The sequence below is a fragment of the Vibrio navarrensis genome, from assembly GCF_000764325.1.
GTDB classification, from domain to species: domain Bacteria; phylum Pseudomonadota; class Gammaproteobacteria; order Enterobacterales; family Vibrionaceae; genus Vibrio; species Vibrio navarrensis.
Genome location: NZ_JMCG01000001.1, coordinates 461,372 through 519,042, shown reverse-complemented (window position 1 = coordinate 519,042; position 57,671 = coordinate 461,372). Strand labels below are relative to the sequence as shown.

At 50.9% G+C, this 57,671-nt stretch carries 42 protein-coding genes (1 of these 42 cut by a window edge); 21 read left to right on the top strand and 21 right to left on the bottom strand.

Going from position 1 to position 57,671, the window contains the following annotated elements:
* The first annotated feature begins 109 nt into the window (after window positions 1-109).
* Complete coding sequence (locus EA26_RS02305; RefSeq protein ID WP_039422999.1) at window positions 110-367, top strand: DUF3624 domain-containing protein; 258 nt, start codon at window positions 110-112, stop codon at window positions 365-367.
* 160 nt (window positions 368-527) lie between these two features.
* On the opposite strand, the gene argH is transcribed toward EA26_RS02305, so the two are convergent.
* From argH to argC, 4 genes are all read right to left on the bottom strand, one after another.
* The gene (gene argH, locus EA26_RS02300) at window positions 528-2,402 is read right to left on the bottom strand and encodes an argininosuccinate lyase (protein ID WP_039422997.1); all 1,875 of its coding nucleotides are present in this window, start codon (window positions 2,400-2,402) and stop codon (window positions 528-530) included.
* Between the two features lie 294 nt (window positions 2,403-2,696).
* Window positions 2,697-3,911 carry an argininosuccinate synthase gene (locus tag EA26_RS02295; protein WP_039428715.1) on the bottom strand — a complete coding sequence of 405 codons (1,215 nt, stop codon included), beginning with the start codon at window positions 3,909-3,911 and terminating at the stop codon, window positions 2,697-2,699.
* Window positions 3,912-4,001: 90 nt separating this feature from the next.
* Window positions 4,002-4,790 (bottom strand): acetylglutamate kinase, encoded by a 789-nt coding sequence (gene argB, locus EA26_RS02290; RefSeq protein ID WP_039422995.1) that lies wholly within the window; start codon window positions 4,788-4,790, stop codon window positions 4,002-4,004.
* A gap of 22 nt (window positions 4,791-4,812) precedes the next feature.
* On the bottom strand, window positions 4,813-5,817 hold the full coding sequence (argC, locus tag EA26_RS02285; RefSeq protein ID WP_039422992.1) for an N-acetyl-gamma-glutamyl-phosphate reductase: 1,005 nt from the start codon (window positions 5,815-5,817) through the stop codon (window positions 4,813-4,815).
* A 148-nt stretch (window positions 5,818-5,965) separates the two neighbouring features.
* Between argC and argE the strand changes: the two genes are divergently transcribed.
* The 3 genes from argE (at window position 5,966) to EA26_RS02270 (ending at window position 11,095) form a co-directional block, all read left to right on the top strand.
* Window positions 5,966-7,102: an acetylornithine deacetylase gene (argE, locus tag EA26_RS02280; RefSeq protein ID WP_039422990.1), complete on the top strand. Its 1,137-nt coding sequence runs from the start codon at window positions 5,966-5,968 to the stop codon at window positions 7,100-7,102.
* A gap of 229 nt (window positions 7,103-7,331) precedes the next feature.
* Window positions 7,332-9,965 (top strand): phosphoenolpyruvate carboxylase, encoded by a 2,634-nt coding sequence (ppc, locus tag EA26_RS02275; RefSeq protein WP_039422987.1) that lies wholly within the window; start codon window positions 7,332-7,334, stop codon window positions 9,963-9,965.
* A 590-nt stretch (window positions 9,966-10,555) separates the two neighbouring features.
* Window positions 10,556-11,095, top strand: a complete 540-nt coding sequence (locus tag EA26_RS02270; protein WP_039422985.1) for a PadR family transcriptional regulator — start codon at window positions 10,556-10,558, stop codon at window positions 11,093-11,095.
* A 172-nt stretch (window positions 11,096-11,267) separates the two neighbouring features.
* Here EA26_RS02270 and metF read toward each other — a convergent pair whose 3' ends face one another.
* The 3 genes from metF to EA26_RS02255 all read right to left on the bottom strand — a co-directional run bounded on the left by metF (window position 11,268) and on the right by EA26_RS02255 (window position 15,972).
* Complete coding sequence (metF, locus tag EA26_RS02265; protein ID WP_039422984.1) at window positions 11,268-12,161, bottom strand: methylenetetrahydrofolate reductase; 894 nt, start codon at window positions 12,159-12,161, stop codon at window positions 11,268-11,270.
* A 232-nt stretch (window positions 12,162-12,393) separates the two neighbouring features.
* The gene (locus EA26_RS02260; protein WP_039422983.1) at window positions 12,394-14,805 is read right to left on the bottom strand and encodes a bifunctional aspartate kinase/homoserine dehydrogenase II; all 2,412 of its coding nucleotides are present in this window, start codon (window positions 14,803-14,805) and stop codon (window positions 12,394-12,396) included.
* Window positions 14,806-15,972, bottom strand: a complete 1,167-nt coding sequence (locus EA26_RS02255) for an O-succinylhomoserine (thiol)-lyase (protein WP_039422982.1) — start codon at window positions 15,970-15,972, stop codon at window positions 14,806-14,808.
* 209 nt (window positions 15,973-16,181) lie between these two features.
* On the opposite strand from EA26_RS02255, the gene metJ reads away from it, so the two are divergent.
* Complete coding sequence (gene metJ / locus EA26_RS02250) at window positions 16,182-16,499, top strand: met regulon transcriptional regulator MetJ (protein ID WP_039422980.1); 318 nt, start codon at window positions 16,182-16,184, stop codon at window positions 16,497-16,499.
* A 127-nt stretch (window positions 16,500-16,626) separates the two neighbouring features.
* On the opposite strand, the gene EA26_RS02245 is transcribed toward metJ, so the two are convergent.
* From EA26_RS02245 to rpmE, 3 genes are all read right to left on the bottom strand, one after another.
* The gene (locus EA26_RS02245) at window positions 16,627-17,904 is read right to left on the bottom strand and encodes a malic enzyme-like NAD(P)-binding protein (protein ID WP_039422977.1); all 1,278 of its coding nucleotides are present in this window, start codon (window positions 17,902-17,904) and stop codon (window positions 16,627-16,629) included.
* Window positions 17,905-18,179: 275 nt separating this feature from the next.
* Entirely contained in the window at window positions 18,180-21,515 is a 3,336-nt protein-coding gene (locus tag EA26_RS02240; RefSeq protein WP_039422974.1) for a Calx-beta domain-containing protein, read from the bottom strand.
* A gap of 263 nt (window positions 21,516-21,778) precedes the next feature.
* On the bottom strand, window positions 21,779-22,000 hold the full coding sequence (gene rpmE, locus EA26_RS02235) for a 50S ribosomal protein L31 (RefSeq protein WP_039422972.1): 222 nt from the start codon (window positions 21,998-22,000) through the stop codon (window positions 21,779-21,781).
* A gap of 261 nt (window positions 22,001-22,261) precedes the next feature.
* Between rpmE and priA the strand changes: the two genes are divergently transcribed.
* The 9 genes from priA (at window position 22,262) to glpX (ending at window position 32,581) form a co-directional block, all read left to right on the top strand.
* Window positions 22,262-24,463 carry a primosomal protein N' gene (priA, locus tag EA26_RS02230; RefSeq protein ID WP_039422969.1) on the top strand — a complete coding sequence of 734 codons (2,202 nt, stop codon included), beginning with the start codon at window positions 22,262-22,264 and terminating at the stop codon, window positions 24,461-24,463.
* A 201-nt stretch (window positions 24,464-24,664) separates the two neighbouring features.
* Window positions 24,665-25,672 carry a DNA-binding transcriptional regulator CytR gene (gene cytR, locus EA26_RS02225; RefSeq protein WP_039422966.1) on the top strand — a complete coding sequence of 336 codons (1,008 nt, stop codon included), beginning with the start codon at window positions 24,665-24,667 and terminating at the stop codon, window positions 25,670-25,672.
* 389 nt (window positions 25,673-26,061) lie between these two features.
* On the top strand, window positions 26,062-26,607 hold the full coding sequence (locus EA26_RS02220; protein ID WP_039422963.1) for an SPOR domain-containing protein: 546 nt from the start codon (window positions 26,062-26,064) through the stop codon (window positions 26,605-26,607).
* 155 nt (window positions 26,608-26,762) lie between these two features.
* On the top strand, window positions 26,763-27,317 hold the full coding sequence (gene hslV, locus EA26_RS02215; protein WP_039422960.1) for an ATP-dependent protease subunit HslV: 555 nt from the start codon (window positions 26,763-26,765) through the stop codon (window positions 27,315-27,317).
* A 25-nt stretch (window positions 27,318-27,342) separates the two neighbouring features.
* Window positions 27,343-28,674: an ATP-dependent protease ATPase subunit HslU gene (hslU, locus tag EA26_RS02210; RefSeq protein ID WP_039422957.1), complete on the top strand. Its 1,332-nt coding sequence runs from the start codon at window positions 27,343-27,345 to the stop codon at window positions 28,672-28,674.
* Between the two features lie 496 nt (window positions 28,675-29,170).
* Entirely contained in the window at window positions 29,171-30,088 is a 918-nt protein-coding gene (locus tag EA26_RS02205; protein ID WP_039422953.1) for a 1,4-dihydroxy-2-naphthoate polyprenyltransferase, read from the top strand.
* 75 nt (window positions 30,089-30,163) lie between these two features.
* A complete protein-coding gene (gene rraA / locus EA26_RS02200; RefSeq protein WP_039422950.1) occupies window positions 30,164-30,667 on the top strand; it encodes a ribonuclease E activity regulator RraA in 504 nt (167 codons plus the stop codon).
* Between the two features lie 226 nt (window positions 30,668-30,893).
* On the top strand, window positions 30,894-31,136 hold the full coding sequence (zapB, locus tag EA26_RS02195; protein WP_039422946.1) for a cell division protein ZapB: 243 nt from the start codon (window positions 30,894-30,896) through the stop codon (window positions 31,134-31,136).
* 437 nt (window positions 31,137-31,573) lie between these two features.
* Window positions 31,574-32,581 carry a class II fructose-bisphosphatase gene (gene glpX / locus EA26_RS02190; protein WP_039422943.1) on the top strand — a complete coding sequence of 336 codons (1,008 nt, stop codon included), beginning with the start codon at window positions 31,574-31,576 and terminating at the stop codon, window positions 32,579-32,581.
* A gap of 71 nt (window positions 32,582-32,652) precedes the next feature.
* On the opposite strand, the gene EA26_RS02185 is transcribed toward glpX, so the two are convergent.
* Window positions 32,653-34,221 (bottom strand): IS1182 family transposase, encoded by a 1,569-nt coding sequence (locus EA26_RS02185; protein WP_039422939.1) that lies wholly within the window; start codon window positions 34,219-34,221, stop codon window positions 32,653-32,655.
* Window positions 34,222-34,627: 406 nt separating this feature from the next.
* Here EA26_RS02185 and EA26_RS02180 point away from each other — a divergent pair, with 406 nt between their 5' ends.
* A complete protein-coding gene (locus tag EA26_RS02180) occupies window positions 34,628-35,248 on the top strand; it encodes a helix-turn-helix transcriptional regulator (protein WP_039422936.1) in 621 nt (206 codons plus the stop codon).
* A 344-nt stretch (window positions 35,249-35,592) separates the two neighbouring features.
* Complete coding sequence (locus EA26_RS02175) at window positions 35,593-35,931, top strand: DUF3135 domain-containing protein (RefSeq protein WP_039422933.1); 339 nt, start codon at window positions 35,593-35,595, stop codon at window positions 35,929-35,931.
* 91 nt (window positions 35,932-36,022) lie between these two features.
* Here EA26_RS02175 and EA26_RS02170 read toward each other — a convergent pair whose 3' ends face one another.
* Window positions 36,023-36,370, bottom strand: coding sequence for a 5-carboxymethyl-2-hydroxymuconate Delta-isomerase (locus tag EA26_RS02170; protein ID WP_039422931.1), 348 nt, complete (start codon window positions 36,368-36,370; stop codon window positions 36,023-36,025).
* 301 nt (window positions 36,371-36,671) lie between these two features.
* Between EA26_RS02170 and tpiA the strand changes: the two genes are divergently transcribed.
* Window positions 36,672-37,442, top strand: coding sequence for a triose-phosphate isomerase (tpiA, locus tag EA26_RS02160; protein WP_039422925.1), 771 nt, complete (start codon window positions 36,672-36,674; stop codon window positions 37,440-37,442).
* Between the two features lie 103 nt (window positions 37,443-37,545).
* Here the strand turns inward: tpiA and EA26_RS02155 are convergent, their stop codons facing one another.
* The gene (locus EA26_RS02155; protein WP_039422922.1) at window positions 37,546-38,712 is read right to left on the bottom strand and encodes a nucleotide sugar dehydrogenase; all 1,167 of its coding nucleotides are present in this window, start codon (window positions 38,710-38,712) and stop codon (window positions 37,546-37,548) included.
* A gap of 240 nt (window positions 38,713-38,952) precedes the next feature.
* Here EA26_RS02155 and galE point away from each other — a divergent pair, with 240 nt between their 5' ends.
* From galE to EA26_RS02130, 4 genes are all read left to right on the top strand, one after another.
* Window positions 38,953-39,963 (top strand): UDP-glucose 4-epimerase GalE, encoded by a 1,011-nt coding sequence (galE, locus tag EA26_RS02150; RefSeq protein WP_039422919.1) that lies wholly within the window; start codon window positions 38,953-38,955, stop codon window positions 39,961-39,963.
* A 440-nt stretch (window positions 39,964-40,403) separates the two neighbouring features.
* Entirely contained in the window at window positions 40,404-40,826 is a 423-nt protein-coding gene (locus EA26_RS02140) for a nucleotidyltransferase substrate binding protein (RefSeq protein ID WP_039422912.1), read from the top strand.
* Window positions 40,814-41,137, top strand: coding sequence for a nucleotidyltransferase family protein (locus tag EA26_RS02135; protein ID WP_039422910.1), 324 nt, complete (start codon window positions 40,814-40,816; stop codon window positions 41,135-41,137). Before EA26_RS02140 ends, EA26_RS02135 begins: the two co-directional genes overlap by 13 nt.
* 513 nt (window positions 41,138-41,650) lie before the next feature.
* A complete protein-coding gene (locus tag EA26_RS02130) occupies window positions 41,651-45,487 on the top strand; it encodes a DEAD/DEAH box helicase (RefSeq protein ID WP_052079607.1) in 3,837 nt (1,278 codons plus the stop codon).
* 693 nt (window positions 45,488-46,180) lie between these two features.
* On the opposite strand, the gene EA26_RS02120 is transcribed toward EA26_RS02130, so the two are convergent.
* From EA26_RS02120 to EA26_RS02075, 8 genes are all read right to left on the bottom strand, one after another.
* Window positions 46,181-48,289, bottom strand: a complete 2,109-nt coding sequence (locus tag EA26_RS02120; protein ID WP_039422905.1) for a plasmid pRiA4b ORF-3 family protein — start codon at window positions 48,287-48,289, stop codon at window positions 46,181-46,183.
* Between the two features lie 496 nt (window positions 48,290-48,785).
* Complete coding sequence (locus tag EA26_RS02115) at window positions 48,786-49,109, bottom strand: nucleotidyltransferase family protein (RefSeq protein ID WP_039422903.1); 324 nt, start codon at window positions 49,107-49,109, stop codon at window positions 48,786-48,788.
* Window positions 49,110-49,119: 10 nt separating this feature from the next.
* Entirely contained in the window at window positions 49,120-49,539 is a 420-nt protein-coding gene (locus EA26_RS02110) for an HI0074 family nucleotidyltransferase substrate-binding subunit (RefSeq protein WP_039422901.1), read from the bottom strand.
* A 592-nt stretch (window positions 49,540-50,131) separates the two neighbouring features.
* Window positions 50,132-51,463: an MBL fold metallo-hydrolase RNA specificity domain-containing protein gene (locus EA26_RS02105; protein WP_039422897.1), complete on the bottom strand. Its 1,332-nt coding sequence runs from the start codon at window positions 51,461-51,463 to the stop codon at window positions 50,132-50,134.
* 468 nt (window positions 51,464-51,931) lie between these two features.
* Window positions 51,932-52,753, bottom strand: coding sequence for a UTP--glucose-1-phosphate uridylyltransferase GalU (gene galU, locus EA26_RS02095; protein ID WP_039422891.1), 822 nt, complete (start codon window positions 52,751-52,753; stop codon window positions 51,932-51,934).
* A gap of 391 nt (window positions 52,754-53,144) precedes the next feature.
* The gene (locus tag EA26_RS02090) at window positions 53,145-54,311 is read right to left on the bottom strand and encodes a nucleotide sugar dehydrogenase (RefSeq protein ID WP_039422889.1); all 1,167 of its coding nucleotides are present in this window, start codon (window positions 54,309-54,311) and stop codon (window positions 53,145-53,147) included.
* A gap of 723 nt (window positions 54,312-55,034) precedes the next feature.
* Window positions 55,035-56,987: a polysaccharide biosynthesis protein gene (locus tag EA26_RS02080; protein WP_039422883.1), complete on the bottom strand. Its 1,953-nt coding sequence runs from the start codon at window positions 56,985-56,987 to the stop codon at window positions 55,035-55,037.
* Between the two features lie 133 nt (window positions 56,988-57,120).
* Window positions 57,121-57,671, bottom strand: partial view of a DegT/DnrJ/EryC1/StrS family aminotransferase gene (locus EA26_RS02075; RefSeq protein ID WP_039422880.1) — the final stretch only. Its footprint extends 625 nt past the window's final position; the window shows 551 of its 1,176 coding nt (coding positions 626-1,176); its start codon lies beyond the right edge, outside the window; the stop codon is at window positions 57,121-57,123.

Below are 57,671 nucleotides of genomic sequence, written 5' to 3'. Positions count from 1 at the left end.
ATTTTTACCCTAATGAACAGCCAAGCTCAAAATCAAGCCATATTTGGCTAAGATTTGGTTCTCTAACCTTTTTGTTTATACTGGCTTCTATAGCGCTAGGGAGAAAGCAATGAGCTGTAATAGATGTGATGGACATTGGTTTTGGCAGAAAATTGGGCGATGCAAACGCTGTATGGATCAGTTGACCGTCTTGTCGGTGCTGTGCTGGATCGTTTGGTGGTTGGCGTTTCGAGAGCAACCGACCTCTATTGAGTCGATCGCGCTGATTGTGGCGGGCTTTGCATTTAACGCTCTGCTCTTCCTGCATTTATGGATGAAGTATGTGATCTTGCCTTGGCGAGCGAGACAAAACGACTCGCGCAAATAAAAAAAGCCCCAAAACCAATTCCGGTTTCGGGGCCTTCTTAGATTCGTTCTAAGAAAAAGCAGTGGTACTAGATAGACCGCGCTGCTTTATGTTGGTTCCGCGAAAATTCGCTTTTTTTGACTTTTTTATAAGAAAATTAAAATAGTCAATAAAAACAGAGCTATGCAACATGCGCTCGTGCAATCACTTGCTCAAAAAGATTCACTTCCAGCGCCACTTCATCACACGCATGCTGACGCGGGCACTGGTCGCAATCTTTTAGCACCTTCTCTGGCAGCAATGATTTTGAGGTGGGAATAAAGCTCTGCTTCATAAAAAATTCCGGCGTACGGGTGAGCACAAACACTTTTTTGATCGCCATTTGCCGCGCTTTCGCCAGCAAATAGTTCACAATCGCTGTTCCTTGCCCTTGCCCTTGCCAACCCGCTTCAATGCCTAGCGAACGAATTTCTGCTAAGCCCGAATCGTACACATACAGAGAGGCACAGCCAGTTACTTCGCCTTGATGCTCTGCCACGGCAAACGAACCAATGTCGCGCACCAGTTCATTGCGTGAACGCGGCAAGTTTTCCCCCATATTGGCCCAGTAAGCGACCATGCTTTCCAGCGCTTCAATGTCGGTCAAACGTGCCGGACGCACTTTGACCGCTGACGCATCACGCTGCGCTAAGCGCTTGTCGGCTTGCTCCACCGCATAAGCCACTTGCTTGGGTGATACGCCGCCAAGGGCACTGCGTTTTTCCAAACACGATTCGATGGTGAGGATCTGATAGACATCTTGCTCAATCACTGGCGAGAAGGCTTTCAGCTCATCAAGTGAGAGCTCTTCCAGCGCGCAGCCTTTGGCAATCGCGCCAACCACAGTCACGCCGACAATATGGTGCGCTTCACGGAACGGAATGCCTTTGGCGACCAGATAATCCGCCAGTTCGGTTGAGTTGGCATAGCCCTGCTTAGCCGCTTCCAGCGTGCGTTCGCCGTTTACTTTGATGCCATCAAAACAGAGCGCCGCCATCTCCATACAATCGTTCCACGTGTCGAGCGCGTCAAACAGTCCTTCTTTGTCTTCTTGCATGTCTTTGTTATACGCCAGAGGCAAGGCTTTGACTGTCATCATCATGCCCGCCAATGCACCATAAACCCGGCCTGTTTTGCCACGAATCAGCTCCAGCGCATCCGGGTTTTTCTTCTGCGGCATCAAGGAAGAGCCAGAAGTAACGGTATCGGCTAACTCAATAAAACCGGACTCACCAGAGTTATAGAAGATCATGTCTTCCGCGAGGCGAGAGAGGTGCAGCATCGAGATCGACGCCACCGACATCAGCTCCATCACGTGGTCGCGATCAGACACCGAATCGAGCGAGTTGCGCGTCGCACGGCGAAAACCGAGATTATGCGCCAACTGTTCGCGATCAATCGGATAAGCGGTCCCTGCCAGCGCGCCCGAGCCAAGCGGGCAAGTGTCCAAGCGCTGCAGGGCATCACTCAGGCGTGAATAGTCGCGCTCAAACATCTCAACGTATGCCAAGCACCAGTGAGCGAACGTTACAGGCTGAGCACGTTGCAGGTGGGTGTAACCCGGCAGTACCGTGGCTTGATGCTGTTTCGCCACGCCAACCATCTGGGTTTGCAGCCGATCGAGCGCCAGCAACAATTGTTGACCTTGCTGACGGCACCACAGTTTCAGGTCGGTTGCCACTTGGTCATTGCGCGAACGGCCAGTGTGCAGCTTTTTACCCAGATCGCCCACTTTGCCGATCAACTGCTGCTCGACCCAAGAGTGAATGTCTTCTGCATCCGAGCGCAAAATCTGGTGCGGATCTTCCATCACTTCGAGCTTAAGCTCGTTGAGCGCCAGTTCCAGCTTTTGCTGCTCTTCTTGGCTAAGCACATTGACCGACAGCAGCGCCTTCGACCAAGCAATCGAGCCCACAATGTCTTGCTCGGCCAATCGGTAATCAAAGCGCAATGAATCGTTAAACTCTTTGAACCTGGTATCTGCCGCCTGGGTAAATCTTCCGCCCCATAATGCCATTGTGTCTCTCCTGATGACTATTGCTTACTGTGGTGTTGTTAACAAGTGTTAGCCAAAATGCAGGCAATTTGCTCACTTTTTCTTATGTGCCAACGTTACGGCAATTCCAACAAAAAATAAAGTATTAATTCATTATTTCTACATATTTATTCATGGAAAATGAAGTGTTTTACTTGCTGTTTGGTCGTGAGTGTCGCTGAGAACGAAAAAGCCTGTCGATCACTCGACAGGCCTTGGATATTGTTACCTTAACTGAAGAATCTTTTTCTTCAGAGGGCTTATTTTTCAGAGAGTTTATTTTTTCAGATTGTTCAACGCACGGATACGGCTTGAAAGCGAGTAAAGACGAATAAAACCGCCTGCGTGGCTGTGATCATACACCTCGTCGGCACCAAAGGTGGCAAACTCTTCTGAGTAGAGGCTGTTCTCTGAACGTTTTTGCGTCACCGTCGCTTGACCTTTATACAGCTTCACAACCACTTCACCGTTGACATCTTGCGCTAGCTCATCCGCCGCCGCCATGATGGATTTACGCAGCGGCGTGAACCAACGGCCATCGTATACTAAGTGTGAGGCTTTCACGCCCAGCTCTTCACGGAATTCAAACGAAGTTTTATCCAGTACTAGCTGCTCTACCGCACGCAGAGCTTCCATCATGATGGTGCCCCCCGGGGTTTCATAGCAACCACGTGATTTCATGCCAACCAGACGGTTTTCCACGATATCGATACGGCCCACACCATGTTTCGCGCCTTTCTCGTTGAGGTAAACCAGCGCGTTGTATGGCGTCATCGGTTCGCCATCGACACCAACCACTTCGCCTTTTTCCACTTGCACGGTAACGTACTCTGGCTCATTCGGCGCTTGCTCAGGATCGACAGTCCACACCCAGCAATCTTCGTTGGGCGCATTCCAAGTACTTTCTAGCACGCCACCTTCGGTTGAGATGTGCCATGCGTTGGCATCACGCGAATAAATTTTGGTGAGTGACGCGGCACACGGAATGTTGCGCTCAGCCAAATAATCCAGACACTGCTCGCGGCTGACTAGATCCCATTCACGCCACGGCGCAATCACTTTGAGATCTGGCGCAAGCGCAGCAAACGCCCCTTCAAAACGCACTTGGTCGTTGCCCTTACCAGTACAGCCGTGGCACAAGGCATCTGCGCCCACTTTACGTGCGATTTCCACTTGCGCTTTGGCAATTACCGGGCGTGCCATTGAGGTACCCAGTAGGTATTTGCCTTCGTAGTACGCACCGGTTTTCAGCGTTGGGTAGATGTAGTCGGCCACCAACTCTTCTTTTAGATCGACCACGTAGCACTCAGAAGCGCCCGACGCTTTGGCTTTCTCTTCAATGCCCACCAGCTCTTCTTCGCCTTGGCCAACATCGGCAACAAACGCCACCACTTCGCAGTCGTAGTTCTCTTTTAGCCAAGGGATGATGACTGAGGTATCCAATCCGCCTGAGTACGCGACGACCACTTTATTTACCGTTAACTTGCTCATTTTAAATTCTCCGTTGGTGTGGCGCTGCACTCGGCGGTCAGTGCCATACTCATTCATTCTGTGTCTGATAAGGCTTACAAAAATTTCCGCTTAAGCGGGGACAAACTGTGTACCGATGCTTTCACCAGCAAACAGCCTTTCCAATTTATCTGGGTAGCGCCAGGTCGCGACTTCAATCGCCCGGCCCAAATCGTTGGCCGCTTCCAAGGCCGCTTTCACTTTGACAATCATGCCGTCGGTGATCACTTTGCCGGCGATCAGCGCATCGGCTTCGGCTTCGGTCAAACTCTTGATTAAGTGGCCTTTGCCATCCAGCACGCCGCTGACGTCAGAGAGCAGAACCAACTCCGCGTCCAGCGCCCCGGCAACTGCCACCGCCGCTTGGTCGGCATTGACATTCATCAGTTGACCACTCGGCGTCAGGCCGATTGAGCTGATGATCGGCAGCGCGCCCGTGGCTAAAATCGCGCCTAGCAAGGTAGCATCGCCCGGTGCGGCTTTACCTACCGCGCCAAGCTCAGCGTCAAGCTCTTCCACTTGGCACAGACCGCCGTCGGCTAAGCTCAAGCCAACCGCGTTCAGACCATCGGCAAGGGCTTGACCTTGCAACAGTTTGTTCGCCGTCCCAGCCAGTGCGCCAGCAATGATCGGGATCTGATCGTAAGGCGTCACGCGTAGGCCGTTTTTCTTCACCGTCGGCAACTGAAGTTTTTCCATCAGTTCATCCACCAGATAACCGCCACCATGGACGATGACGATCTGTCGCTGCGCTTTTTGCTGATAGGCTGCAATCGCTCCAAAGAGCTGACTTAATGTCTTTGTGCAGGAAAGCGCTGCACCGCCTAATTTGATCACAAGTGGATTAAGAGACTGAGTCATGGTTCTTTCCTTACTCCGGCTACTACAGCAAGGCTGTCAGTGGTGAAAAACCGTAATGAATATTCAGACATTGCATCGCCTGACTGGATGCGCCTTTCAGCAGATTGTCGATCGCTGAAATGACAATGATATGTTCGCCTTGCACCTTCCATCCCAGGTCGCAAAACGGCGTCATTTCCACCTCTTGTAAGCGAGGCAGCACGTCGCCTTTTAAACGCACCGCAGGTTTGCCAGCATAAGCGGCTTCAAACGCGGCGTTGACTTGTTCTAAAGTGACACCCGCTTTGAGTTTCATGGTCACCGTGGCAAGAATGCCACGTTTGAAATTGCCAAGATGCGGGGTAAAGATAACCTCACAACCAAGGTGGTTGGCGATTTCCGGCTGATGTCTGTGGTTGAATACGCCGTAAGCTTGCAAGCTCACTTCGCAAAAACTGTTGGTCATGGAGGCTTTACGCCCCGCACCAGAAACGCCACTGGTGGCGTTGATCACTGGCCACTGCGCCGTATCGAGCAACTCTTTCGCCAGCAGTGGTTTGATCGCAAGTTGCGATGCGGTTGGGTAACAGCCAGCGACTGCAATCAGTTGACTTTGCGCAATCTCGCTCTCGTTCCACTCCGCTAAGCCATACGCCGCTTTATCGAGCCAACTGACGTGCTGGTGTTCAAACCCATAGTAGGTGGGGTAAAAGTCGTCGCCTTTAACGCGAAACGCGCCAGAAAGATCAAAAACCTGACAGCCTTGTTCGAGAAAGATCGGCGCTAAGTTGTGACTGACTTCGTGCGCGGTAGCAAGAAACACCACATCACACTGTTCAGCCACGGCTTGAGGATCGCTTAACGGTAGAACATCCATCTCTACCACGCCCGCCAATCTTCCGTGCAATTGAGAGATACATTTACCGGCGTCCGCGCTATTGGCGGAGACATACAAACCTGCTAGCGTGAGCTCAGGATGTTTTTGCACCATCAGAGCCAATTCCGCACCGGTGTAGCCGCTGGCGCCTATAATTGTTGTCTTTAACATCTCAATACATCCGTAAACCAAAAGGGAAACAAAAGTGACTATTCATATTTAATTTTTGCTTTATATTGATTTTTTATTCATTAAATATGAGTTAATATGTGTTTTACCTTTTTGTTACCCAACTGTCAACAGGGGAAGTGAAGAATCTATGCAATTACCAAGTTTTCTTGAGGTTTACCGCGGCTTGATCGCGACACCATCCATCAGTTCCAGCGACCCGAGTTGGGATCAAGGCAACCGAGAGGTGATCGCCAAACTGGCCGATTGGTTTAGCGCGTTGGGTTTTGCAGTCGAGGTTGTCGAAGTGGAACCTGGCAAATTCAATATGTTGGCAAAAAAAGGCCAAGGAGAAGGTGGCCTGCTACTGGCCGGACACAGTGATACTGTCCCCTTTGATCAAGGGCGCTGGAGTTTCGACCCACATCAACTCACCGAGAAAGACAACAAGTTTTACGGCCTAGGCACCGCCGATATGAAAGGCTTTTTCGCCTTTATTTATGAAGCGGCCAAGCGCATGGACTGGTCCGGGCAGAGTAAGCCGCTGTACGTGCTCGCGACCTGCGATGAAGAAACCACCATGCTGGGTGCACGACACTTTAGCGCCAACACCCCTTACAAACCGGATTACTGCATCATCGGTGAGCCAACCAGCTTAGTGCCCGTACGCGGACATAAAGGACATGTGGCCAACGTGGTGCGCGTGACGGGAAAATCGGGCCACTCGTCAGATCCTTCGCTCGGCGTCAATGCCATCGAAATCATGCATGAAGTGCTGTTTGCGCTGATGCAACTGCGCGATCGCCTCATTAAGGAGTACCACAACCCGGGATTCGCCATTCCCAATCCGACACTCAACCTCGGCCACATCCACGGCGGCGACAGTGCCAACCGCATTTGTGGCTGCTGTGAACTGCATTACGATGTGCGCCCACTACCCGGCATCAGCCTTGATGGTCTCAACAATCTGCTGCGCGGCGCGCTCAAAGAGGTGGAAGCCAAATGGCCGGGGCGGATTGACATCGTGCCACTGCATGACCCCATCCCGGGCTATGAATGCCAGCACGACCATCCGTTTATCCACGGAGTCGAAAAACTGTGCGGCAGCGAGTCACAAACCGTCAACTACTGCACCGAAGCGCCATTTTTGCAGCAACTGTGTCCAACCTTAGTGCTTGGCCCGGGTTCGATTGATCAAGCCCATCAGCCCGATGAGTTTCTCTCTTTTGACTTTATTGAGCCGACCACCGACATTTTGCGCAAAGCGATGCGCCAGTACTGTTTTTGAGCAGAGGGAGATGATAACGGCCGTGGCGGTTGCACTATTCCGTCACGGCTGAGCTGTAATTAACTTTCAGTATCGTTTATTCATTAAGGCATAATTTGCGTTAAATCAGCACTGCGAAGGAATATTTGCAAACTAAGTCTGCTTTATTTGACTAGTTACAACAAATTTCGCTAGATTGTGACCTTAACAAGGAACATTGGATGTAATTTTTTTACGAGGCAGGACGACAATGAACGAGAAATACGCCGCTCTCAGGAGTAATGTCAGCATGTTGGGGCACTTGTTGGGCAACACCATACAAGAAGCACACGGTGACGAAATCTTAGAGAAGGTGGAGACGATTCGTAAACTCTCCAAATCTGCCCGCGCTGGCAATCAGGCAGATCGCAACAACCTGATTGAAGAAATTAAAAATCTGCCAGACGAGCAACTAACGCCGGTGGCCCGTGCGTTCAACCAATTTCTGAACCTGACTAATATCGCCGAGCAATACCACACCATTTCACGCCATTGCGATTCGTACGTCTGCGAACCGGATGCGATCAACACCTTGTTTGCCAAACTGAGCCAAAACGGCGTCAGCAAACTCGATACCGCGCAGGCGCTGCGTGAACTGAACATTGAACTGGTTCTGACCGCGCACCCGACGGAAATCACCCGTCGCACCATGATCAACAAACTGGTCAAGATCAACCAGTGTTTGTCGAAGCTGGAACTGGGCGATCTCTCTTCCAAAGAGCGTCACAAAACCGAACAACGCCTAGAGCAGTTGATTGCTCAAGGTTGGCACTCAGATGTGATCCGCAAGCAGCGCCCAACCCCGCTGGATGAAGCCAAGTGGGGCTTTGCCGTGGTGGAAAACTCACTGTGGGAAGCGGTACCCGATTTTCTGCGTGAGCTGGATGAGCGCCTGACAGAGTATCTGGGTGAAGGGCTGCCGATTGATGCCCGCCCGGTACATTTCTCCTCTTGGATGGGCGGTGATCGCGATGGTAACCCGTTTGTCACCCACAGCGTGACTCGTGAAGTACTGCTGCTGTCACGCTGGAAAGCCGCCGACCTCTATCTTCAAGACATCAATGAGTTGATCAGCGAACTGTCGATGACCAAGTGTAACGACACCGTGCGTCAACTCGCTGGTGAAGAAGAACACGAACCGTATCGCGCGGTGCTTAAGCAGCTACGCGCTCTGCTTGCTGAAACTAAAGAGATCTTGGATGCCAAGATCAACGGCCAAAAACTGGCAGTCAAAGCGCCGCTGCAACACATCGACCAACTTTGGCAACCCTTGCTGGCCTGTTACCAGTCACTACGCGAGTGCGGCATGAGCATGATTGCCGACGGCTCGCTGCTTGATGCGCTGCGCCGCGTCAAAGCGTTTGGCGTGCATCTGGTGCGCCTCGACGTACGCCAAGAGAGCACCCGTCATGCCGATGTGCTGTCGGAGCTGACTCGCTATCTCGGCATTGGCGATTACAATCACTGGAGCGAGCAAGATAAGCTGGCTTTCTTAACCAACGAACTGGCGTCCAAACGCCCGCTCCTGCCACGTGATTGGCAACCAAGCGAACCGGTTAAGGAAGTGCTGGACACCTGCAAAATCATTGCTGCACAACCACGTGAAGCGTTTGGCGCCTACGTGATCTCCATGGCACGTACCGCATCGGACGTGTTAGCCGTTCACCTGCTGCTGCAAGAATCTGGCTGTCCGTATCGCATGGACGTCTGCCCGCTGTTTGAAACCCTCGACGATCTCAACAACGCCGAAGCGGTGATCAAACAGCTGATGAGCATCGATCTCTACCGTGGCTTTATCCAAAATCATCAGATGGTAATGATCGGTTACTCCGACTCTGCCAAAGACGCAGGCGTTATGGCGGCGGGCTGGGCGCAATACCACGCAATGGAATCGCTGGTGAAAGTCGCCGAGCAGGAAGGCATTGAGCTGACCCTATTCCACGGCCGCGGCGGCACAATTGGTCGTGGCGGTGCACCGGCTCACGCCGCACTGCTTTCTCAGCCACCGAAGAGCCTAAAAGGCGGCCTGCGCGTGACCGAGCAAGGCGAGATGATCCGCTTTAAACTTGGCCTGCCTGAAGTGGCGGTCAACAGTTTTAACATGTACGCCAGCGCGATTCTTGAAGCGAACCTGCTGCCACCACCGGAGCCAAAGCAAGAGTGGCGCGATTTGATGACCGTGCTCTCTGAAGTGAGCTGCGAAGCCTATCGCAGCGTGGTACGCGGTGAACCGGATTTCGTCCCTTATTTCCGCCAAGCGACCCCGGAGCTGGAACTTGGCAAGCTGCCACTCGGTTCTCGCCCAGCGAAACGCAACCCCAATGGCGGTGTGGAAAGTTTACGGGCGATTCCATGGATCTTCTCTTGGAGCCAAAACCGCCTGCTACTGCCAGCGTGGCTCGGTGCGGGTGAAGCGATTCAATACTCGATCGACAAAGGGCATCAAGCGCTGCTGGAAGAGATGTGTCGCGAATGGCCGTTCTTCTCCACTCGTCTTGGCATGCTGGAGATGGTGTACTCGAAGTGCAACATCGAGATCTCGCGTTACTACGATGAACGCTTGGCAGATGAATCCCTGCTGCCACTTGGCGATAAACTGCGGGCACAGTTGCAACGTGACATCAAAACCGTGCTGAACGTGGAAAACAACGAGAACTTGATGCAAAGCGATCCGTGGGGACAGGAGTCGATCCGTTTGCGCAATATCTACATTGAGCCACTCAACATGCTGCAAGCTGAACTTTTGTACCGCACGCGCCAGACGCAAGAAGCGGCAGAAGAGTTGGAAGAAGCCTTGATGGTGACCATCGCTGGCATCGCGGCGGGAATGCGCAATACCGGTTAAGTCACACCATTGGCGAATCTGATTAATCTCAAGGCTGCATGAAAGTGCAGCCTTTTTACTGCCGACGGCCATCCTCTCTGGTTTTTATCCTCTCAGTACCCATCGCACCTCGGCGTTTCTCACCTTATCAGCCCTTCCTACTACCTTATCGATAAACGCACCATTACTCAGGAAACTTGTAATTACAACGCAATAAAACGTGATAAAAATCACACTTACGCATGGAAATAAGAAGCAAATAGGCAGTATTTTTAACTACAAAAGGAACATTTATCAAACATTCATGCATAACACAGTCTTTAAGTGCCGACTATTTAGTATTTTATTAGTTTTTTAAGCAAAACCACGCATGTATTCTACTTCATGCTTATATTTAGATATAATACGCGTCCGCTGTGAATTAATTATCAAATCATCATTTTCACAGCTCGATGGAAAGTTCCATCCACCCTAGGTGATAAACGGCTTTTAAGGTGACAGGACCAACACAGTGTTGGTGCTGACTGTACATAAAACAAATTGCATCAAATAAGAGTGCAAACGCAGTACAGCCAGCTTGTTAACAGTTTATTGACCATTTGGATGAAGACATGTCATTACCACACGTTATTCTGACCGTTTTAAGCACACGTGATGCTACCGGTTACGACATCACGAAAGAATTCTCAGCCAGTATCGGCTACTTCTGGAAAGCGAGCCACCAACAGGTTTACCGCGAGCTCAACAAAATGGCTGAGCAAGAACTGGTGACTTGTGTACTGGAACCACAGGAAGGCAAACCGGATCGTAAAGTTTACTCTATTACCGACGCAGGACGTTCAGCGCTGGGTGATTGGTTTGATCAACCGACCGCACACCCAACGGTGCGTGACGAATTCTCTGCCAAGCTGATGGCTTGTGCAGTGCAGCCGTCTGCGCCATACCGCCATCAATTGGCGCAATTAGTCGAAGAGTCTCGCAAGCTGGTCGCTCACTACAAAGAGATTGAAGCGGCTTACTACGCCACACCATCGACCCTCGACAAACAAGGTCGTCTAGAGCGTTTGACACTGCGCCGCAACCTGATGCTACGTGAAACGTGGATCAACTGGGCAGACGAAGTGTTGGCGGAATTGGAAGTACTCGGTTAACTCTTCTCGCGCCTCACGCTCGTTAATTGACGAGAGAAACAAATCAGGCTGGTTTGATACCAGCCTTTTTATTTGTCTCAATGTGCTCAAAGTGAAAAGCAAAAGAGGGCGCCCAATAAAAAGCGGCACTCTTTGCGCCGCTTTTACCTTGAAAACCTGACCTTGCAAACCGTTAAGCTTGCTTGGGACGTACGCCTAATGTATGACACAATGCGTAAGTCATCTCGGCGCGATTTAGCGTGTAGAAGTGGAAATCTTTCACCCCTTCTCTACTTAAAATACGCACCATATCAATTGCTTGGCTTGCACCTACTAGCTGACGAGTCACAGGATCGTCATCCAACCCTTCAAACTGTTTCGCCATCCAACCGGGCACTTTAACGTTGTTCTGCGCTGCAAAACGCGACGCCTGCTTAAAGTTCGATACGGGCAAAATACCTGGGACGATTTCCACGTCAATCCCGGCCGCTACGCAGCGGTCACGAAAACGCAAGTAGCTCTCCACATCGAAAAAGAACTGCGTGATGGCACGGTTCGCACCTGCATCCACTTTTCGTTTGAGGTTGAGCAGATCCGCTTGAGCACTTTTCGCTTCAGGGTGGACTTCAGGAAACGCCGCCACCGAAATATCAAAATCGTGCAGCGATTTCAGTAGAGTCACCAGATCAGAGGCATACATCTCTGGCGCGCCACCGCCCGGAGGAATATCACCGCGCAGCGCAACAATATTTTTGATGCCATTCGCCCAGTAGTCATTAGCAATGTTAATAAGCTCGTCACGGCTAGCATCAATACAAGTAAGGTGCGGCGCAGCCACCAGGCCAGTTTGTTCTTTGATCTCTTTAATGATCGAGTGAGTACGGTCACGTTCACCAGAGTTGGCCCCGTAAGTCACCGAGACAAACTTGGGTTGCAGGGTTTTTAGGCGCTGTACTGAGCTCCACAGCGTCTCTTCCATTTGCGGCGTGCTGGGCGGAAAAAACTCAAACGACACATTGATGTTGTCTGAAAGCTCAGCGATATTCTGGTTTAAAGCGTCAATATGACTTGCGTGTGTATAGCCCATGTTCCTCTCCCTGTGACCACCCGCCACAAACTTGCAAACTGTTGCGAACTGACGTTTAGACGTCTATATGGCTACAGAATGAATTGAATACGATTTAATGTCAACAGTGCGATTATGAATATTTCTCAAGTTCATAATGAGCATAGTTCAAGTAGAAATAACAAGGGGCCGATTGGCCCCTTGGATAAGATGTGTACCGATAGCCACGGCGCTTTAACGCCTGTTCATCGCTCTAAAACAGGCCTGCCAGACGATTGAGATCCGACTGAATCGCCCCCGCCGTCACTTCTCGCCCCGCGCCCGGCCCACGAATCACCAACGGGTTGTCTCGATACCACTTACTTTCGATGGCAAAAATGTTGTCGCACGGCAGCAAGTTGGCTAACGCATGCTCACGCGACAGCGCTTCAACACTCACCCGTGCTTTGCCGTTTTTCTCCAAACGCGCCACGTATCTCAACACCTGATCTTGGCGCTGCGCTTTGGCCAGACGCTCCTGTAAACGCTCGCTGAGCAGTTGCGCTTTATCAAAAAATTCATCCAGCGTGAGGTCGCTCAACTCTGCCGGCACCAAAGATTCTACCTTGACGTTCTCCGGCTCAATCTCCAGCCCTGATTCACGTGCCAGAATCACCAGCTTACGCATCACATCCGAGCCATCGAGATCGCTGCGCGGATCTGGCTCGGTCAACCCTTGCTGCCAAGCGAGATCGACCAGTTCAGCAAACGGCACGCTGCCATCAAACTGCTGAAACAACCAAGAAAGCGTGCCAGAGAAGATCCCCGAGAGCGCAACAATGTCGTCACCGCTCTCACGCAAATCGCGCACAGTATGGTTGATCGGCAACCCTGCGCCCACCGTGGCGTTGTACAGCCAATGGCGGCCAATTTTGGCAAACGCATCTTGCACCTGATAGTAATACTCACTGCTGGCTGAACCCGCGATCTTGTTGGCCGAAATCAGATGCAGCCCTTGGTTAGCAATCTCAAGATATTTCGCCGCCAACTCCGCGCTGGCGGTCACATCCAACACCACTGCTTCGTCATAACCTTGCAGAGCGCCTAAACGCAGCAACCAGCTATCGCCATCGTGCGCGATCGAGTCGTCATCAAAATGGCTCTGCACGCTTGCGGCATCCAAGCCTTGCTCATTGAACAGGTACGTTTGGCTATCGACCACCGCCACCAGCTCAAAGTTCATGCCATGGCGTTTTTCCAGTTCACTTTTTTGCTGGGCAAACAGCGTTAGCCAACTCGAACCGATATTGCCTTTGCCGCACAGGGCAATGGCCACCCGTTTTTGCGCTTGGAAAAGCTGGCTATGAATACCTTTGACCAATGCGGGCAGATTAACCCGTCGTAGTACGGCCACCAGACTGAGGCCAGAATCCGCCTCCGAGACGAACTCTACTGGCAAGTGTTTCAACTGCTGGTAGAAGCCAAAGCAGTGGCTGGCATTTTTCGATACCCCCGCGCCCACCGCCGCCACCAGCGAAAAGCCCTCTTTGAGTTTGATTTCTGCTTCCACTGCCAACTCTTGCAGGTAGGCCAAAGCGCCACTGGCGATTTCAGCGGTATAGGCCAAACGCAGGCGATGTTGATCTTTTTGCCATTCAAAGGCCAGCGGTTCCAATTGTGCACGCTTCAAGGCGCGCAGCACCTCTTGCTGCACGCGGTCATCGTCATGGCCTCGAGTAAAAGTGAGCTGTACCAGTAGCACCTCATCGAGCGAGGTGATAATTTTCGCCCCGCGCCCAGATGCAAGCACGCGTTCAATGCGCGTCGAGCCCGATTCCGCATCGTAGCTGCAACGCAAATCGAGTTCAGTGGCACTTTGCGCCACCGGTTGAAGGGTGCGGCTATGCAGCACCGGCGCGGCAAGACGAGCCAGCTCGCTCGCTTCATCCAAACGCAGCAGCGGCAACAAGCACGCGTCCGACACGATCCGCGGGTCGGCGCTGTACACGCCCGCCACATCACTCCAAATTGTCACACGTGACACTTCCGCCAACGCGCCAATGATGGTCGCCGAGTAGTCGGAACCATTGCGGCCAAGCAGCACGGTATCGCCTGCGCCATTTTGCGCCATAAAACCGGTGATGATCACTCGGCGCTTGGCGTGCTGTGCCAGTACCTCTTTCAGCAGCGGATAAGAACGCGCGCGATCCACCTCCGGCTGAGTGCCGCTTTCGGCGCGCAAAAAAGCACGCGCATCTTGTGCCACCGCTGGTAGATTGGACTGGTTAAGCAGTGCAGCCAGCAAACGCGCTGACCACACTTCACCGTGGCCCAGTACGGCCGCTCTCTGCGTTTGAGTGAGCGGCGCCGCCAACTCCGCCAAGGTACTGAACTCATCATTTAGTTGGGCGAGTAGTTGGCCTTGCGCCTCCCCACTGAGCAGCGATTCAACCAAACCAAGCTGGTAGTGACGTAACGATTGCAGCGCGTCATGCGCTAAACGACCATCACACTCCAACCCATCAAGAAACTCAATCAAGCGGTTAGTGGTTTTGCCCGCCGCAGAGACAACCACCAAGTCATTCTCACTGGAATACTCTTTGAGGATATTGGCGACGCGGCGATAACATTCTGGGTCGGCGAGGCTGCTGCCACCAAACTTGTGCAACTGACGTACAACAGACATTTATTGCGCTCCCTTCACTTGTTCAAAGGCTTGTTTGAGATCGGCGATCAAATCGTGCGCATCTTCCAGTCCGACCGACAGACGCAGCAATTGCTGGGAGACACCCGCCTCAGCCAGCGCCGCTTCGCCCATCGCTCGATGCGTCATCGACGCTGGATGGCAGATCAAACTCTCCACCCCACCGAGCGACTCGGCCAAAGAGAACAGCTCCAGCGCTTGCACAAACTGCTTCAACTGTTCAAACGAGCCGGCAAATTCAAAACTGAGCATCGAGCCAAACCCCGATTGCTGCTTTTTAGCGATCTCATGCCCCGGATGTTGCGGCAGGCTCGGATGGTAAATCGTTCCCACCAGCGGTTCGCTTTGCAAAAAGGCTAAAATTTGCTGTGAGCTCTCTTCGTGCACGCGCATGCGCGCCCCCAGCGTGCGAATGCCGCGCAGCGTCATGTAGCTGTCAAACGGCGTACCGGTTGCGCCCAAGCAGTTGCCCCACCAGGACAGCTCCTCGGCATGTTGCGCAGTTTTGGTCACCACCACACCGCCAATCACATCAGAATGGCCATTAATGTATTTGGTGGTGGAGTGAATCACGAAATCCGCGCCCAGCTCTAACGGCTTTTGATAAACCGGAGTGAGGAAGGTGTTGTCGACCGCCACCAGCGCGCCAACGCGATGTGCTTTTTCACACACGGCCGCAATATCGACAACGCGCACCAACGGGTTGGAGGGGGTTTCAATCAACAGCAGTTTGGGCTTGAGCGCCAAGGCCGCCTCCAGCGCCGCTGGGTCGGATTGATCAACAAAGCGCACCTTGAAATCGCCTTTGTTGGCGCGGGTATTGAACAAGCGATACGTACCGCCGTAGCAATCGTGCGGAGCGACAATCAGATCGTTTGGCGATAAGAAAGCAGAGACCCACAAGTTAAGCGCCGACGTACCACAGTTGGTCACCACCGCCCCTTGGCCCGATTCCAACTCATACAGCGCCTGCTCCAGCAAGCCACGGTTGGGGTTGCCCGAGCGGGTATAGTCGTACTTAGGCACTTCGCCAAAGGCTGGAAAGCCGTAGTTGGTCGAAAGGTAAATGGGGGGAACGACAGCACGGAACTGACTGTCTGACTCAATACCAGTTCGAACAGCGATGGTAGCGGGCTTGCGAGTGCTCATAGTGTTTCCTTTCTCCAAAGATGCATTCTGAATGGGAATAGGCTACTGTTGTTTCAGCGTCATCCATTCCTTTTATCCGCCACTTTAACCAGCAAAATTTAAGACGTCAACACTTCTAGACGTCTATATGTCTTTGCTTATGGCGGTAAATCCAGCTACAATCTGCGCCTATTATTTTATTAACCAACTATAACGACTAAAGGTGCGCAATGGCCGACTGGAATGGCGACTACATAAGTCCATACGCAGAGCATGGGAAAAAGAGCGAACAGGTAAAAAAGATCACTGTATCTATCCCATTGAAAGTGCTGAAAGTGCTGACCGATGAACGAACTCGCCGTCAAATTAATAACCTGCGCCATGCAACCAATAGTGAGCTGCTGTGCGAAGCCTTCCTGCACGCCTACACAGGCCAGCCGTTGCCGACCGATGAAGATCTGCGTAAAGACCGCCCAGATGACATTCCAACTGAAGCGAAAGCGCTGATGACAGCGATGGGCATCGAGTTCGAAGCCTACGACGACTGAGGATTTGCTGGTCAGCTCGGGGGGAAGTGGCTGACTGCCAAGGCAAAAATAGCAATAAAAAGAATAGCAATAAAAACGGGACGCCTTGGCGTCCCGTTTTGTTAACAGGTCTACATCATCGTTGGGCTTATTGCGCCATGTAGTTCTCTGGCATCGCGATGCGCGCCACACCAGAATCAACCGCCGCTTGTGCGACTGCTTTTGCTACGCGCGGTAGCAGACGTGGGTCCATCGGTTTTGGAATGATGTAGTGAGGACCGAACTCTAAGCTGTCGACGCCCGCCGCTTTCAACACTTCCGCAGGAACCGGTTCTTTCGCCAATTGGCGAATCGCATCCACCGCCGCCAGTTTCATCTCATCGTTGATTTCGCTGGCGCGAACATCCAATGCGCCGCGGAAAATAAACGGGAAGCACAACACGTTGTTCACTTGGTTTGGATAGTCACTGCGGCCCGTTCCCATGATCAAATCGTCACGCACTTCATGTGCCAGCTCAGGCTTGATCTCAGGATCTGGGTTTGAACAGGCAAACACCACCGGTTTATCGGCCATCAGTTTCAGCGCTTCTGCAGGCATCAGGTTTGGACCTGACACGCCCAAGAAGAGATCCGCGCCAGAAATCACATCTTCCAGCGTGCGTTTGTCGGTGTTATTGGCAAACAGCTGCTTGTATTCGTTGAGGTCATCACGACGCGTATGGATCACGCCTTTGCGATCGAGCATGTAGATCTTCTCACGCATCGCGCCGCATTTGATCAACAGCTCCATACACGCCGCCGCCGCCGCGCCCGCGCCCAAACACACAATCACACATTCGTTGAGTTTTTTGCCTTGCAGCTCGATCGCATTGAGCATGCCCGCTGCCGTTACAATCGCCGTGCCGTGCTGGTCATCGTGGAAAACTGGCACATCACAACGCTCAATCAGGCGTTTCTCGATCTCAAAACAGTCTGGCGCTTTGATATCTTCAAGGTTGATGCCGCCAAAAGTGTCGGCGATGTTGGCAACGGTATCGACAAACTCATCGATGGTGCGGTGTTTTACTTCGATATCGATCGAGTCTAAGCCTGCAAAGCGTTTGAACAGTAACGCTTTCCCTTCCATGACTGGCTTGGACGCCAGCGGACCTAAGTTGCCCAGACCAAGAATTGCAGTGCCGTTAGAGATCACTGCCACCATGTTTCCCTTGGCCGTGTACTTGTAGACGTTCTCCGGGTTTTGCGCGATTTCACGTACTGGCTCAGCCACACCTGGGCTGTAAGCGAGCGCAAGATCTTTGGCGGTTTCGGCTGGCTTGGTCAGCGCAATAGCGATTTTTCCCGCCGTTGGGTAGGCATGGTAATCCAGCGCTTGCTGGCGGCGATCTTCTTCAGGGGTCAATGCCTGGCGATTGTCATCGGACATAGGTCGTTATTCTCTTTATATATTTTGTGGGATAGGGGGAGTGTTGCAAAATGACCTAAAACTCTGCGTTTTTAGATAATTTGGAGATAAATTCTAAATGATATAAGTCAATCTTCCTAGCCAAGAATGCGAAGCATATCTACAAAATAACCAAGAAAGGCGAAGGTAAGACCAGCGAAGGTGCCCCAACCAAGCGCTCCTAATTTAACCACCATGACCAAGAGGCCATGGTGGCTTTTCTCAACCTCGCTCAATGGGCGTGAGTGTTGGTTTTATTAATCATTCTCGCCCCCGCTTCCCCCTGTGGCGCCAGTTGGATCGACTTGTGGGTAGCTAAAAGTAAAGTTCATTTGGGAGTTTGTCACAACAAACTGCACCCCTTGCTTCTTGAGCTTCTCACGGCTCTCCTCACTGAGCTGCACGTTGAGCATAGCCTCCAACTTAACCGTACCTTGATTGAAACGCTGATCCAACTCAGCGCGCGTAACCGCCGCGAAATCGAGCGTTCCTTTGGCCACCTTTTGCCCTGCTGGCAAAGTGATTTGTTGTGGAATGGTCAGATAAGGCATGGTGATTAAATCACTTGCCATGAGCTCCACATCAAACACGAGCTCAAAGTCGAGTGGATCGCTGATGCTGAACTCGATACCTTCTGCCCATTGCTGTGCAATAAAATCACCTTGGCTATCGGGGTCCATTTTGACATTCCTTTGCATCGGAATAGTGATGCTCATTAGATCATCATTGCCAATCACTAGCGTTTGGCTGAATGTATAACTTTTCCCGGGCTGGCAGGCTTGTGCGTCGTAACAACCCGGAAGATCGTAGCGAACCCGACTTCCTTGTGGCAGTTGCGTCGTAAAATCTAATGTGACCCATTCTGAAGGCTCAACGCTGTCATCGGCAATCAGATCGAACTGAATCTCAGGGCGACTGCTGTTCGAAAAAACGAGACTAGCTGGCAGATCGAGGTTGAAATCTTCGGATAAAGTGGCGGTTGAGTTCGCCGATAGAGCGATCGCCGCAACAATATCATCGGCAGACTGAGCTTGGGTGTTATAGTAACCAAATCGCCAAAGCACATTGCCACTGCTGTCTTCAAACACTTGATCGGGCGATTGCTCGACATTCAATGAAATGTAGATGTCATCGTCGTCTCGAACTTCTATCTGGCGTGTAATAACAGGCAATTGAACGTCATTCGCTATCGTCAAGCCGATGCTTTGATGTGCTTCATGAGCGCGGTTGTCTGGGACAATCAATACCAGCAATTTTGATGCTTCGCCTGGCATAAATTGGATGTTCAGTGGCTCTGTATTGTCAATGCTCCCCAGCCTCAAACGAGCCATATTCTCACTGCTGACTGTCACATTAACCGCACGATCCGTTGCCGTATCGAGTCGCAGACTACCTTGTAAAAAACGCCCCTCATTGACCGTATTCTGTGTCAAATAGAGCTCAACACGGCTAGGTTCAGCGACGGCGCTGTCATTATCAGCAATAGTGACGGAGGTCAGTACTTTTTCTTGGGCCGAGGTGACAAAACGAGTTTTGACCATTTCCAGCGTGAAGGTTTCTTGGTTTTCTACATCTAGATCATCAATGATAGGCACATCAAAGCGGAAAACTCTCTGTCCCGATGGAATGAGGACAGAAGAGATGCCTCCCAATGCATTGGGCTGCTGACTATAGCCGCTTTGTATTTGAGGATAGTCAATGAACGCACTCGCGGTATCTTCTGCGGTCGAATAGACGCGATAATACAAATAAACTTGGTTGCCAGACGCCATTTTCCTATCCAAGGTCACTTCAACGACCGCCTTCTGATCGGCTTCACTGGCAGAAAGTACCTGTAGATTTTCAACGACATAACTATCATCATCTCGAATGTAGTAAGTCTTCTCTTGCTTCTGTGTGCCGCTTTCAAAACTGGCACCCTCGGCAATTTCCATACTCAGTTGCAAAGCTTCGTAATACGTTTCGGGTTCTTCGTCACCAAGCACATCCACTTGAATGGTTGCCGTTGGATGCTCAGCACTTAGCGCCAGCACCTCTTGTTTGGCAACAAAATCCTCTCCGTCGGTTGCCCCATATCGGCTGGCAACTTGGTAGCTGAGCTGAACATCGTCCTCGCCAGGATTGATCAGCTCCGCTGTCAGCTCAATACGGCTAGGGGCATCACCTTCGACCAAGTACTGATAGGCGCTGCTTGGCGATATACGCACGAAGGGCATAGGTTGGCCTTGATTGAACACGAGCGTCGAGCCTGATGCTTGGCATAAATTAACCCCCTTGAGTGTAAGCGGCAAAAGAGTTTGCCCCCGCTCGCTACCTGCATGCGCGGTGGTGGTCAAGGTATGGTTGAGGGTCACCTCTTTCTCTTGCGGGTTAAAGGTGATATCGGTTAATTCGTTGGGGACATCGGAATAGGCAATGCGGCCATCCTGCGCACCTAAATAGTGATCCTCGGCAAAAAAGCGCGCGCTTGAAAAAGAAAAATCGCCTTCTTGGCTCAGCGGTTGCTGACGCTCATTGCGCACCAGAAGATAGCCGCTACAAGTGTCACTAACCTCGGCAAAAGCGAGATTGAACTGAGTTAAATGTCTAGTGGTAAACGTCGCGCTAAGTTCACCGAACGCACCTTGTTCCAGTTCAATAAACTGTTCAAACACCCAGCGACTATCTTGTTCGGAAAGAGACCATACCGGAATTTTGTCGCCCACCTTGAGCGGCTGACCCGTTGTTGGGTTGAGCTGCTCGTTACTCAATGACAGTTGCACCGCCAAGGGTTGTCCAGCGACAATCTTGCTCAACGCCTCATTCTCTGAGGTGATCTTAATATCTATGACCGCTAAAGAACGAAAACGAACCTCACTGCCAACAGGTAACTGTGTCCCTGCTTGCGAATTATACTGCGCCAAATTCGCGGCCGATTCTTTAGCGCTCAGAGGCAATTTCGCACTGTCTGACGGGTAGGCAATTTGCTCAATCTGTACCGTTTCCGCATTCACCACTTCTCCCTGCTGATTAACCCATTGAGTTTGTGGCGATATTTTAATCACCGTTTGCAACGGCGATTCAGGCTGCGCGTTCACTTCAATCAGGCCGGAGCTTGTAAGTGGCTGTGCCGCAAGCTTTAAAGTGGAACTCTGATAAAAAACACCCGCTTGGCTCAGTTGCGGCGAAGTGAGCGAAAGCAACTCGATGCTTTGTTGATTAACACCAAAATCACTGACCACGACAGAAGCACGTTGGCTTAAATACCCCGGTGCGGCCACTTGAATAACGAGAGATAACGGATAGTCCAATAACCCATCGACATCACGATCATGAAACTTACTTTGATCAAGCTGAATGTGCTGTCCGTCAAGCTGTGTCACGAGCTGGTTGAGATCAGATAACACAGCAATCGTCGCGTTTGTTAACTCACCGCCTTGATCATCCAACACTTTAATCGCCAGCGAGGAGCGTTCAGGGTAATCAGGTGCCGTAGGCGGAACAACAACAGGTGCCGAAGGTTCATTCACAGGATTAGACGATGAGCTTCCACCGCCACAGCCAGCTAATAAAATAGTTGACGCTACCATTAACGCCAGCGTTGTCTTTTGCATGCCACTCTCCTAATCCTGAACAAGCCCAACCGCCGCTTTGTTAAAAATAAGTTAACAGGTATAACAGTAATAAATTATTGTTACAAGTTTTATATCAGAAAGGGGATTTATTGGCCTCAATGAAAAAATAGTGAGGGTGAATCAAGCGGAAGGAAGGAATGGATCGATAGAAAGGAACACAAGGGGCAACGAGGTTTGCACTCGCCTAACAAGCAAAAAGGCCGCCGAAGCGACCTTTTCTCAAACAGTGATCACAGATGTGATTATTTCTTACCGCTTGATAGCGCACCGAAACGCTTGTTGAAGCGATCAACACGGCCGCCTGTATCAACGATACGTTGCTTACCAGTGTAGAATGGGTGGCACTTGTCACATACGTCTAGGTGGATAGCTTCTTTACCTAGAGTAGAGCTAAAAACGAAAGAGTTGCCGCAAGAACAAGTTGCGTTTACTGCTTTGTATTCTGGGTGGATACCAGCTTTCATGGGATAACCTCAAATAGTAGGCCGTGTCGCTATACGAGCCTTTGCCGCACACCACACGTAGTTAAAAATGAACTCTTAGATACCGCGATCGCTAATGCGAAGCCATATCTTAAGGCGCGATATAGTAATGAATCGACTCAAACGGATCAACCTATTTGCGCCATTTTGCGCTAGTTTTTTAATCAGCCATCGCGTCTCGAATTTGCCCGCCGCTTCCTTTAGACTGTCAGTCATTATTTTTCTGTTTACTCACGCCACCTTATGCGCCCATCGATAGCCCGAGTTGCCCTACCCGTCCCCCTCGATAAACAGTTTGATTATCTGGTGCCCAGCCATCTGTTTCCGATTATCGGCGGTCGGGTGAGCGTCCCGTTTGGTCGGCAGACGCTGGTCGGCATTGTCACGGCGCTGGTGCAGGAATCGGACTTCCCGCGTGAGCAACTCAAATCGATCAAAGCGGTGCTGGATAGTCAGCCGCTGTGGCCCGAGCCGATTTACAGCCTGCTGCAATGGTGCAGCCAATATTATCAGCATCCACTGGGAGAAACGTTGCACAACGCCCTACCTGCGGCGCTGCGCAAGGGCAAAGCGGCCGATTTTGCCACGTTGCAGGAGTGGCAGTTAACCGAGCAAGGCAAAAGCCAGTTGATGCAGGATTTTGGTCGTGCGGTGAAACAGGCACGTGTGATGAAAATGCTCGCCGATGGCCCGGTTAGCCATCAGCGCTTTCTCGACGAAGAAATTACCTCGTCAGTGCTCAAAGCCCTCGAAGAGAAAGGTTGGATCGAGAGCCAAGACAAAACGCCGCAAGTCCAAGCTTGGGGCGAGGCGATTGAAAATGAGAGCGACAAGCCGAAACTCAATCAAGAGCAAGCGATCGCCATTGCCTCGGTGCACTGCCAGACAAGCTTTGCCAGCTTCTTGCTTGAGGGGGTGACGGGGTCGGGTAAAACCGAAGTGTACTTAAACCTGATCAAACCGGTTTTAGCCCAAGGTCGCCAAGCGCTGGTGCTGGTGCCGGAAATCGGCTTAACCCCGCAAACTATTAACCGTTTTCGCCGCCGCTTCAATGTTCCCGTGGCGGTGATTCACTCGGGACTCAACGACACTGAACGTCTCAACGCTTGGCTGAGCGCGCGCGACAAAGTGGCTGGCATTGTGATTGGTACTCGCTCGGCCTTGTTCACGCCTTTTGCCGACTTGGGCATGATCATCGTCGATGAAGAGCACGATACCTCTTATAAACAGCAAGATAGCCTGCGTTACCACGCGCGCGATGTGGCGGTGATGCGCGCCGCCAAAGAAGATATTCCAATCATCCTCGGCTCGGCGACGCCAGCTCTGGAGTCGCTACACAATGCACTCAGCGGCAAATACCACCATCTGACTTTAACCCAGCGGGCCGGCGTTGCCGTACCAACACGCAATCAAGTACTGGATGTTAAAGGGCTCTATCTGGAAAGCGGCTTGTCTGCGCCCTTGATTGTCGAAATGCGCCGCCATCTCAAAGCGGGCAATCAGGTGATGCTGTTTCTTAATCGGCGCGGTTTCTCCCCCGCACTGATGTGCCACCAATGCGGCTGGATTGCCGAATGTAAACGCTGCGATGCCTACTACACCTACCACCAATACAGCAACGAGATCCGCTGCCATCATTGCGGCTCACAGCAGCCGGTGATCCATCAGTGCCAAGGCTGCGGCTCTAGCCAGTTGGTCACCGTTGGCGTCGGCACCGAGCAGCTAGAGAACCAGTTGGAAAACCTCTTTCCCGAGTACAAAGCGATTCGTATTGACCGAGACAGCACGCGGCGCAAAGGCAGCTTGGAAGATGCACTGCAAGCGATCCGACGCGGCGAGTATCAAATCTTGATCGGCACACAGATGCTGGCCAAAGGGCACCATTTTCCTGATGTGACGCTGGTTGCTTTGCTTGATGTGGATGGCTCGCTCTACAGCAGTGATTTTCGCGCTTCCGAGCGATTGGCCCAACTGTTTATTCAGGTGGCCGGACGCGCTGGGCGCGCCAGCAAACCCGGTGAAGTGCTGCTGCAAACCCATCATCCAGAGCACCCGCTGCTACAAGCCTTGCTGACTAAAGACTATCGCTCGTTTGCCTTAAGCGCGTTGGAAGAGCGGCGCATCGCCCAACTGCCGCCCTACAGCTTTTTGACCCTGTTTCGCGCCGAGGCCAATCACAGCGAGCTTTGCGAGGCGTTCTTGCGCCAAGTTCGTCTCACCCTCGAGTCCCATCCATTGTTTGACGACACCTGTTTAGTGCTTGGGCCGACCCCATCACCGCTGGCCAAACGTGCGGGCAAATATCGCTGGCAACTGCTTTTGCAAACGCAAAGCCGCGTCTTGATGCAAAAATTGTTAATCAGCGCAAAGCCAGCGATTGAAATGTTACCGAATGCAAAGAAAGTACGATGGATCGTAGACATTGAGCCACAGGATTTGAGCTAGCAAACGATAAAATCTTCAAACCATCTTCGATACTTGCAAGGTATTACCTTTTTACGTGATGACAATCACATGAAGAATGTAAATTCTGTTAATTCCGCCGTAACTTTCGCTGAAGAAATGAATAGACTATCCGGGTTATCTCATATTTTGCATCAGAACAATAATTGAACGTCAATCATGGCGAAAAAGAGGGTTTAATTTATGGCGACAATGAAGGATGTTGCCCAGCTCGCTGGTGTCTCGACCGCCACGGTCTCAAGAGCACTAATGAATCCCGAAAAAGTGTCGGCCACCACCAGAAAACGGGTGGAAGACGCGGTTTTAGAGGCTGGATATTCACCAAACTCGCTTGCAAGAAATTTACGTCGGAATGAATCAAAAACCATAGTAACGATTGTCCCAGACATCTGCGACCCCTACTTTACCGAGATTATTCGCGGTATCGAAGACGCAGCGATGGAGCAAGGCTACTTAGTTTTACTGGGTGACAGTGGTCAGCAAAAGCGGCGCGAAAGCTCGTTTGTCAACCTTGTCTTCACCAAACAGGCCGATGGTATGTTGCTGCTTGGCACCGATCTGCCGTTTGATGTCAGCAAGCCGGAGCAGAAAAACCTGCCACCGATGGTGATGGCGTGTGAGTTCGCCCCCGAGCTCGAACTGCCCACCGTGCACATCGACAACCTAACCTCGGCGTTTGAAGCCGTGAACTACTTAACCCTGCTTGGGCATAAACGCATCGCGCAAATCTCCGGCCCATCGTCTGCGGTGCTGTGTCAGTTCCGTCAGCAAGGTTACCAACAAGCACTACGACGTGCTGGCATCACCATGAACCCGGATTACTGCGCGGAAGCCGAGTTCTCGTTCGCCGGTGGCACAGAGGCCATTCGCCAGTTGTTGGAGTTACCTGAACCACCGACAGCCGTATTCTGCCACTGTGATACCATGGCAATTGGCGCCATTCAAGCAGCGAAAAAGCTTGGCCTACGCGTGCCACAAGATCTCTCTGTGGTCGGTTTTGACGACATCCAATTTGCCCAGTACTGCGATCCGCCTCTGACCACCATCTCTCAGCCGCGCTATGAAATTGGCCGTCAAGCCATGTTGATGATGCTCGAAGTGCTCAAAGGGCACGAGATCCACAGTGGCTCTCGCCTGCTCGAAACGCAACTGGTGATCCGTGGCAGCGCCGCGCCACCGAAAATGCGTTAAACGCACAAAGCGAGTTAAAGCGGCGCATTTGTGTTGCGTCGCTTCCTTTTATTGTCTCGTGCCCTGTTCTGTTTTGTCATTCTGGATTACCATGTCCGGCTGAATAAATCATAGTTAGGGTCTATTGACCTTTTGAGATGATTTTTGCAGCAGTTTGTGGGTTCTTTGTGCAAGGCAGAGGCTTTGAATTGTAGTGGCCTACATGATAAGCCGATAACGCAGCAAAAAGGAGCCACAAACGCTGCCCGAAGGGTTCAGCTAAAAGCGTTTTACTCTTTGTTGAGAGGTGTTTTGCTTAGAATGACTAGGCTACAAACCTCTCGTCGCGATTAAAACGCTTTTATCTCGAACAAAATTTAACCGCAAAAGGTCAACAGACCCTAGTAATTATCGTGGCTAAAGATTATGTAAGGCGTGGTCGTAGCCCCAAAAAACCGGCTACAAAAAAGACCGCCACAGCGAAAAGAAAACCTTGGCGCGCAGGCTTACTGGCAATTTTGCTGGTTGGCGCGTTTGGCTATGGCCTGTATATCCTCAATAACGACCCAGAGCCACCCGTGCCGGTCGTGCAACAAAGCAAACCAACTCCTAAGCCCGCAGCGAAAAAAGAGCTGCCTCCTCCGCCAGAAGAAAAATGGCAATACGTGGAGTCTCTGCCTAAACGCGAAATCGAAGTGGTGGCCAAAGAGCAGGAAATCTCAGCCATTCCTTACATCATGCAGTGTGGTGCTTACAAAACGCTAGATCAAGCGGAAGCGCGCAAGCTAGACATCGCCTTTCAAGGCATCACCAGTAAGATCCGCAAAAAAGAGGGCAGCGACTGGTATCGCGTGGTGCTGGGCCCGTACACCACTAAAAGGGACGCCGAGCGCGATCGGCACAAGCTGCAACGCGCCAAAATTGAGCCTTGTGCGATTTGGAAAGAAGCGCAGTAAAATAGCAAACTCGGCTAGGCACAAGTACATCACTTGTGCCTTTTTATTTGCCTCGGCTGGCCCCCTTTCTCCGCCCTCGATTCGCTCTTGAATTCTCTTTTACCACCCCCATATATCAAACAACTCCATCGTGAAAAGTATCAAGAGGTCTGCTCGTGACTACCATAGTATCTGTACGTCGTAACAACACAGTCGTCATCGCCGGAGACGGACAAGTGTCTTTGGGCAACACCGTCATGAAAGGCAATGCGCGCAAAGTTCGCCGTCTTTACAACAACAAAGTGCTGGCTGGCTTTGCAGGTGGCACAGCTGACGCCTTTACCCTATTTGAACGCTTCGAAAGCAAATTGCAGATGCACCAAGGTCATCTGACCAAAGCCGCGGTTGAACTGGCCAAAGATTGGCGCAGCGATCGCGCTCTGCGCAAACTCGAAGCGCTACTCGCCGTGGCCGACGAAACGGCGTCGCTGATCATCACCGGCAACGGTGACGTGGTGCAGCCAGAAAATGACCTGATCGCAATTGGCTCAGGCGGCGCTTACGCTCAAGCGGCTGCCACTGCGCTGTTGGAAAACACCGACCTAGACGCACGCGAGATCGCCGTCAAAGCGCTCAACATCGCCGGTGACATTTGTGTGTTTACCAACCACAATCACACCATTGAAGAGCTCACGGCCACGCCAGAGTTGCCCAGCGCAACCCAAGCGTAACTTACACAGAATTTGAGGAAGCAAGATGTCTGAAATGACTCCCCGCGAAATTGTGCACGAACTGAACCGTCACATCATTGGTCAGGAAAAAGCAAAACGCTCGGTGGCGATTGCCCTACGTAACCGCTGGCGCCGTATGCAGCTTGAAGAAGGGCTGCGCGCCGAAGTCACCCCGAAAAATATCCTGATGATCGGCCCAACTGGGGTAGGTAAAACCGAAATTGCTCGCCGTTTGGCTAAACTGGCCAACGCACCGTTTATCAAAGTCGAAGCGACCAAGTTCACCGAAGTCGGTTATGTGGGTAAAGAGGTGGAAACCATTATCCGCGATCTGACCGACGTGGCGGTGAAAATGACCCACCAGCAAGCGATGGAAAAAGTGCAGTTCCGCGCTGAAGAACTAGCGGAAGAGCGCGTGCTCGACGCCCTGCTGCCGCCAGCACGCGATGCATGGGGACAAAGTGAACAGAGCGACGACAACTCCAATACGCGCCAAATTTTCCGCAAGAAACTGCGTGAAGGTAAGCTCGACGACAAAGAGATTGAAGTCAATGTTGCTGCGCCGCAAATGGGCGTGGAAATCATGGCGCCTCCGGGTATGGAGGAGATGACCAACCAGCTACAAGGCATGTTCCAAAGCCTTGCGGGTAACACCAGCAAAAAACGCAAACTGAAGATCAAAGATGCGATGAAAGCGCTGACCGAAGAGGAAGCGGCGAAGCTGGTCAACCAAGAAGAGCTGAAAGATCAGGCGATTTACAACGTTGAGAACAACGGCATCGTGTTTATCGATGAGATCGACAAAATCTGTAAGCGCGGCGAAAGCTCGGGCCCAGATGTCTCTCGTGAAGGGGTGCAGCGTGACCTATTGCCGCTGATTGAAGGCAGCACCGTATCGACCAAACACGGCATGGTGCGCACTGACCACATCCTGTTTATCACCTCCGGCGCGTTCCAAGTGGCGAAACCGTCTGATTTGATCCCCGAGCTGCAAGGGCGCCTGCCGATCCGCGTCGAGCTCGAAGCACTGACCAGTCACGATTTCAAACGCATCCTGACTGAACCTAAAGCATCTTTGACCGAGCAATACATCGCCCTGATGAAAACCGAGCAGGTTGATATCGAGTTCACCGAAGATGGCATCAGCCAAATAGCCGAAGCGGCGTGGACCGTCAACGAAACCACGGAAAACATCGGCGCACGCCGTCTGCACACAGTGATGGAACGTTTGATGGATGAAATCTCCTTCGACGCCACAGAAAAATCGGGCGCCAAGTTTGTCATCGACGCGCAATACGTCAAGCAGCGCCTCGGCGAGTTTGTCGCCGACGAAGATCTAAGCCGCTTTATTCTTTAAGGGAAGACAAGGACCTAGGGACTAGGAACTAGGTTCTAGGGAAGAGCAGGGACTAGGAAAGGCAAGAGCGGAAGAGCTGAAGAGAAGGTCCTGGGGTCCTAGGCCCTTGGTCCTGGGGAAGAGCAAGAGCGGAAAAAGATGGGGCGAGTTTTCTAGGGTCTAGATTGCTAGGAAGAGAAAAAGCGGAAGAGAAGGTCCTGGGTCCTGGGTCCTGGGTCCTGGGTCCTGGGTCCTGGGTCCTGGGAAATCCTAGTCCCTAGCACCTGCTTTTCCTAGCAACCTACTTTTCTCCGCCCTTCGCCTTTCTCGCCCAGGAACCAGGGCCGCTCTTGCCCTTCCCAGGACCGCTTTTCGAGGGCCATAGGGCCGCTCTTACAGACCTTTCCTAGCACCTAGCAACCTTCTTTTCCCCGCCCCTAACAACCTTCTCTTCTCCCTTTCTTCCTTACGTGTTTCTTCGTATACTGACCGTCGGTTTTACTCGCACGAAACACACATGAATCAATCTCTGAGAATCTGGCTTGATGCCGCGCGCCCGAAAACATTGCCTCTGGCTTTGGTCTCCATTTTAACTGGCAGTGTGCTGGCTTACTCTTCGGGGAAATTCTCATTGGTGGTCGCTCTGCTGGCGTTTGTTACCGCCACTTTGCTGCAAATTTTGTCTAACTTAGCCAACGACTATGGCGATGCCGTCAAAGGCACCGACAACGACAAGCGCCTTGGCCCACTACGAGCAATGCAATCTGGCGCGGTCAGCGCCAAAGAGATGCAACGTGCCATCGTATTTAATATTTTGCTGACCATCGCCTCGGGTTTGGCGCTGGTGTTTTATGCCTTAAACAGTCTGCAAAGCATTCTCGCGTTTATCGCTTTAGGTATTTTGGCCATCCTCGCCGCCATCGCTTACACCATGGGCAATAAACCGTATGGCTATGTGGGTCTGGGCGATCTCTCGGTATTCATATTCTTCGGTTTGCTCGGCGTCTCCGGAACCTATTTCCTCCATACCGGCGTGTTGGATTCAGCACTGTTTTTGCCTGCCTTGGGCTGCGGCTTGTTAGCGGTCGCGGTACTGAATATCAACAACATGCGCGACATCGAAAACGACGCTGCGTGCGGGAAACGCACTGTTGCAGTGCGCCTTGGTCAGCGCAAAGCCAAGCAATACCACTTTGTATTACTCGGCGGCGCGGTGCTGGCGTTTGCCATTTACTTGCTGTTGCAAGGCAAACCAATGTGGATCAGCTTTCCTTTTCTTTTCAGCCTGTTACTGGTCATTAATCACGGTAAAGCGGTGTGGTTAACCCATCAACCTGCGCAAATTGCGCCGATGATGCCCGTGGTGGTGAAGTGCTCATTGGTCACCAATATTTTGTTTGCAACAGTTGTGATAGCTCAAACTCTTGTTAGTTAATCACTAATTGTCATTGCATTGACTTAATGCACAGATATACTCAAGAGAAAATTCATTTACCGAAGAAGGTATGCTATGGAATACAACACCTCTGCCCTATGTGATATCTATCTGGATCAAGTGGACGTGGTCGAGCCGATGTTCAGCAACTTCGGTGGGCGTGCCTCATTTGCCGGACAAATCACCACCGTAAAATGCTTCGAAGATAACTCGCTGATTCGTGAGACGCTGGAACAAGATGGTGTTGGACGTGTGCTTTTGGTCGATGGCGGTGGCTCATTGCGCCGCGCCCTAGTCGATGCAGAAATTGCCACCATAGCAGAAGAAAACGAGTGGGAAGGCATTGTTGTCTACGGCAGCGTGCGGGAAATTGACGAGTTGGAAGATATGAACCTCGGCATTCAAGCGCTCGCCTCAATTCCGGTCGGCGCATCTGCGCAAGGCATTGGCGAAGTCGATATTCCTGTCAATTTCGGTGGTGTGACCTTCTTACCGGAAGATTACCTCTACGCCGACAGCACCGGCATCATCCTTTCGCAAGAGCCACTTAGCGCCGATTTTGAAGAGCCTGAGCTCTAATTACGGCACTCCAGGCGAGAGAAAAGCGCGAGAAAGCACGTTTCACGCGCTTAAAAATTGAGAAAAAGTCAGCGCATTGCCTCAATGCGCTGTTTTTTTAGGCAAATGATGCAAATTTTCCAACATAGCAGGTGTTTCTATGCCTTGTGCTGAGTAGAATGAGGCTAATAGAGAGAGCCGCAGCATGGGCTGCGCTCATTGAACCGAATAAAATAGGTAGGCCAAAATGTCTTTTGAAGTATTAGAAAAACTGGAAGCAAAAATTCAGACCGCTGTCGATACCATCGCACTTTTGCAAATGGAAGTTGAAGAGCTGAAAGAAGATAAGGCGAAACTGGCTAGCGAAGCCGACCAACTGCGCGCTCAACACGCAGAGCTTGAGCAAAAATCTCAACAAGCTCAACAAGAACACGCTCAGTGGCAAGAACGCATCCGCGTCCTACTGGGTAAAATGGAAGATGTAGAATAAAGCGGATTGAAAAGGACTAGGTTCTAGGAAAGGCAAGAGCGGAAAAAGAAGGGACGAGTTTTCTAGGGACTAGATTGCTAGGAAAAGAAAAAGCGGAGAGAAGGTCCTGGGTCCTGGGTCCTGGGAAATCCTAGTCCCTAGCAACCTGCTTTTCCTAGCAACCTTCTTTTCCACGCTCTTCGCCTTTCTCGCCCAGGAACCAGGGCCGCTCTTGCCCTTCCTAGGACCGCTTTTCGAGGACCACAGGACCGCCCTTCCTGCTCTTCCTAGTCCCTTCTTTTCCTAGTCCCTTCTTTTCCTAGTCCCTAGCAACCTGCTTTTCCTAGCAACCTCGTAGCTTTCCCTCTTTTTTGATCCCCGCAAACGTTTTCCCTGTTTTTTATGCTAGAATCGCCGCCAATTTTTCTCTTCCTTCGATTATGACTTTTGGAGACAACATGAAACGCGATTTAGCAATGGCATTTTCCCGCGTGACAGAAGGCGCCGCTCTGGCGGGGTATAAATGGCTTGGCCGTGGTGACAAAAATGCCGCCGATGGCGCCGCAGTTGAAGTGATGCGCACTTTGCTAAACAAAACGGAAATCAGTGGCGAAATCGTGATTGGCGAAGGTGAGATCGACGACGCGCCGATGCTCTACATTGGCGAAAACGTTGGCTTAGGCGGCGATGAAGTCGATATTGCGGTCGACCCTATCGAAGGCACACGCATGACCGCCATGGGGCAGTCGAATGCTTTGGCGGTTTTAGCGGCAGGTGAGAAAGGCAGCTTTCTTAAAGCGCCCGACATGTATATGGAAAAGCTGGTGGTCGGCCCTGGCGCCAAAGGCGTGATCGACCTCAACAAGCCAGTAAAAGAGAACTTAGAAAACATCGCTAAGGCGCTGGATAAAACCCTCGACACCTTAGTGGTCATCACTCTCGCCAAACCACGCCACGATGCCGTTATCGCTGAAATGCAGCAAATGGGCGTGCGCGTGTTTGCCGTGCCTGATGGTGATGTCGCCGCGTCTATCTTAACCTGTATGCCAGATAGCGAAGTGGATGTAATGTACTGCATTGGCGGTGCGCCAGAGGGCGTCGTGTCTGCCGCGGTCATTCGCGCGCTGGATGGCGATATGCAGGGCCGACTCTTGCCTCGCGACCAAGTAAAAGGGGACAACGAAGAAAACCGCCGCTTTGCCGCGTTCGAACTAGAGCGCTGCGCCGAAATGGGTGTGGAAGCGAATAAAGTGCTGAAGCTGGATGATATGGCGCGCAGCGACAACGTCATCTTCTCCGCCACGGGCATCACCAAAGGCGATCTACTTGAAGGTATCAGTCGCAAAGGCAATATTGCCACCACGGAAACTTTATTGATACGTGGCCGCTGCCGCACCATACGCCGGATCAAGTCGACCCACTACTTAGAACGCAAAGACGACGAGATCAAGCAGATTATTCTTTAAAGGAAGAGCAGGGGCGAGGAAGAGCAGGGACTAGGAAAGAGCAGGGACTAGAGCACCATATAGTTTAAATTTTAAGCAGCCAAACTCATCGCTATATGCAGGTTGGTAATGGCTGCCGTTCTGTTTAAATCATATTCATTTAGCCGCAAGCCTCGGTACCTTGCTCTAGGACCTTTGCGGTTGCAGATTGATGCTAGAGAGTGCTCTACTTTGACCCGCTCTCTAGCATCAGCCCGACCTTGAGACGTACTTACGTACTTCTGAAGTTTTTGCAGCATCGCTTCCTGCTCGTGTATTTTAATTTTTCGACCTTTCTCTGATGTCGTACAATCTGCTTTTTTCGGACAAGCGTTGCATTCCGTTGATTTAAAACGGGCTTGCATTACTTTTCCAGACTTTATCATGGCAACTTTCCCTGCTGGGCACATGACACTGCCTTCAACCAAGTCAATTTGGAATGCGTTTTTACTCAGTGCGCTCTTGGATGGCGGTGTCCATGGTTTTGCAACAACCTCTTTTCCTGCTTCGTACAGCTCCGTTGTCCAGTGAGCAGCTAAATAACCCCTATCTATTTGAATTTGTTTAACTTCACCGTAAGCATTGACTTTGGGTTTTAAGTACTCCGACGCCTTGTGCTCCGGTTCATTGGCAGGACGGACACAGGTCGCTAATATCAACTTGTTGTCTAAGTCGACAGCAATATGTTGCTTAAACCCGCTAATCGCCCTTGAGCTTGATTTTCGTCCATGGCGCATTGTTGAGTCTGAGATAGAGATTTGCCTATCCGGCACCGAACCCTCTTTTACTTTAGGCCCATTTCCGTCCGGGTCGGGGTCTATATTCTGCTCCAAAACTTTTGCAAGTAAAGCGAGGCTCTCTTCCAGCCCTTTATGCTTAATAAAGGCGGAGGGTTGTTTTTCTAACCACTGCTTCAGAGCGTCAACATCATTTTGCAAGGTTTCAACGGCTTGATGCTTCTCGTTTTTATCTGACCAATCAATGTCTAACGCCGCTTTGACACTGCTTTTTCCTACCAGTTTTAGACCACATTCTTCGATGAGTTCTTCTTCTGAGATCATCTTTATTTGTGCAGCACAATTGACGACTAATTCAAGAGCATGTCCCACTAAATTGAACGTATCTTCAACTCGACCAGCGCCCTGTAGTGGCGCTGAGTCTAGGGCCACTCTGAGCTGAACATGACTAAAACCTCCAACTTCACGAGCGACATTTACAGTATGTTCAAGTAAAACTACATCCATATCGTGCGCAATTAAACGATGACGAAAATCACATAAGGTGCCTTGTGAAAATGGCGATTCCTCGCTCCCTAGACAGTCCAGTACCATTTGCCAACGTTGGTCAAACATCGCTTCTAATGTCGCTCCGGCATCCGATTTTTGCTCGTATGCTTGGAGAATCGTTGCCATAGCTAAAAGAGCGGCCGGAACAGCAGGCTTTCCTCTTGGGTGGTCAGCATACATCGACATAAGCTTATGATTAATCTCTTCATTAATGATGAGATGACGATTGGTGCGTAAGAACACAAACAGTTTTCCGGTCTGTTTTAACTTTTTGCAAATAAACTGCTCTTTTTTGGAAAGAGCAGTTGGTGGTTCCCAGTTTCTAGAATTAGACATAATCAATCAGTTGATAAGTTAATAATACTGTGTATTTGACCATGTTTTGGGGCTAAAGTCACTGTGTGTTTTTTAAACTGATCGGTGCTCTAGGCCCTAGGAAGAGCAAGAGCAAGAGCAAGAGCAAGAATCTAGAGCCTAGAAACCTCGTAACCTGCCTTTCCTAGAACCTAGAAACCTTCTTTCTTGCCCAGGAACCAGGCCGCTCTTGCCCTTTCCAGGGCCACAGGACCACAGGACCGCTCTTAACCGCTTTTTCCTAGAACCTAGCACCTAGAACCTGCTTTCCCTAGAACTGCTCTTGCTCTTACCCGCTGCTCTTTATCAACCCTTTTATTTACTAAACCTATGACGCATAATATTTGTACTTAAGCACCATTCAGGATACGGGCGTCTGTAGGCCAAGATGAAAACCATAGACAGGATACTCCAGTCGATTAAGCGAGATGGCTCGGTGACCGCCAAGCAACTGGCAGAAGAGTTTGGCATGACCACCATGGGGGCCAGGCAACATTTGCAAGGGTTGGAAGAGGCGGGCATCGTCAGCTTTCACGATGTCAAAGTCAAAGTAGGCCGCCCGACTCGGCACTGGTCTCTCACGCTCAAAGGACACGAGCAGTTTGCCGATCGCCACAGCGAACTCACCATTCAGATGATCGACGTGGTCGAGAGCTTGTTTGGCTCCGATGGTTTAGCCAAAGTCGCCGCTGAGCGAGAGCATCGCACTTTTATCCAGTATCAAAAAGCCTTGGCCGCTTGCGGCGATCTCCACAGCAAGCTGCAAAAGCTCACGGAAATACGCGAAGAAGAAGGCTATATGGCCGAGCTTGAGCAAACCGACGAAGGCTTTCTTTTGAGCGAAAATCATTGCCCCATCTGCCGAGCCGCCACCCGCTGCCCCGCCCTATGCCAATCTGAACTCAACGTTTTTCAAAAGCTGCTCGGTGAACACTGCCATATTGAGCGCACGGAACACATTATCGAAGGCCAGCGCCGCTGCGCATATCGGATAGTAAGCAGGGGCTAGGCTCGAGGAAGAGCAGGGACTGGGCAAGGCAAGAACGAGTTTGCTAGGGGCTAGATTGCTAGGCGGAAAAAATGGTCCTAGGTTCTGGGTCCTTGGTCCTGGGAAAGACAAAGGCGGCAGAGAAAGACCGCTCTTACCCAGAAACCTAGAACCTAGCAACCTTCTCTTTCCTGCTCTTACCCGCTCTTCCCTAGCACCTAGAAACCTAGTACCTAGCAACCTGCCCTTCCCCGTCTCACTTATAAGACATCACCACATCCCTGCACCACTTTCTCATTTCTGATTTATGCTTACTTTATGGCTACTGTTTAAAGTATCACCAATTGCTACAGGGGAGAGTTGCCATGGGATATCCACAACTGGACCAGAGCTTACCGTCATTCGATGAGATGATGACTCTTGCCGCCGAAAACCCGGCCGCTTTCAATCAGTTTAAACAGGCAATGTGCAAAGAGATGATTCTCTCCGCCTCTGAAGCGATGCGCGAGCGCTTGGAGGCGCAGCAGAGTCATATTGATCGCGTGATCAGCCGCTGCAAAAACCCCGTTCACACCAACGTGGTATTAATGAATGAACTGACGAAACAGATGGTGAAATTCCGCGCTGCACTGGCAAGTGACGGTAAAGAGCCACCGCGCAGTGAAGCGCAAATTATTCCCTTTACTGCGAAAAACTTCTATTGAACTGAGGCCCTGAAACGCAAGCAGGGCCTCTACTTTTTATAAGGCTCGAAACGGATATCGCTTGCAGGCTGTTGTCAGTCGCGGTGGCCATTTAGTTCACCACTTTCTGGAAGCACGCTTTGTCCATATCACGGATATTGACCGTTAAGCTGCGCACATGGCTGGCTTGCTCTTGCAACACCGCCATGAGTTGACGGGAGAGCTCGCGTTTTTGCTCTTCACTGCGCCCAGAAAGCAGATCAAAACTGACGTGAATAAAATCCACGCTATCACCCTCTTCCCCCACCAGCCAATGATGGCAGCGCAGCGTGCGTGATTTCACTGAAGGTTTGTCAAACAAGCCGCAATCCAGCGCGACTTGGTGCAGATCTTCCAGCAATCCGGGCACATTGATGCGCTCTTCCACCGAATTGGAATATTCTAAAACTAAATGAGGCATGACCTTTCCTTTTATCATTGAGACATGGTTGGCATTTGCCCTCATAAATAGCAACCAGAAAGGAAAATGCCGAGTGATTGACTATCATTATGCCAGACAGATCACCAATCGATTGCTTTTAACCATTTTATCAGTGGATAAAGCAGCGCCGACCAGGCGAGAGAAAGCCATAACTAATGACACGAGTCATGATCTGGCCACATAATTCTGTTATATTCCTACGTAGATTTTTTACATAAATGCGCTTCACCTCGGCTTAGAGGTGAAACCTTGAACCAATAAAAGATATGGAGATATTCCTATGCGTCGTCCTGTAGTGATGGGTAACTGGAAACTTAACGGCAGCAAAGCAATGGTAACTGAGCTGCTAACTGGTCTTAACGCTGAGCTAGAAGGCGTTGAAGGTGTTGACGTTGCGGTTGCTCCACCAGCACTTTACTTGGATATGGCTGAGCGTCTGATCGCGCAAGGCGGCAACAAGATCATTCTTGGCGCGCAGAACACTGACATCCACAACAGCGGCGCATTCACTGGCGACATGTCTCCAGCGATGCTGAAAGATTTCGGTGCAACTCACATCATCATCGGCCACTCTGAGCGTCGTGAATACCACAACGAATCAGACGAATTCGTCGCGCAGAAATTTGCCTTCCTGAAAGAGAACGGCCTGAAGCCAGTGTTCTGTATCGGTGAAACCGAAGCGCAAAACGAAGCGGGCGAAACTGAAGCGGTTTGTGCACGTCAAATCAACGCCGTGATCGACGAATACGGTGTTGAAGCTCTAAACGGCGCGATCATCGCTTACGAGCCAATCTGGGCTATCGGCACAGGTAAAGCAGCAACCGCTGATGACGCACAGCGCATCCACGCCTCTATCCGCGCCCTGATCGCAGAGAAAGACGCTGCAGTCGCTGAGCAAGTGATCATCCAGTACGGCGGCTCTGTAAAACCAGAAAACGCAGAAGCGTACTTTGCACAGCCAGACATCGATGGCGCGCTAGTCGGCGGTGCGTCTCTGGATGCGAAAAGCTTCGCAGCGATCGCAAAAGCAGCAGCGAAAATGAAAGCGTAATTTCAAACGCGCTCAGTTCAATCCTAGATTGAACACGCAGATGAAAAACCGACGTCACGCACGTCGGTTTTTTTGTTGTCTATCATCGAAAAGAGCACTGAGGCTAATCTTGGCCAAACAGATCACGCGTATAGACTTTATGCGCTACATCGCAGAGCTCTTCCACCATTCGATTGGTGACGATCACCTCCGCCTTCGCTTTGAACTGCGCTAAATCACGCATTACGGGCGAGTTAAAAAAGCGCTCTTCTTCCAGCACGGGCTCATATACCACCACCTCGATGCCGTGCGCTTTGAGCCGCTTCATGATCCCCTGCACCGATGAAAAACGGAAATTGTCGGAGTTGGCTTTCATGATTAAGCGGTAGATGCCCACCACTTGCGGATGACGCTTTAAAATCGACTCTGCGATAAAGTCTTTACGGGTGCGATTGGCCGAAACAATCGCTTTGATCAGGCAGTTGGGGACATCACGATAGTTGGCCAACAACTGCTTAGTGTCCTTGGGGAGACAATAGCCGCCGTAGCCAAAGGAAGGGTTGTTATAGTGACTACCAATTCGCGGGTCGAGCCCTACACCTTGGATGATTTGTCGGCTATTCAAACCATGCACTTCGGCGTAAGAATCCAGCTCATTGAAATAAGCCACCCGCATGGCCAGATAGGTGTTGGAAAAGAGCTTAACCGCCTCAGCTTCGGTGGCGTTTATCAGCAGCACTGGCACATCGTTTTTTTCCGCCGCTTGCACAAACAGATCCGCAACCCACCGAGCTCTTTCACTTTGCTCGCCAATAATGATGCGCGATGGGTAAAGGTTATCGTACAAAGCGCGCCCTTCTCGTAAAAACTCCGGAGCAAACAGCACGTTTTTGCCCGATTTACCACGGCGTACACGCTCGGTAAACCCGACTGGCACGGTTGAGCGCACCACCACCAGCGCTTGTGGTCGATAGCGATGCACCTCATCGATCACTGACTCTACTGAAGAGGTATCAAAGCCATTAGTGCGCGGATCATAATCGGTCGGTGTAGCGACAATCACCAACTCGGCGTTTTGATAAGCGCTTGGCGCATCCACCGTCGCGGTAAGGTTAAGTAAGCCAGAAGCCATAAAACGTTGAATGTCTTGATCAACAATCGGGCATTGCCGCGCGTTAATTTGCGCTACCCGCTGCGAATTTAAATCCAACACAGTGACATGATGGTACTGCGCTAGCAGCGCGGCATTGGCCAGCCCGACATAGCCAGCCCCAACGACGGTGATCTGCATACTATGCTCCGCTTTGTCTGAATGAGGTTTTATCCAAGCTCGCTTTTACCCAAGCTTGGCTTATCTCAACAAGCGAATGTGACACCGGCAAGACAAAAACGTGATCGGTTAAAGACGATGTCGCCAGCGGCAGGAGATCGCTTTTTGTAGCGAGTTTGCGTAAACTAACGCAGTCAATTTGGCTAAAAATTTTGCAAATCACACGGCAGATATTTGCAAACAATACATAAGAGGAACAACATGAATATTCTTGTCACCGGAGGCAGTGGCTATATCGGCAGTCACACCTGTATCCAGATGATCGAAGCGGGCATGACGCCGATTATTCTCGACAATTTGTACAACAGTAAACTTTTGGTACTGGATCGTATTCAGCAAGTCACGGGCGTGCGGCCGACCTTTTATCAAGGCGATATCCGCGATAGCGCTATTCTACAAACCATCTTTACCGAACATCACATTGATGGCGTGATCCACTTTGCTGGTCTGAAAGCGGTTGGCGAATCGGTGGAAAAACCGCTGATGTATTATGATAACAACGTCTCTGGCACCTTGAATCTGGTGCGCGAAATGGACAAAGCTGGGGTCAAAAGTCTGATCTTTAGTTCATCGGCCACAGTGTACGGTGACCCGGCCTCGGTGCCTATTCGCGAAGATTTCCCGACCTCGGCCACCAACCCTTACGGGCGCAGTAAGCTGATGGTGGAAGAGTGCTTACGCGACTTTCACCACGCCAACCCAGAGTGGAGCATCACCTTGCTACGCTACTTTAACCCTGTAGGCGCGCATCAATCTGGCCTGCTTGGCGAAGATCCGCAAGGCATTCCCAACAACCTGTTGCCTTTTGTTGCCCAAGTAGCGGTGGGCCGACGTGAAAAGCTGGGCGTGTTTGGCAACGATTACCCAACACCCGATGGCACTGGCGTGCGCGATTACATTCACGTGGTTGACTTAGCCGATGGCCACCTTGCGGCGCTGAATAAGGTGGGCCAACAAGCGGGCTTGCACATTTTTAACTTAGGCACAGGCCAAGGCAACAGCGTATTGGAAATGGTCGCCGCCTTTGAAAAAGCCGCCGAGCGCCCAATTGCCTATGAGATCAAATCGCGCCGCGCTGGCGATATCGCAGAATGCTGGGCAGATCCAGCTTATGCCGCCGAAGTGCTCGGCTGGAAAGCAACGCGCTCGCTGGAGACCATGGTCGCCGACACATGGCGCTGGCAGTCCAACAACCCGAATGGGTATGAGTGAGGAAGGGCGGAAAAGAAGGAACGAGGTTGCTAGGGGCTAGATTACGAGGAAGAGCAAAGGCGGAAAAATGGTTCTGGGTCCTGGGTCCTTGGTCCTGGGAAAAGAAAAAGCAGGAAACGAGTTTTCTAGAAGCTAGGTTACGAGGAAAAGCAAAGGCGGAAAAATGGTTCTGGGTCCTGGGTCCTTGGTCCTGGGAAAAGAAAAAGCAGGAAACGAGTTTTCTAGAAGCTAGGTTACGAGGGAAAGCAAAAGCGGAAGAGAAGGACCGCTCTTTCCTGCTTTTCCCTAGAACCTAGAAACCTAGAACCTAGCAACCTGCTCTTTCTCGCCTAGGAACCAGGACCGCCCTTCCTGCTCTTCCCTAGCACCTAGCAACCTGCTCTTCCCCGCCCTTCCCCCGCTTTTCCTGCTCTTTTTGCTGAGCCATCAAGGAGTAATTCATGATCCAATTTGATAAATTTGAACGCTCACTGCATCTGCTGCAAGAGCAAAATGATCGATTGAATAAGCTGCAGATTGAGGCGACTGAACTTTGGATTATTGAAGCTGTCAAGGAGTCAATAATTCAACGCTTTGAAACCTGTTGGGATAGCCTTTGGAAAATCACCAAACGTTATCTTTCGGAAAACATCGGTTTGCCTGAGGTGCCAAACGGGCCTAATCCGGTTTTACGCCTTACTCATGAAAACATGTTGCTACCCAGTAGCATCGAACGGTGGATGCATTACGCAAAGGCCCGAGTTGCCACCTCGCATGATTATAGCGGGGAAAAAGCCGATGAAGCCTTGGCCTTAATGAATGATTTTGTTACCGATGCCATTTTGTTGTACCAAACGTTAAGCGGTCAAGCATGGAAAAAGTAACGCAACCTAAACTCGCTATTACGGAAGATCAAGCGAAGGAAGTCGCCCAACTGTTAGCGCTGTACTTACCGGAAACCTTGGTGTGGGCATTTGGGTCAAGAGTAAAAGGCACGGCCAATACGCGCTCAGATTTAGATTTGGTGGCCTTTGCCGACAAACCACAAGATTTAGCGGTCTATCAATTGCAACAAGCCTTTGAAGAAAGCAGCCTGCCCTTTCGCGTCGATTTACTGGTGTGGGATAATCTCACGCCCGTCATGCAGAACAACATCCGAGAGCGCTATGTGGTTGTGCAAGGGAAAAGGGACTAGGAAAAGCAGAGCGAGTTTGCTAGGGACGAGATTGCTAGGAAGAGTAAAGGCGGAAAAACAAGAGCTGAAGAGAAGGTTCTGGGTTCTGGGCCCTTGGTCCTGGGAAAGACAGGGACTAGGAAAAGCAAGAGCGAGTTTGCTAGGGACGAGATTGCTAGGAAGAGCAAAGGCGGAAAAGCAAGAGCTGAAGAGAAGGTTCTGGGTTCTGGGCCCTTGGTCCTAGGAAAAGCAAAAGCGGAAGAGAAGGACCGCTCTTAACCGCTTTTCCTAGAACCTAGAAACCTAGCACCTAGCAACCTGCTCTTCCCTAGAACCTAGCAACCCAGGAACCAGGGCCGCCCTTCCTGCTCTTTCCTGCTCTTTCCTGCTCTTTCCTGCTCTTTCCCGCCCTTCCTGCTCTTCCCTATCACCTAGCAACCTTCCCTTCCCCTTCTTTTAAGATGACAAAAACGCCCACAACTGCAATCATACTGATTTTCTAGCCAGATACTTAAGAGAAAACAGGAAACCTCGGTGCAGTACGTATCTCCAACGCCAAATCAATTAAAAGAGGGGCAAGGCGACTTTCTTGCCGCCATCATTGTCAGTGTCAGTCGCAAGGCGAGTGATGCGTACTTATCCTACATTAACTATGTCGGTGAAAAACACGCTGAGCAATTTGCGGCTCTGCAAGAAGAGTGCCTACAATCCGGTTGGATCCGCACCAGCAAGCATCAAGACAAATCGTTTATTTACCTCACCGCCGACGGATGGTGCGTTGCGCTATTTGCATGTCAGATGAGCTCACAAAACCGATTAGGTCAAGGCTTGCGTACCGCCATACGTGCGCCGGGCGCTCATTATGCACGCCTGTACGCCTCTTGGTTCATGCCGCACTATCTTTGGTCGGTAGATGAAGAACTGCTCGAACAAAGTATCAATGATAGTTTTCACCTGCTGACGCAAAGCGACCAACTCTGGTACTTGGTCAAGACCCTTCCATTTGCGCAAGGTGCGGGAGATTACTTTGTCGCGACCTACCCGCGCATGTTACTCACCGCCACCTCACCAACCACCTATGACACCTTGCATGCCAAAGTGTCTGGTCTCGTAAAAAGAACCTTACCCATTCAAATGAGCCAAGATGTGGGCCTGTTTTCATCGAATCCGAGCAAAGCCAAACACTTTCTTGAGCCGCTTGACGAACACTATCTGGTCCAGCGTGAAAGCCTTTTTGCGCTCAATCCTCGTACGCGTCTCAGCCTCTCGCTGTTAATCGATCTGTTTATCCTTCAATGCCTGCGCCCTGAGTCAGTCGCCGAGCGAATTGAACAGCTTGAAGGGCTGGATGCAGCGTGCAAGAATCCACTGGGCTTTTTCCATTGGCAAAAACTCTTTGACTATTTGCAGATGGGCGACGATACGCTGGTCACACTGTTTTACGATGCGCCGATGTGGCTTGAGTCAGTGCATACCCCACAAGGTATTGCTTGGGGGCAATTAGTGCTGGACTTACTGCAAATGTGCCGAGTCAAAACACACCCTGAGCTGCGAGACTTTTTCACCACCTTGGCCCATCACCCACTGGCTGAGCCACTGGATAGCAGCAAGGCACCAGCCCAGTTTAACCTCGCGCATATGGCGCAACGTCTTTTTGCTTATTTGACCGACGAAGAAACAGATCAAGGCCGCTTTATTGATAAACCCGATGCATGGCAAATGTGGATAAGTGAAGTGACCACCACCTTGCGCGATCCGAAGGAGCAGCAAGATGAGCGTTTGGCCTGGGTGATCAGCGAGCACGAGACCTTAATGATCAAGCGGCAAAAACGGGGCAAAAAAGGCTGGAGCATTGGGAGAAAAGTCGCCCCACACACGCTGCTTTACGATAATAACCTCTCGTTGGCCAGCATTGATCTGGCGATTGCCGAAAACCTGCAAAGCCGCCATGATTTTTGGAGCGACACCTTTAAGCTCAACCCCACGTTACTCATGCTGCTGTCACAAAGTAACAGCGTGTTTAACTCTGTTGGGGAGCCGATAAGTTTGGTCGCAGAACCGGCGTTGGTGGTGCTAGAGGAAGAAAAAGGACAGCTCGCATTGCAATGCCATCCCAAGGTAAGCAAGCAGTCGCAAGCTTGCCTAAAGCCACGCACGGAAGGGATCTACTCTTTCTATTCGATCCCCGAACACGTCGAACGCTTTTTTACGCTCGCCGGACAAATGCCCGCGGTAGCGATTGAACAGGCCGATGCGTTGATCGAACGCTTGGGCGATAATGTCAACTGGTACTTTATCAGTGAAGCGCGCGGCAACATTACTCTGGGAGAGTGGGACACCACGCCACACTTGTGGCTCAAGCTTGGTGAAGGAAAACTGGAACTGGCGATTGAACACCAATCACAGGACCAACGCACCCGTATTGGCTCGGGGCAAGGCACACTCTGGCTCTATCAGCAAGGGAATACTTGGTATCGCCGCGATCTTGCTCAGGAGCGGCAGCAAGCCAAAGCGATTGCCAAAGCACTCGGTTTAAAGGTGTGTAAAAGCCACCGCTACAGCGTACCTAGCCAACAACTGCCGCAACTGCTCGACGCTCTAGAGCAGCTTGAAGAGGTCACCATCCACTGGCATCAAGCGAGCAAACGAGTCAAACAACTGCGCTCACAAGATGTGGGCCTAGCCATACGCCAACAGGAAGATTGGTTTCAAGTGTCAGGGGATGTGCATTTTGACGGCGCACAAGTATTGGATCTCAAACGTCTGCTTGAAGCGCGACGTACAGGATTTATTACCTTAGAACAGCAGAACCTCACCCTGTTAGTCAGCGATGCGCTGCGTAAACAGTTGCATTTCTTAGACAGCGTGTTAGATGACAATCTCTCGGTAAACCGCCAACTCGCCTACCCGCTACAAAAGCTGATCGAAACCATGTCGGTGCAAAGCGATCACGGTTGGCAAGCATTACAACAAGCATGGTCACAACCCATCACGTTGGATGAAGCGCTGCTTGAGCCACTGCGTGATTATCAACGCAGCGGCGTCCTCTGGGCGGCGCATTTGCTACACAATGGGTTTGGTGTCTGTTTGGCCGACGATATGGGCCTTGGCAAAACACTGCAAGCCTTAACCCTGCTGAGCCATTTTCAAGCGCAAGGCCCAAGCTTAGTGGTCTGCCCCAAATCGGTCTTACTCAACTGGCGTCAAGAGAGCCAACGCTTCACGCCGCAGTTAACCGTGATTGATTTAGAGAGCTGCGCCGATCGCCAGCAAACCTTGTCCAACGCTCGCGCCGGTGAAGTGATTGTGCTCAGCTACGGGTTAGTGACTCGCCTAGCCGATGCCTTGCAAGCCACCGAATGGCAAACCGTCGTCTTGGATGAAGCGCAGCAGATCAAAAACCCCAATGCCGAACGCGCTAAAGTGTTGTTTGAGATAAACGCGCAGCGGCGCATAACCCTCTCGGGCACCCCAGTGGAAAACCATTTGGTGGAGCTTTGGAGCCAATTCGCCTTTTTAAACCCGGGCTTGCTCGGCTCTTTAAAACAGTTCAAAAGCAAATACGCGCAAGCCAGCAAAAATGAAGACGATATGCTGCGGCTGCGCGCTTTAGTCAGCCCTTTTATTTTGCGTCGCCTCAAACAAGAGGTACTCACTGAACTGCCAGAAAAAACAGAGCTCGTCCATCATGTTGAGCTGACCAGCAAAGAGCGCAATGCCTATGAAGCGGTGCGTAAAGAAGCGTTAGAAACCCTGAGTGACGGCAGCACTCATTCCACCATTTCGCTGTTCGCCGGCTTAACGCGTTTGCGCCAAGTGTGTTGCGACCCAGGCTTAGTGTTTGAGCACCTCACCGACACCAGCAGCAAACAGAAAGAGGCGTTGCAACTGGTCGAAGACGCCCTTGAGGGCGGACACAAGATCCTGGTGTTTAGCCAATTTGTTCAGTTGCTCAAACGCTTCAGCCAGCAGTTAAAGCAACACGGGGTCGATTTTTCTTACCTGGATGGGCAATCCACCAGCAAGCAACGACAAAGTGCGATCAACACGTTTAAATCTGGCGAACACCATTTATTTTTGATCAGCCTAAAAGCGGGCGGTTCAGGGCTCAACCTCACCGAAGCGGATACCGTGATCCACCTTGACCCATGGTGGAACCCAGCGGTAGAAGATCAAGCGAGTGATCGGGCTTATCGTATGGGACAAACCAAACCCGTTACCGTCTATCGCTTGGTCACTGTCAATACGGTAGAAGAAAAAATCATCCAACTGCACAGTGAAAAACGCGACTTGGCTGACAAGGTTTTGTCCGGCCAATCCACCGCCGAGCAACTCAACCCAGAATTGCTCATGCAGTTAATGACGGAGTAGGGCGGAAGAGCGGAAAAGAAGGTTCTGGGTTCTAGGCCCTTGGTTCTGGGAAAGGCAAAAGCGTAAAGGCAGGAGCGAGATTGATAGGGACTAGATTGCTAGGAAGAGCAAGAGCGGAAGAGAAGGTCCTGGGGGTCTGGGCCCTGGGTCCTGGGGAAAGAAAAAGCAAGTAAAGCAGGAAACGAGTTTGCTAGAAGCTAGGTTACGAGGGAAAGCAAAAGCGGAAAAATGGTTCTGGGTCCTGGGTCCTTGGTCCTGGGAAAAGAAAAAGCAGGAAACGAGGTTGCTAGGGGCTAGATTACGAGGAAGAGCAAGGGCGGAAAAATGGTTCTGGGTCCTGGGTTCTTGGTCCTGGGAAAAGAAAAAGCAGGAAACGAGTTTTCTAGAAGCTAGGTTACGAGGGAAAGCAAAAGCGGAAGAGAAGGACCGCTCTTTCCTGCTCTTCCTAGAACCTAGTACCTAGAACCTTCTTTTCCCTGCTCTTCAGGACCATAGGGCCACAGGACCGCTCTTCCCCGCCCTTCCTGCTCTTTCCTAGTCCCTAGAACCTTCTTTTCCCTGCTCTTCAGGACCATAGGGCCATAGGTCCGCGCTTAACCGCTTTATCGCTTTTCCTGCTCTTCCCTAGAACCTAGCGACCTAGAAACCAGGGCCGCTTTTCCCCGCTCTTGCCCTGCCTAGCCCCTTCTCTTCCTACTCAAACCTCAACAACTCATTCACCTCATTTTTATCAAAGGCTTTGGCATCCCAGCCCTCTTCCATGCCGAACCACTCCAGTTGCTCTTGTTCTTCTTGAGTGCGCTCAGTTTTGGCTGCTGCCTCTAACAATGCGTTGTATCCCCACATACCGCCGCAATCTTCTGGTGGGCATTCGCCGCTCCCGGCGGTGACTTTGGGTTGCCAGCAATCGCGCTTGTTGATTTTCTCCAGCTCAACGACGTGTTCCCAATGATCACCAAAATCATATATGTAGCCCATGCTATCCCCTTCATTGCGCAGCACGGCCATCAACGGAATCTCATCGGCAGGCAACGGACTTTCTGGCGAATCATCAATGTGGCCAAGTTTGGTGGCAAAGGTATAAGCATGGTAGTTATCCCAACCCATCACATCTTGCAGCAGGTTGTGCAGCGAGTGCATGTCGATGCTGCTCGATACCGTAAAACGGCGCCACACTTTCGGTTTGCTATCCATCAACTGCACCTTGAGTACATAGCCGGTAGGCTCTGCAAGATCATTGAAGATCTTATCCAGTTGCTGATCTTGCTGGCTCTCATGCAAACTCTCTTCCGCCAGCCAATCAAACAGTGGGAAGGCTTTTCGACCTACACCGCCCTCTTGGAGCAAAAACGCACAGGCGAGATAGCTGGCGGCCTTAGCAACCAATAAATTTGGCGGCAGCAGAGAAAAATGCGCCAGCAAAGCGGCATGGGAGAGCGCTTCGATATAGCGCTGTGGCTGGGCCAAATAGCAGTGGTCTCGCACTTGGCGCGCTTTAGTTAAGGTTGGGTCAATGTCGTGCACTAGCCAAGTGTCGACCATCGGTGTACTGAGCAACATTCTGCTCATTTTTCGTCCGCGGTCTCGCTGCTCCGTTTGCTGTGCATCAAAGTGACAGATTTCAGCGATGTGATCGATGTTAAACGCCTGCGGCTCACTCCACGCGTTGGGCAGCAAAGCCAGAATCTGTAGGGTATCGACCGCCATACGCTCCGGGCTAGCTTGCTGCTCGTGCAACGCCCAAGGGAGTAGATGACGCAGCAAGAGCGGATCACACGGGATAGCACCCACTTCACCTTTTATTGTTTCGACCATGTGTTGAAATTGGCGACGATCAATATTGGGGATAAAGTAGCTATCAACTAAGCCGTAGCCAAGCCGAAATACCCCGCCTACTTGGTGCAAACTTTTGCCATCGGCATCTTGCACCAACGCAAGAAACAGCGTGGAGTGCTGGCCATCAGCAAAGGAAACATACAGCTCCACCACTTGGCTCGGCTTGCTTTGTTTGGCATGTTGCATCGCAAGACGGTTCCATTTGGGCAAATGGGCCTTAACCTTTTCATCAGCAAAACGCTGCACCAATAGCAGATAGTTGCGATTGGTTAGAAACTTCCACTGCTTATCGGCAACGTCATTCAACAGTGCTGCTGCAACACTGGCAATCTCTGACTCTTTGTGCAAGCTGAGCAGCAACAGCGCGTCCACAATCCACTTCTGCTTGAGAAAACAGGCCAGTAAGAGTTTCACTCCTTCAACAGGGTAGACCGCCAGCTCATCGCTGATCATCTGGCAAAACGCAAAGCCGCTATCAACCCCTGACTCAGTGAGCTGCTTGGCCATCTGATCCAGCATTTTCTTGGGGTCCACTGGCAGGCTTGGCACATTATTTGGCTGCTTTTGCATTTGCAGCTCGGCAAGTGTGTCAATCACAGCAGGCTCAATCGACAATTGGTGTGACTTAAGCACTTTGACCATGCTGTAAGCCATCTGCAGATTTATCTCCCCGCCTTCAAGCAGATCATGCAAACAGCTGTTGAGAATGGGCAGCATCTCCTGCGCGTCGCCATTACGCAGTTGGATGCGCAGCTCATTGACCATAAAGTCGAAATAAATCAGGAAGGTATCGCTATACGCTTCGGCCGCTTCCTCTGGCATAGTCATGCCAAACGGCAAAGCAAACAGTAGCGTGGTAGGCTCTGCAAGGTAAGCCTGTTCATCGCGTGTCAGTTGTTCAAAGGTTTTTTGCTCAGTCACCATGCCTAAGAGTTTTTGTAGCGGCTGAGGGAAGTGATTTTTCATGTAAATTCAAATGTAAAAAGTGATGGCAAACAGTGTATGCAGTTTCGCCCCTCACGGCTATCCCCAAAGGAAAAAATGGGAGGAAGGGCAAGGAAGAGCGGAAGAGAAGGGCCGCTTTTCCCCGCTTTTGCCCTTTCTCGCCCAGGAACTAGGGCCGCTCTTGCCCTTCCCAGGACCGCTTTTCGAGGGCCACAGGACCGCTCTTCCCCGCCCTTCCTGCTCTTTCCTAGTCCCTAGAAACCTTCTCTTCCCCGCTCTTCCTAGAACCTAGCGACCTAGGAACCAGGACCGCTCTTCCCCGCTTTTGCCCTTTCTCGCCCAGGAACCAGGGCCGCTCTTGCTCTTTCCAGGACCGCTTTTCGAGGGCCACAGGACCGCTCTTAACCGCTCTTCCTGCTCTTCCCTAGAACCTAGCGACCTAGGAACCAGGGCCGCTTTTCCTGCTCTTCCTAGTCCCTAGAAACCTGCTCTTTTCTCGAAACCTTCTCTTCCCCCCCTACTTCAACTGAATCCCGTGGGTTTCAATATGGGTGAGCAATTCTTGGGATGTAATTTTATGTTTGATCAACAAATCCACCTTAAATGGCAATGAAGACAGCTCTAGGCGCTCTTGCAATTGTGCGATGACATGCAGCGAAAGCGCATCGCCTTCTAGGACAAGATCAATATCGGAGTTATCTCTATAGGTTCCTAACGCTCTGGAGCCAAACAACCAAGCATGGATGACACAAGCGTGGTTAAGAACGATCTCTTCAATCAATCGGTACTGATGTGCCTTAAGGCCGAGCAAGACGGGATTGACGACGCAAAAATTAGCCACGCTGGTCCTCTCAGTGCTTAGTCTCTAAGCTTTTGCTCTCTAATGATTGCGTAATCTGTTCAATCACAGGAGAAAACGATTCTAGGATTAGCGATTGGGCTTCGAGAACATTGCTCTCATCATAAGTATGAGCAAGCAAATTGCGTTTTATCAGTGCTTCTAACATGATTTCACACTGTTCTGAGGACAAGTGCTTAGCCTCGAGTGCGGTGCGAAAAACACTTCGCGGCGAGGCGACATCAAACCCTTCAAATTCAAGTAAATCTTTCAACGTTTTCCACGTCAGTTCAAAAGAAAACTCGAAGGTTTGCACCAAGCCCGCCAACTCTAACTCGCTGTAGCTTTCTTGCGCACAGGCTCTTTTTAGCCTTTGCTGAGCTTTAATTAAGTTTTGTAGCCGCTGCTTCCAACGGTCTGGATTTGCGTTCATATTCGTCGCCTAAGAGAGTGAGCGTTGTACTTAACAATGAAGCTTAAACTACCTAATCGAGAGCAAAATGTCATGTGGAAAGGGGAAAGCGGAAAAAGAAGGGACGAGATTGATAGGGGCTAGATTGCTAGGAAAAGCAAGAGCGGAAGAGAAGGAACGGAAGAAATGGTCCTGTGGTCCTGTGGTCCTGTGGAAAAGCTAAGAGCGGCACTGGGGAAAAAAAGGTCCTATGGTCCTGGGCCCTGGGAAAAGCGGAAGAGCAAGGGCGGAAGAGAAGGACCGCTCTTTCCTAGAACCTAGCAACCTGCTTTTCCTAGCGCCCTGCTCTTCAGGACCATAGGGCCACAGGACCGCTCTTCCCCGCCCTTCCTGCTCTTTCCTAGTCCCTAGAAACCTTCTCTTCCCCGCTCTTCCTAGAACCTAGCGACCTAGGAACCAGGGCCGCTTTTCCCCGCTTTTCGCCCTTTCTCGCCCAGGAACCAGGGCCGCTCTTGCCCTTCCCAGGACCGCTTTTCGAGGACCACAGGACCGCTCTTCCCCGCTCTTCCTGCCCTTTCCTAGCAACCTGCTTTTCCTAGCACCCTGCTCTTCCCTACAACCTCACCGCCCCCGCGTAACCCGTAGCGTTCAGTGCTTGAGCAAAGGCTTGCTTGCTGCTTGGCTCGCCGTGGATGAGATGAATTTCTTGCGGTGCTTGGCCAATGCCATGGATAAAAGCCAGCAACTCAGATTGATCCGCATGGGCAGAGTAGCCCGACATCACGTGGATACTGGCGTTTACTTCGACCTCCTCGCCATCAATGCAGAGGTTTTTTTCACCTTGAGCAATGCTACGCCCGAGCGTTCCCTCGGCCTGATAGCCTGCAAAAATCACATCGGTGCGTTCATCGCTCAGCAGCGCTTTCAAATAATCGACAATTCGCCCGCCCTGACACATTCCCGAAGCGGCGACCACAATCGCTGGTGCGCCGGTTGACGCTAAGCGGTTAACTAACGCTTGATGAGTGCGGTAATCGCTAATCTGAACACATTGATCAAACGCCAACGGATGGCGATGCATCTCCAGACGTTGCTTGGCTTCCTCACCCCATAAGGTTTTAAAGCGCCGATAAGATTGCGTCACTTGCTGGGCCATCGGCGAGTCTAGAATGATGGGCAGATCGGCGGCAATTTTATGCTCATAGATCAGCCGCTCAAGATCAAACAGCAGCTCTTGGGTACGGCCAACACTAAAAGCTGGGATTAAAATGGTGCCGCCATCGGCTAAAGAGCGTTGAATGATTTTGTGCAGCGTTTCCGCTCGGCCTGCAACATCATCATGATTGCGGTTGCCATAGGTGCTCTCTATCACCAGATAATCGGCCCGTTCTGGCGGTTGCGGATCGGGCAAGAGCGGCGTATTACTCGGGCCTAAGTCGCCAGAAAACACCACCACTTCACCACTGGCTAAGCGAATTTCAACGTAGGCCGAACCCAAAATATGCCCAGCGGGTTGAAAGCGCAGCTCAAGCGAGGCCTCTGTGTTGCTCTGCGCAGAGAGTGTGAGCCATTCACCATAGCCCAATGGCCGCAAACGCTGTTTAACGGCGTGTAAAATTTGCTGAATTTGTTGGCGATTAAGGCCCAACTGTAACTTGAGGCCATCTTCTAACATCAGTGGGATCAGCTCGGCACTGGCTGGAGTAGCGTAGATTGGCCCGCGAAAGCCAGCGGCAAGCAGCCAAGGAATGCGACCAATATGATCGATATGCGCATGAGTGACAATCAGCGCGTCGATATGCTCAACGGAGAAATTTAATTCTGCCTGCGCCGACTCTTTGCCCTGAAACAGGCCACAATCGATTAATAGCGCCATACCATCTGCGCGCAGCTCATGACAAGAGCCAGTAACGGTATTTTTACCACCATGATGAAGTATTTGCATTTCCTTTGCCTTAGTCGCCAATAAAGATAGGAAAACGCTAGCATATTCGCTTTTACTTGAGCGCAAATTATTGGAAATTTTCGAGGAAGGGCAGAAAAGTAGGAGCGAGGTTGCTAGGGGCGAGGTTGCTAGGAAAAGAAAAAGCGGAAGAGCAAGAGCGGAAGAGAAGGTTCTGGGTTCTGGGCCCTTGGTTCTGGGAAAAGAAAAAGCAGGTAAAGCAGGAAACGAGTTTGCTAGGGGCTAGATTACTAGGAAAAGAAAAAGCGGAAGAGCAAGAGCGGAAGAGAAGATTCTGGGTTCTGGGCCCTTGGTCCTAGGAAAAGCAGGAGCGGAAGAAAAAGCGCTCTTTCCTAGAACCCAGCAACCTAGGAACCAGGACCGCTTTTCCCGCTCTTCCCCGCTCTTCCTAGAACCTAGAAACCTGCTCTTACCTAGCGACCTAGGAACCAGGACCGCTCTTAACCGCTCTTACCTATACAAATTCTCGTAACAGTAGTTGGTGGCTTCGATGTAGCCTTCTACGCTGCCGCAATCGAAACGTTGGCCTTTGAATTTATAGGCCAGCACGCAGCCGTTTTGCGCTTGTTTGAGTAGCGCATCGGTGATTTGGATTTCACCGCCTTTGCCGGGCTCGGTTTGCTCGATAAGCTCAAAAATATCAGGGGTGAGAATATAGCGACCAATAATAGCGAGATTGCTTGGTGCGGTGCCGGGTTCTGGTTTTTCAACCATGTTGTCGACACGGAAAATGTCATCTTTGATCATTTCACCGGAAATAACGCCATACTTGTGGGTTTCATCTTCTGGCACTTCTTGCACCGCCACAATCGAGCAGCGGAACTGGTTAAACAGCGCCACCATTTGCGAAAGCACGCCTTGTTGCTGGTTTACGCATAGGTCGTCTGCCAGTACAACCGCAAATGGGTTATCTCCCACCAGCTCTCGCCCGGTTAAAATCGCATGGCCCAAGCCTTTCATCTCGCGTTGGCGGATATAAGTGTAACTGGCTGAGTCAATCAGCTTACGGATATCACCCAGCAGCACCTCTTTACTGGTTCCACTGATTTGGTGCTCAAGCTCGTAGTTTTTATCAAAGTGATCCATCAGCGCATGTTTGCCACGGCCAGTGACAATACACATGGAATCCATACCAGCTTCAATTGCCTCTTCAACGCCATACTCGATCAACGGTTTGTTGACCACTGGCATCATCTCTTTCGGCATCGATTTTGTGGCTGGGAGAAAACGGGTGCCGTAACCTGCGGCGGGGAATAAACATTTTTTAATCATTATTACTACTAACCAATTGTGTTGAAAAAAGGGGAATAGGAAGAGCGGAAGAAAAGGTACTGGGTCCTATGGTCCTGAGAAGAGCAAAGGCGGAAAAATGGTCCTAGGTTCTGGGTCCTTGGTCCTGGGGAAAGGCAAAGGCGGAAGAGAAGGACCGCCCTTTCTAGCCTAGGAACTAGGGCCGCTCTTGCCCTTCCGAGGACCGCTTTTCGAGGACCATAGGGCCACAGGACCGCTCTTCCTGCTGTTCCCTAGAACCCAGCAACCTAGGAACTAGGACCACTTTTCCCGCTCTTCAGGACCATAGGACCGATCTTAACCGCCCTTCCCCGCTCTTCCTAGTACCTAGCCCCTAGCAACCTTCTTTCCTAGCAACCTTCTCTTAACCTACTCAATCACTACCAAACAAATCACGGGTGTAAACTTTCTCTGCGACATCGGCGAGCTCTTCCACCATGCGGTTGGAGACGATCACATCGGCCGTTTGTTTAAATTCGTTGAGATCTTTGATCACGCGAGAATGGAAAAACTCGTCGTCTTTCAACACAGGTTCATACACGACCACTTCAATGCCTTTGGCTTTGATGCGTTTCATAATTCCTTGAATACTAGAAGCGCGGAAATTGTCTGATCCTGCCTTCATGATCAGACGGTAAATACCGACCACTTTCGGATCGCGTTTTAAAATCGATTCAGCGACAAAATCTTTACGTGTGCGGTTGGCATCCACAATCGCACCGATGATGTTGTTCGGTACCTCTTTGTAGTTGGCTAACAACTGCTTGGTATCTTTGGGTAAACAGTAACCGCCATAGCCGAAAGATGGGTTGTTATAGTGATTACCAATACGTGGATCGAGCCCTACACCTTCAATAATTTGACGTGCATCGAGGCCGTGCGCTTCAGCGTACGAATCCAGCTCGTTAAAATAAGCCACGCGCATCGCAAGGTAGGTATTAGAGAACAGTTTCACCGCTTCCGCTTCCGTGGAATCGGTAAACAGAATTGGCACATCTTTCTTTTCTGCGCCTTCAAGCAGCAAATTGGCAAACACTTCGGCACGCTCACTGCGCTCGCCGACAATAATGCGTGACGGGTAAAGGTTATCGTATAGCGCTTTACCTTCGCGCAGGAACTCAGGTGAGAATAAAATATTCTCACAACCCAGCTCTTGCTTAATTCGCGCGGTGTAACCGACAGGAATGGTTGATTTGATCACCATCACCGCATGCGGGTTAATCGCCATGACATCACGAATGACCGCTTCTACCGATGAGGTATTAAAGTAGTTAGTTTGCGGATCGTAATCCGTCGGGGTGGCAATAATCACAAACTCTGCATCTTGATACGCTTGCTGCTTATCGAGCGTAGCCACGAAATTTAGTGCTTTGAGCGTTAAAAAATGTTCAATTTCTTTATCAACAATCGGTGACTGCTTGTTGTTCAGCATTTGCACCTTTTCTTCGATAATATCCACCGCGACTACTTGATGATTCTGCGCCAAAAGCATGGCGTTAGATAAGCCGACGTAGCCCGTACCTGCAACTGCAATTTTCATTTCCATATACCATAATTAAAATTTGTCAAAGAGTAGCAAAAAAGATTCATAGGGGGTAGAGGAAAAGAAGGGGGGTCTAGGATCGAGACGACAAGGGGCTAGATTACTAGGAAGAGCAAGAGCGGATAAAGCAGGAACGAGTTTGCTAGGGGCTAGGTTACGAGGAAAGCAAAAGCGGAAGAAATGGTCCTAGGTTCTGGGCCCTTGGTCCTGGGAAAAGAAAAAGCAGGTAAAGCAGGAAACGAGTTTTCTAGAAGCTAGGTTACGAGGGAAAGCAAAAGCGGAAGAAATGGTCCTAGGTTCTGGGTCCTTGGTCCTGGGAAAAGAAAAAGCAGATAAAGCAGTAGCGAGATTGATAGGGACTAGATTGCTAGGAAGAGCAAGGGCGGAAGAGAGGGTTCTAGGTTCTGGGCCCTTGGTCCTGGGAAAAGAAAAAGCAGGTAAAGCAGTAGCGAGATTGATAGGGACTAGATTGCTAGGAAGAGCAAGAGCGGAAGAGAAGATTCTGGGTTCTGGGCCCTTGGTCCTGGGAAAAGAAAAAGCAGGTAAAGCAGGAAACGAGTTTTCTAGAAGCTAGGTTACGAGGGAAAGCAAAAGCGGAAGAAATGGTCCTAGGTTCTGGGCCCTTGGTTCTAGGAAAAGAAAAAGCAGGTAAAGCTGGACCGCTCTTAACCGCTCTTCCTAGAACCTAGCAACCAGGGCCGCCCTTCCCCGCTTTTCGTCCTACGCCGCTACCTTCATTTCAACGACTTTTGCTTGGGAGGCTTTGAGTTTCTTCTTCGCGTTCCAGACGAGATCGCCAATGCCATCGGTTGGGTTAAAGCCTGTTGGCGTTTCGAGCAGGATTTGGCGAATTGCCTCATGGTCAAAGTGGTGGCATGCTAAATCAAGATTTTCGAGAATGTGATTAAACTGCTCCAGCGGCAAGAACTGCTCGTTGGCCGTCATAATGCGTTCATGCTCTGTGCCTTCGACGTTATCGCCAATCAATAACTCTTCATACAGCTTTTCGCCCGGGCGAAGGCCGGTGAACTTAATCTCAATATCACCATTCGGGTTTGAGGAAGATTTAACTTCAAGCCCAGAGAGTCGGATCAAGTTTTTCGCCAGATCAACGATTTTCACCGGTTGGCCCATATCCAAGACAAAGACATCGCCACCTTTACCCATTGCGCCTGCCTGAATCACCAACTGAGCCGCTTCTGGTATGGTCATAAAGTAGCGAATGATATCTGGATGCGTCACGGTGATCGCTTTGCCCTCTTCAATCTGACGTTTGAAGAGAGGGATCACAGAGCCGGATGAACCAAGCACATTGCCAAAACGCACCATGCAAAAACGCGTACCATTGGGTTTGCTGTTCTCTTGCTGCGCTAGGGCTTGCAAGCCCAACTCAGCCATTCGTTTTGAGGTACCCATCACATTGGTTGGGCGTACTGCTTTGTCGGTTGAGATAAGCACAAAGGACTCTACCCCTGCCTCAATCGCTGCTTTGGCGGTGTAATAGGTACCAAATACGTTGTTACGCACCCCTTCAACCACATTGTATTCCACTAGTGGCACGTGTTTATACGCGGCCGCGTGGTACACCGTTTGCACCCCAAAGGCACGCATAGTGGTGCTGACACGGTTAATGCGTTGCACTGAACCCAACAGCGGGATGATCTCGACGTCAAGCTTTTCTGTTTCAACTAGATTGGAAAGCTCTTTATCAATTTGATAAAGGCCGAATTCAGACAGCTCAAAAAGAACCAGTGATTTCGGTTTCTGCCTGACGATTTGCCGACAAAGCTCTGAGCCGATAGAACCACCCGCGCCAGTAACCATCACCACTTTACCGAGGATGTTGGCTTTCATTAGTTCAGGGTTGGGTGCGACCGGATCGCGGCCGAGCAGATCTTCAATCGCGACATCTTTCAGTTCATCAACCGTGGCATTGCCGTTGACGATATCGTTGAAATCGGGCACGGTGAGCACTTCAACTGGTAGGTGCAACAAAGAATCGATAATGGCTTTACGTTCCGAGCGAGAAGCGCGCGGCGTAGCAAGCAAAATCTTTTCTATGCCTTGCCTTTCGACCAGTTGATCAACACTGCTTGGCGAGTAAACGTTAATCCCTTGAATGATGGTATTTGCTAATGATGGTTCATTATCAATAAAGCCTTGCACTTGATACGATTCCGCATTTCTTAACGCGATGGCAAGCTGCCGCCCGGTACTGCCCGCGCCAAAAATCAACACCCGTTCAGAGCCTTTACGGCCAGCCTGCACAATGAGCGAGCGCACCAACATACGCGCCCCGCCACAGAGAATCGCGAGGAATGTCATATAGATCACAGGCACTGTACGCGGCACCGCGGCATCAAAATAGTAGGCAAAGCTGGTGATAGAAAGTGCGGAGATCACCGCACCAATCACAACGACCGTTAACGCATGGAAAGTTAGGTAACGCAATACAGCGCGATATAACCCCAGTTTGGTAAAGGCGATTAGCGTTACGGTTAAGGTGCCAAGCAGCGTTAACCAAGTTGGCCCTGAAACCGTAAAAGAGACCTCTCCCGTTCGCGCCACTAAGGCGAGAAAGAAAGAGAAGGTGATCAATAGAGTATCAATAGCCAAACTGATCAGACGCTTATGCATCCGAGGCAGAGACCAAATATAAGCCAACTTGTCCATAAAATTACTTTTCTCAGAATTATAGTGGTTTAAATTTTAGCTCACCGAAGTTAATTAACAAAAAGAAAATAGGCAATAAACGCTTTATTTATTGCCCGTGATACCAATTCATTTTATTTATGGGAGCAAGCGTTTACTTTGTTGCTGCCAGCAGCGTGTGACGAATCACTTGCGTTGCTTTTTCCATTTCTTGTTCGGTGAGCGTCGGGTGAACTAAGAACATTAGGCTGGTATCACCCAATTTCACGGCATTCGGCAAGCGCTCAGTTGGTCGCCATGGTGTGTTATCAAAGGCTTTTTCGCGGTAAATTTCCGAACAACTGCCTTGATAGGCTGGCACACCCGCGGCGTTGATTTCTTCTACGATGCGATCTCGGCTCCAATCTTGCTTCAATTGCTCAGGGTTAACAAACAGGTAATGTTTGTATTCTGCGTGTTCAATATAATTTGCGACTTCAACACGGCGCACCACGGGCAGATCCGCCACAGCTTGATCAATCAACTTGCCGTTGTTCTGGCGTTTTGCTGTCCACTCTGCCATACGCTGCAGTTGAATGCGACCCAATACACCTTGGATCTCCGTCATACGCCAGTTAGTACCAAAACTTTCATGCAACCAACGAAAGCCCGGCGGATGCTGACGGTTGTATACTGCATCATAGCTTTTACCGTGATCCTTGTAAG

Coding starts and splice junctions, on each gene's coding strand:
- EA26_RS02185 (WP_039422939.1), bottom strand. CDS start 34,221: ATGTCTAATTCTAGAAACTGGGAACCACCAACTGCTCTTTCCAAAAAA.
- argE (WP_039422990.1), top strand. CDS start 5,966: ATGCAATTACCAAGTTTTCTTGAGGTTTACCGCGGCTTGATCGCGACA.
- argC (WP_039422992.1), bottom strand. CDS start 5,817: ATGTTAAAGACAACAATTATAGGCGCCAGCGGCTACACCGGTGCGGAA.
- metF (WP_039422984.1), bottom strand. CDS start 12,161: ATGGGCTATACACACGCAAGTCATATTGACGCTTTAAACCAGAATATC.
- priA (WP_039422969.1), top strand. CDS start 22,262: ATGCGCCCATCGATAGCCCGAGTTGCCCTACCCGTCCCCCTCGATAAA.
- EA26_RS02105 (WP_039422897.1), bottom strand. CDS start 51,463: ATGCAAATACTTCATCATGGTGGTAAAAATACCGTTACTGGCTCTTGT.
- tpiA (WP_039422925.1), top strand. CDS start 36,672: ATGCGTCGTCCTGTAGTGATGGGTAACTGGAAACTTAACGGCAGCAAA.
- rpmE (WP_039422972.1), bottom strand. CDS start 22,000: ATGAAAGCTGGTATCCACCCAGAATACAAAGCAGTAAACGCAACTTGT.
- zapB (WP_039422946.1), top strand. CDS start 30,894: ATGTCTTTTGAAGTATTAGAAAAACTGGAAGCAAAAATTCAGACCGCT.
- EA26_RS02305 (WP_039422999.1), top strand. CDS start 110: ATGAGCTGTAATAGATGTGATGGACATTGGTTTTGGCAGAAAATTGGG.
- EA26_RS02180 (WP_039422936.1), top strand. CDS start 34,628: ATGAAAACCATAGACAGGATACTCCAGTCGATTAAGCGAGATGGCTCG.
- EA26_RS02170 (WP_039422931.1), bottom strand. CDS start 36,370: ATGCCTCATTTAGTTTTAGAATATTCCAATTCGGTGGAAGAGCGCATC.
- metJ (WP_039422980.1), top strand. CDS start 16,182: ATGGCCGACTGGAATGGCGACTACATAAGTCCATACGCAGAGCATGGG.
- EA26_RS02205 (WP_039422953.1), top strand. CDS start 29,171: ATGAATCAATCTCTGAGAATCTGGCTTGATGCCGCGCGCCCGAAAACA.
- EA26_RS02295 (WP_039428715.1), bottom strand. CDS start 3,911: ATGAGCAAGTTAACGGTAAATAAAGTGGTCGTCGCGTACTCAGGCGGA.
- galU (WP_039422891.1), bottom strand. CDS start 52,753: ATGATTAAAAAATGTTTATTCCCCGCCGCAGGTTACGGCACCCGTTTT.
- EA26_RS02120 (WP_039422905.1), bottom strand. CDS start 48,289: ATGAAAAATCACTTCCCTCAGCCGCTACAAAAACTCTTAGGCATGGTG.
- cytR (WP_039422966.1), top strand. CDS start 24,665: ATGGCGACAATGAAGGATGTTGCCCAGCTCGCTGGTGTCTCGACCGCC.
- argH (WP_039422997.1), bottom strand. CDS start 2,402: ATGGCATTATGGGGCGGAAGATTTACCCAGGCGGCAGATACCAGGTTC.
- EA26_RS02135 (WP_039422910.1), top strand. CDS start 40,814: ATGGAAAAAGTAACGCAACCTAAACTCGCTATTACGGAAGATCAAGCG.
- EA26_RS02260 (WP_039422983.1), bottom strand. CDS start 14,805: ATGTCTGTTGTACGTCAGTTGCACAAGTTTGGTGGCAGCAGCCTCGCC.
- galE (WP_039422919.1), top strand. CDS start 38,953: ATGAATATTCTTGTCACCGGAGGCAGTGGCTATATCGGCAGTCACACC.
- EA26_RS02140 (WP_039422912.1), top strand. CDS start 40,404: ATGATCCAATTTGATAAATTTGAACGCTCACTGCATCTGCTGCAAGAG.
- EA26_RS02080 (WP_039422883.1), bottom strand. CDS start 56,987: ATGGACAAGTTGGCTTATATTTGGTCTCTGCCTCGGATGCATAAGCGT.
- hslU (WP_039422957.1), top strand. CDS start 27,343: ATGTCTGAAATGACTCCCCGCGAAATTGTGCACGAACTGAACCGTCAC.
- EA26_RS02245 (WP_039422977.1), bottom strand. CDS start 17,904: ATGTCCGATGACAATCGCCAGGCATTGACCCCTGAAGAAGATCGCCGC.
- glpX (WP_039422943.1), top strand. CDS start 31,574: ATGAAACGCGATTTAGCAATGGCATTTTCCCGCGTGACAGAAGGCGCC.
- EA26_RS02110 (WP_039422901.1), bottom strand. CDS start 49,539: ATGAACGCAAATCCAGACCGTTGGAAGCAGCGGCTACAAAACTTAATT.
- rraA (WP_039422950.1), top strand. CDS start 30,164: ATGGAATACAACACCTCTGCCCTATGTGATATCTATCTGGATCAAGTG.
- argB (WP_039422995.1), bottom strand. CDS start 4,790: ATGACTCAGTCTCTTAATCCACTTGTGATCAAATTAGGCGGTGCAGCG.
- EA26_RS02240 (WP_039422974.1), bottom strand. CDS start 21,515: ATGCAAAAGACAACGCTGGCGTTAATGGTAGCGTCAACTATTTTATTA.
- EA26_RS02155 (WP_039422922.1), bottom strand. CDS start 38,712: ATGCAGATCACCGTCGTTGGGGCTGGCTATGTCGGGCTGGCCAATGCC.
- ppc (WP_039422987.1), top strand. CDS start 7,332: ATGAACGAGAAATACGCCGCTCTCAGGAGTAATGTCAGCATGTTGGGG.
- EA26_RS02090 (WP_039422889.1), bottom strand. CDS start 54,311: ATGAAAATTGCAGTTGCAGGTACGGGCTACGTCGGCTTATCTAACGCC.
- EA26_RS02175 (WP_039422933.1), top strand. CDS start 35,593: ATGGGATATCCACAACTGGACCAGAGCTTACCGTCATTCGATGAGATG.
- EA26_RS02270 (WP_039422985.1), top strand. CDS start 10,556: ATGTCATTACCACACGTTATTCTGACCGTTTTAAGCACACGTGATGCT.
- EA26_RS02255 (WP_039422982.1), bottom strand. CDS start 15,972: ATGAGCACTCGCAAGCCCGCTACCATCGCTGTTCGAACTGGTATTGAG.